Here is a 57,671-nt window from a genome sequence, read left to right as displayed (position 1 = left end):
GTTGTTTTTCCTCTTTTCCTTGTGACTCATTATATTCGATAATCTGCTTTTGCACATCCAAAGAACTGCTGTCTGGAAACTTTTCTTGCCGTATTTGTTTTTCCTTTTCCATAACTTTTTTTTGTTTTTCTAATTGCTTTAGCTGTTCTTCTCTTTTTTTAGCTTCTAAATTTGCTTTTTGTTTTTCTTCCTTAAATTTTTTTGAGGAAAAAGTCGTCTGCATCGTATTATTTAAGATAGATGGGTTTGGTTTTTGAACAAATGCTGAGGAATTCTTATCCTTCATCTTCTTCTTAGGCATTTTTTTCACCTCCTAAAAAGCACTCATTTTTCTATAATCTTATTTTCTCTTAATGTATGCATAAATCGCTCAATAAGTTAACAAGTGCCTTTGCTACATTTTATTAAAAAAGGTGGATGCTTATTTCTTTTCCCACAAAAAAACGTTATTTTTCTATATAGAAAAATAACGTTAGTACATAAATTGTAACCTTATGAAATAATATGATACCCAGAATCCACATGAATATTTTCGCCAGTAATTCCTCTTGCCATATCACTAAATAAAAATACTGCCGTATCTCCCACCTCTTCGGGAGTAGTAGTTCTTCTTAGTGGAGAGCGCTCTTCGATTTCCTTCAGAATGGAATTAAAATCACTGATTCCTTTTGCAGAAAGTGTACGAATTGGACCTGCAGAAATAGAGTTCACACGAATGCCTTCTTTACCTAAATCAGATGCTAAATAGCGGACACTTGCATCCAATGAAGCTTTGGCAACACCCATTACATTATAATTTCTTATCGCACGCTCGCCGCCAAGATATGTTAATGTAACAATGCTTCCTCCTTCTGTCATTAATCCTTTTGCTTCTTTTGCCACCGCTGTTAATGAGTAAGAACTGATATTATGAGCTAATAAGAATCCTTCTCTTGTTGTATTCATATAGTCGCCTTGTAATTCTTCTTTATTGGCAAAAGCGATACAATGGGCAACACCATGAATAACACCCACTTCTTTTTGAATTTCTTGAAAACAAACTGCCACTTCTGCATCATTTGTTACATCACAAGGAAGAACAATGCTGTCTTTTGTATCTAATGTTGCCACAAGATCACGAACACTTTTTTCCAATCTTTCCCCTGCATACGTAAAAATTAAACGTGCACCGGCTTTATTCAGGGAAGTAGCAATTCCCCATGCAATACTTCTTTTATTTGCAACACCCATAACAACAAAGGTTTTGCCTTTTAATGAAAGAGTCATTCTGTTTCCTCCTATATACTATTACAAGTTATTAGTACCTAGTACTAATTTTACTACAAAGAAGCAAAAAAGAAAAGCCTTGTCCTATAGTCTATTTACTTATTTTACTTATTTTTCCTATTATAAATTTAAGATACAAAAGAATCCATCATTAAAATAAAAAGAGCTATCCAATAGCTGAAAATCAACTTATTGGATAGCCACATTTTTATCTACAAAATTCTAGCTTGTTTTTTAATTCTCTTACATACTCTTCTGATCCTGTAACAATTAAATGATCATTATAATGCAGTTCTGTATCACCATGTGGTACAACCGAATCACTTCCTCGGAAAATGCGAACAAAAATGACATCCCCGGTAAACGGAAACGTTCTTAATGATATACCTTCAAAATCTCTATTTTTCAGCGTGATTTCATGCAAAGCTGTTTCGTTATTTCCTAATAAAGAAAAAATGCTTGGAGATTGAATTAATGCACTCAATAATGTTTTCGTAGATGACAGCATCGAGAATACTTCAATTCCTTCTCGTCTTAGCGCTTCTTCATTTTCTATATCTTCTGCACGACAGATTACTCGTTCTACTCCTGCTTCTTTGAAAAATAAGCCTATCTCTGCATTTTTTACAGTATCGCTAGTAGAAATAACGACAATATCAGATAAAAAGATATCTGTTTGTTCTAGCACTTCCTGTGAATATTGATCTAGCTCATTTATTTCAAAAAGTGAATCAGCAATGGTAAAATCCTGTTTTTCCTGCTTTTTATGATAAAAAGTAACTTTATATAAAGAAGATTTTAAATCTTGGTATACTTGCATGGTTACTTGATTTACTCCAATAATGGAAATGCGAAGCACTTTTTCTTCCACTGCTTCTTTTGGAAAAAGTTTTTTAAATAAAATTGGTGTAATAATACAAGAAATAATCGCAACTAAAATAAAAATGCCGCTCATTTGTGTTGAGATAATGTTCATTCTTTCTCCAATAGCAGCAGCTGCAATCACTAAGGATAATGTCGAAGTCAACAAAAAACCTGAGGCAAAAATCGTTTTTATATCATACCATTTTTTTAAATAAAAAATAGGAATTAGCTTGCTTGCTAATAATGCAACTAATAAAAGAGGAATGAATAAAAGCAGTTTTAGATCTGTAAACAAAGACCATATATCCATTTTCACACCAATCATTACAAAGAAAGTGGGAATTAAAAAACCATAACCAAAGGAATCTAATTGATGCACCAATTCCTCATTTGGCGATAGCAAGGACACTAACACGCCTGCCAAAAAAGCTCCCAGAATGTTTTCTGCCCCAACACTTTCTGACAATGCCACTAAAAAAATAATAAGGGCAAATACAGCTCTTGTGCCAATTTGAACGGTTCCCCGCGAAAGAGAATCCATTATTTTATTGTTTTTAAATCTTCTCCCTGCCGCATATAATAAAACACCTGCTGCAAATAAAACAAGAAGCAGCCATGTATTTCCACCACTCTCATGAATGGAAGCAAATATAGCTAACAAAATCATGGTAGCCAAATCAGCAATTACAGCAACAAGCAGAATAATTTGGCCAATTGCTGATTTCATAATATTTGCTTCTTTTAAGGTTGGCACCACTACACCTAAAGAAATAGTGGAGATAATGATAGTCATAAGGAAAACACTATCTACAAATCCTGCCAGTACAAAACAATAGCTAAGCAGAACAGAAAGAATAAAGATGCCGACAAAAATAATCATGGATGTATTAAATGGATTGGGTTCTGATTTTCCATTGGAAAGTTTTTCTCTTTTTTTCTTGTTAGAAAATGCCGAAAAATCAATTTCAAGTCCGCTTAAAAACATTAAAAAGATAAATCCTAAAGTAGATAGTGTCTCTAGCCACATATCCTCACTCACAACATTGAAACCACTTTTTCCAATAATCAGCCCCATTAATATCTCTGCTACAACAATTGGGATTACATTTAATTTTAATCGATGAAGCAGAATAGGCGTCAACAGCGCCACAACAATAACTATCATTAAAGAAATGACCGATGCCCCATGCACATCTCATTCCCCCTTTTTCGTTATATTTTTCTTTTATCCTCATTTAACGGGAAGACATCACTAATAGCGGTTTTTCTTTATCTTGTTAAATAGCTCATAAACATGGTTGCCATTCCAAAATAAATAAAAATGCTGATAATATCGTTTATCGTTGTAATAAATGGACCAGAGGCTACAGCAGGATCAATTTTAAATTTATTCATAACAATAGGAATAATGGCACCCGCGATTGTCGCCACAATTAATGTTCCTAGAATAGATATTCCTACAAGCATTCCTAAATAAATATCTTGTTGCCAAATAAATACAATAACAGCTACCAGCACTCCACATACCAATCCAGTAATAATTCCTGTTCCAGCTTCTCTTGCAATCAGCTTCCACTTATTTTCTTTTTCTAAATCACCTGTTGCAAGCCCCCGAACCGCAACAGCAAGTGCTTGCGTTCCTGTATTTCCTGCCATGCCGCCAATCAGCGGGATAAACACTGCTAAAATGGCTACTTGATTTAATGTTTCCTCAAATCTGCCAATAAGGCTTGCTGTAAACATCCCAAGAAACAATAAAATAATGAGCCAAGGCAGTCTTTTTTTGGCTGCTGAAAATGGATGTTGGTCAATAAAATCCATATTCGATACTGCGGCAAATTTTGAATAGTCCTCGGATGCTTCTTCTTCTAATACATCAAGAATATCATCCACGGTAATAATTCCAAGCAATCTTTGCTGAAAATCGACAACTGGCAATGCTAAAAAGTCATAGTCTCGCATTTTTCTGGCGACATCTTCCTGATCTTCACTTACACCAACAGAAAATACTCTTTCCTGCATAATATCAGCAATTAACACATGATTATCACTAACAATAAGACTTCTTAAAGATACGACACCGACTAGACGTTTATTCTTATCGACAGCATAAATATAATAAATAGTTTCAGCATCTGGTGCTTCTCTTTTTAAAATAGTCATGGCAGAAGCAACGGTTTGATCTGTAGGAATACTGATATATTCCAGCGTCATAATACTGCCAGCTGTATCTTCCTCATAATCCATTAATGCTTTAATATTATCTGCAGCCTCTTTTTCCATAATCGCCAGATAGCTAATTGCCTGATCTTTTTCTAACGCATTTAATATATCGACAGCATCATCTGCAGACATATCTGCTAACATTTCGGCAACATAGGATGGGATTAGAGTAGCTAATAACTCTTGGTATTCCCAGTCATCCATTTCTAGATTTTCAAACAAATAGGCCATTTCATTTGGCGATAAATAGGAAAAAACCCTTTCTTTTGTTTTTTTCTCCAATTCCTTAAAAAATGAAGCTTGATCATACGGATGAAGTTCTAAAAATTCTTTTCTAAATGCACTTAAGTATTCATTTTGTAAGGAATGGAGCAAGTCATCAAATTTATAAGTTTGTGTAGTTCCTTGTTCTGACATGTTTTTTCCTCCTTTCAAAATTGATATGTTTTTTATAGTAACAAAACATACCGCATTTGTCGTGAATAAACTATTAATTATCTTCTTTTTAATAGATATTATTTTTGCTGGACTAGATTATTTTCCCCTTCTTTAAATAAGTAAAACCATTTTTAAATTTTTCTATTCCATATCGTCTAGTTTTTTTAATATGGGGGTTCTTTGCACAATTAAGGATAAAATAGAAAATATACTGCAACTTAATAGAAAATAGAAAGCTAAGTGGAGGATTTTTATGAAAATAGATATTGTAGGAGATATCCACGGTTGTTTTGCTGAATTCCAACAGCTGACTGAATTGTTAGGCTATCATTGGGATAACAAATATCCTATTCACCCCGAAGGAAGAAAACTTGCCTTTGTTGGAGATTTAACAGATCGTGGCGCTAATTCTTTAGCAGTAATTGAAACTGTTTGGAACCTAAGCAAAAAGGAGCAAGCCTTTTATGTGCCTGGCAATCATTGCAACAAGCTTTACCGTTACTTATTAGGAAATAAGGTTCAAATTACACATGGCTTAGAAACAACTGTTGCAGAACTTCAGGCTTTAAACGATAAGGAGCAAAAAAAAATAAAGCAAATGTTTATCGAACTGTATGAAAATGCACCATTATATCATGTTTTGGATAATAGCCAATGCATCATTGCACATGCAGGAATTCGCGAAGATTATATTGGTAAGTATACGAATAAGGTGAAAACATTTGTTTTATATGGAGACATTACAGGTCAAACACATGAAGATGGATCTCCTGTTCGTAGAGATTGGGCCAAAAATTATCATGGAAAAGCTTGTATCGTCTACGGACATACCCCAGTTAAAGAAGTGCGGACAATAAATAATACTTATAATATTGATACAGGAGCAGTATTCGGAGGGAAACTTACAGCACTTCGTTATCCAGAATTGACAACATTATCTATTCCTTCCAGCATGCCTTTTGTAGAGGAAAAATTTAAAACTTTTGCCTAAAGATAAAAAACGCTTGGGAATTATCCCCCAAGCGTGAGAGTGTAAACAAAGTCAAGAATACACACTTTCAGGCTGATGATTGGTTTGAATTAGAACTGCTTTATAAAAAAACAAGACCTGCTCTTACAATAGGCGCTCCATATCTTTAGGAAGGGGAGCAAAAAAAGAACAGCCCCTCTCCGTAACAGGGTGAATAAATTTAAGAGAAACACAATGAAGTGCTTGCCTATTGATAAGCGTTCTTTTCCCTCCATATAAATCGTCTCCTAATAAAGGATGGCCCATGCTCGATAAATGAACCCTGATTTGATGGGTTCTGCCAGTTTCTAAAAATAGTTCCACTACTGAAAAATCATCATGGACTTCTTGTACGGAAAAATGTGTAATAGCGGTTTGTCCGTCACTTTTTACTTCTCTTTTAATAATACTATCATCCGAACGGCCTATCGGTTTATCAATTGTTCCCTTTAACTCTTGAAATCGACCTTCTGCAAAAGCAAGATAACGCCTGCTAATCGCTCTTAGCTTTTGCTGCTGGCTCAACAAATGATGAATATGCCTATGTTTGGCAATGAGGGCAATCCCAGAGGTATCTCGGTCCAATCTTGTCACGATATGGGTAGTTACATTAAGATTTTTACTGTTGTAATAGCCAACTAATCCATTGGCAAGACTCCCTCTTGGATGCTCTCTTGAAGGGATTGTGCTCATGCCATACTCTTTATTTATAACTAAAAGATAATCATCTTCATATAAAATATTTAAAGGCAACTTCTCTGCCAACAGTCCGCTGCTTTTTATTTCAGGAGGAAAAAAAATCGTTACATGATCATGTTCTTTTAGCAAATAGCGAACATTTTGTTCCCTGCTATTCACCAATATTTTTCCGCCTTTAAACTTAATATCTGTTAATGCTGCTTTCGATATATTTTTTTCTTTAAGAAAATCCCGCAGCAGCATTTTTTCCTTTTCTCCAACTGTCCACTCTAGCTTAAACACTGACAATTTCGTTCATCCTTTGCCATTACTCTGAAATAAATGAATCATGTACTCTTTTCCAAAAAGGAAAAGATCTGTATCTAGCAAATCGAATCTTTTCATCTGCCACACGATATTGTATTGATTTGACTTCTTTATGCAAAAGTGTTAGATGATCTACAGAAATTTGAAATTTTTGCCCATTTACTGGTTTGAGCACACATGTATGATGTGCAGGCAATATTAATGGCGATCCTACCGTTCGAAAAACTCGATTATTAATAGATGCCATTTCTGCTAATTGAATGGCTTCAAGGGATGGATGAACAATTGCACCACCCAATGCTTTATTATAAGCAGTACTGCCAGATGGCGTAGAAATGCATAAACCATCTCCTCTAAATCTTTCAAAATGCTCTCCTTTTATTTCTACATCCATAACAAAGGTTCCCTCTATACTTTTAACAGTCGATTCATTTAATGCCAAATATCTAGTTGCCTTTTCTTCTCCCTGATAATGAACAACTACCTCTAAAAGTGGATATTCCACCGGCTTATAGGAAGTTTTCGCTACAGCAATCACTAATTTTTCCAATGCATCTGGCGTCCAATCCGCATAAAACCCTAAATGGCCAGTATGCATGCCTACAAAAGCCGTTTTATCCAAACGGCTGCTGTATCGGTGGAATGCATATAAAAGGGTTCCATCACCACCAACAGATATCACAATGTCTGGCTCTTCCTCATCATATTCTAGTTCAAAATCAAGCAAATATGTTTTGATAACATCCACTAATTTATCTGATTTTGAATCCCCTTTTGAGGTTACGGCAAATTTCATTGTATTATAGCTCCTCTTTTAACATTTTATTCCTATACAACGGGCAGCCAGACTTTCTACCTAAATAAATTAGGAGAAGTTCTAGGGGAAAAAATCTTGCTCATAAAAGCCCGTATAATAAGAACAATACAGTTTTCCACGATTATACGATTATTTGCTATACACAATTAACAGTCTCAACAAAAGCTGTTAATCATCGTTATCCAATCACTGTTTACCTTACAATCAGTTGTTTTTTGTTTCTTTTTTTCTATTAAAAATCGCCTGAGCTTCTTGAATTTCTCCGCGAATGGTAGACATTTCTTCATCTAATCGAAATGCTGCTTCTGCTGCACTTTGCAATCTCATTTGAATATCCTTTGGAAATTGTCCTTTATATTTGTAATTAAGGGAGTGTTCAATTGTTGCCCAAAAATTCATTGCAAGTGTGCGAATCTGTATTTCCATTAAAATTCTTTTTTCTCCCTTTATCGTTTGTACAGGATATGTAATGACAACATGATAAGATCGGTATCCACTTTTCTTTTTATGTAAAATATAATCTCTTTCTTCTACTATTTCAAAGTCATTTCTTTTTCTTAATAGTTCTACTACTCTTATAATATCGTCAACAAATGGACACATCATACGCAGTCCTGCGATATCTTGCATCTCTGTTTCTAACTTATCTAAGGGAATCCCCTTTACATTCGCTTTATCCAAGATACTTGCAATGGGTTTTACTCGCCCTGTCACAAACTCAATGGGGGAATGCTCGTCTTCCTGATTAAACTGGCTGCGCATTCCTTTTAATTTTACTTTCAGCTCATCAACCGCTTGTTTGTAAGGGGCCAAAAACTGCTCCCAATTCTTCATATGTACAACACCCCATTTTCATAGGCTCCCCTAGATCGATGTTTATTGCGTTTTTGTCACAAAATTATTCTTAAATTCATGAATATGCGTTATTTTTGTATAAATGCCGCTTCTACAGCCTTCTCCATTTCTTCTCCATAATTCCCATTTCCTTCTATATTCTGAATTAGGTAATCTAATTCTTCTAAAAATTGCTCTAAGGCTATTTTTTCGCTGCCATTGCTTATATAAACAGGAACCCCTAACTCTTTGCTTTCTTTTATTTCGCTCCAATATTCTTTTGCAATCACCAAATAAACATACTGATCATCTGTTTCTAATAAATAGATAAAACTTATATCATCAGAATCTACTAACATTTGTCCCGCTGCTTTTATATGATCAAATGGAATCGACTGATCCACACTTAAAATTAGTTCCTTTTCCATTAATTCTGCTTTTATAATTTGTAATTTTTTATTCATTTTTCACCCTCCATACTACGCACTATTTTACCACATCCATTTAATTTCTCCTAAACATTGAAGTTAACTAGAAACAACGCGATAATAAAGGAAAAAAGCTTATCCTTAAACGATTCAAATAAAATTGTTCATTCATACAAGAAAGGATTTTGAAAATATGTCGCAAAATATCGAAATTGAATTTAAAAATTTATTGACAAAAAAAGAATATTTACAATTAAAAGGCCATTTTGGCATAAAAGATGAGGATTTATTTAAACAAGAAAATCATTATTTTGACACAAGTGATTTTCTCTTAAAAAAAAATAAAGCAGCACTAAGAATTCGAAAAAAACAAGACTTTTACGAATTAACTCTAAAACAGCCACATAAAGAAGGTCTGCTAGAAACAAATAAAACACTTACGGAACAAGAAAGTGATGATATTTTTAAAACAGGTGTGATTAAAGAGGAGCAAATAATAAATTTATTAGTACAAATGGATATTCCACCAGACAATATTCAATATTTTGGTTCCTTGACTACTGTTCGAGCTGAAAAAAAAATTGGAAATGGTTTACTTGTTTTAGATCATAGTTTTTATTTAAATGAAGAAGATTTTGAGTTAGAATATGAAGTGACTAATCGACAAAAAGGCCAAACGAATTTCGAGCAAATTCTACAAAAATTTCAAATTCCAAAGCGCCAAACAAAAAATAAAGTTCAGCGCTTTTATGATAAAAAATACGAACAGCAAAACTAATAGCTGCTGTAAACATATCTTCGTTAAATAATTTGGAGGATGTTCATGAAAATTGATCAATTAAAAGCCTTATTGGAACTACAAACGATGCAAAATTTTTCATTAGGCAATACTAACAGTACAAATAGCACAAACACCTCTCTATTTCAGGAATTGCTTGGAAACATGACAACAGATACATCGATGCAGGAAAACAATATCCTAGAAAACACGCTTGGTTCCGCTGTTTTATCAAACACAAATGTAAATAGTTTGGCATTGCTGCCAAAGAGTCTAACAAAATTAACAGATTCATCCAGTGCAAATTCAGACTATCAAGAAATTATTCAAGAGGCAGCTGCTAAATATAATGTGCCAGAAAAGCTGATCGAATCTGTTATTAAAGTAGAATCAAACTTCAATCCGAATGCTACCAGCTACGCTGGGGCTTCAGGATTAATGCAGCTTATGCCTAGTACTGCTAAATCCTTAGGTATAACGAACGCCTTTAATCCAGAAGATAATATTATGGGAGGAACAAAGTATCTAAGCCAAATGCTGGATAAATATAATGGTAATGTCAAAATGGCGTTGGCAGCGTATAATGCCGGCCCGGGGAATGTTGACAAATATGGCGGAATTCCTCCATTTAAAGAAACACAAAACTATGTTGAAAAAGTGACAAATCATTACTTTGCATAATCTCTAATCATTTAGAATACTGATAAATTTTTATATTCCAATTCTCCTTCTGCTATGGGAATTTATAAATTGTAGCAGGTGGGGTTTGGGACTGCATTTTGTTTCATACACCGCTTAAAACTAAAAATCAAGATAGATATTTAGATAGATAATGACTTCATTTTGAAACTTGTTCTATTCTCCACAAGCTATTTATTTGTACAAAGAAACCACGATTGCTAAAATATAAAATATACAACAATAACTAACTGTTATTCTATTCGTCGTAATATCCGTATTAATAGTAACTACTTGTATGAATAAAGGAGTTTTTTTTGATGGTTGAAAAAATGCCCACACCTTATGAAATGATTGGTGAACACACATTAAGTAAACTCGTAGATGCTTTTTATAAACGTGTAGCAAGCCATCCTGATCTGGCTCCTATCTTTCCTAAAGATCTCACAGAAACTGCCCGTAAACAAAAGCAATTTCTTACTCAATATTTAGGAGGGCCCTCTCTTTATACAAAAGAGCATGGACACCCTATGCTGCGTGCTAGACATTTGCCTTTTCCTATCACAGAAAAACGAGCAAATGCCTGGTTATCCTGTATGTATGATGCAATGAATGAAATAGAGCTGGATGCATCTATCCGCGAAGGATTATTTTCAAGACTTGCGTTAACAGCAAAGCACATGATTAATTCGGTGGAAAATGAAAATAAAAAAGGTGATAACTAGTGATAGAAAAAGAATTATTTACATCCAACCCGAACACAGCTTATGACAGTTGCCAGGACAGCAAACCACTTGAAATATATTTATTTATTGATCCGCTATGCCCTGAATGTTGGGCCCTTGAACCTATTATAAAAAAACTGCAAATTGAATATGGCCAATATTTTTCCTTAAAACATGTTGTAAGCGGAAGACTGTCTGCACTTAATGCATGTAAAAAGGACAATTACAGCACGATTGCAGAATTATGGGAAAAGACAGCTAGCAGAACTGGCATGTCCTGTGACGGTTCTGTTTGGTTTGAGAATCCAATTGTCTCCCCTTATTTAGCTTCTATTGCACTCAAAGCTGCAGAACTCCAAGGGAGAAAATCAGGTTTGCGTTTTTTAAGAAAGCTTCAAGAAATGCTTTTTCTTGAAAAACAAAATGTAGCAACATTTGAAGTGCTAAAAGAATGTGCTAAAGATGTTGGTCTTGATGTAATCGAGTTTGTCGCAGATATTCATTCTGAAACTGCCTCCAAAGCATTTCAGTGTGATTTAAGAATTACATCAGAAATGGAAGTATCAGAAAGTCCAACACTTGTATTTTTTAATGAAAACATTGAAGAAGAAGGAATTAAAATAACAGGCTATTATTCATATGAGATATATGTTCAAATCATAGAGGAAATGCTGCAAGTGATCCCGGAAAAAGCAGAACCGCCATCGCTAGAAGCCTTTTTAAAATGCTTTAAACTAGTTGCTTCAAAGGAACTTTCCGTAGTATATAACAAATCTATTCAAGAAATAGAAAGAGAAATGAAAAAATTACAATTAAAACAACTAGTAGAACAGATCCCTGCTAAGTACGGTATGTTTTGGAAATATATAGATTAGCAAAAAGGATAAGAAAAAACGCTTATCCTTCCCTAACCGTATGTTTTATTTTTACTATTCGTTAATGTATCAAAAAGGGGAACAATAAAAAAAGGGCTTGACGTCACAGCGCAAGGCCTTTTTTTATTTTTATTACGAACAAAGGGGATGGGAGAAATTTTTCACGGTCAAACAAAGGGGTATAAGTTTGTTTGTGATTAACTTCACAACACAATAGTATCATAGTAATTTAGCGTTTTCAATAACTTGTGCTTCTGTTCACAAAATAGACAAATATTAAAGTGAATATTTGCAAATAAAGTGGAACTAGCAATCAGTGGGGGGGTTCTCGCCTCCCACTGGTTGTTTCTCGAAACAAGGTAGATTATAGGCTGCCACAACTATATTCTATATTCTGTATCCTTTTCTATTAGGCTTTTACTCAACAAGTTCTCCCCACTTAGATCCTAATCTCGAGGTAGCAGTCAATAAGTCCGTTACTGCGCTATAAAACAAAAAGCATACGAAAATTTTCTTCGCATGCCTTTTGTTTTATAGCCTTATATTTTTTAAAGTTTAACTAAACAACCAGTTCTCTTCACTGGTTGTTCAGTTCCCTTATCTTAAGCTTTTATTTAAGATAATAAACTTTCCATTTCATTAAGTTTTTCTTCAAATACCTTACATGCATTAATGATCGGCATTTTGCTTGTCATGTCTACGCCTGCTTTTTTAAGCACTTCAATTGGATAATCGGAACTGCCGGCTTTTAAAAAGTCAATATAGCGGTCAACTGCCGGCTGTCCTTCCTCTAATATTTGTTTGCTTAATGCGGTTGCAGCACTATATCCTGTCGCGTATTGATAAACATAATAATCGTAGTAGAAATGAGGAATTCTTGACCATTCTAAGCCAATTTCCTCATCAATCGTAATATTTTCTTCACCAAAGTATTTTTTGTTCAAATCATAGTATTCTTGCGTAAACAATTCTGCGGTCAAAGCTTCGTTATTCTGCGCTTTCACATGAATTAAATGTTCAAACTCAGCAAACATAGTTTGACGGAATACTGTTGCTCTAAACCCTTCCAAATAATGGTTCAACAAATATAATCGCTTTTTCTCATCTGTAATTGTTTTTAACAGATAGTCATTTAATAGAGCCTCATTACATGTAGATGCAACTTCTGCGACAAAAATGGAATAATTCCCATAAGGATATGGCTGAAATTTGCGTGTATAATAACTATGAACCGAATGGCCGAATTCATGCGCAAGTGTAAATAGATTATTTACATTATCCTGCCAATTCATTAATATATAAGGATTTGTTCCATATGCACCAGAAGAGTATGCACCACTTCTTTTTCCTTTATTTTCGTGCACATCTACCCATCTATTCTCAAATCCTTCTTTTAGAATAGATGCATATTCTTCTCCGAGTGGCGCTAGCCCTTTTATCATATAATCCTTTGCTTCTTCATAGCTGACTTCCATTTTCACATCTTTCACTAGCGGTGTATAAAGATCATACATATGCAATTCTTCTACACCCAACACTTTTTTGCGAAGCTTAATGTAACGATGCAGCAGAGGGAGATATTCATTAATTGTTTCCACTAAATTTTCATAAACTTGCTCTGGAATATTATTTGCAGAAAGCGCGGCATGACGTGCTGATTTATAATTGCGTACTTTTGCATTAAATGTATGATTTTTCACTGTTCCACTTAATGTAGAGGAAAATGTATTTTTGAATTTTCCATATGTTTCATACACTGCCATGAATGCATCATGGCGCACTCTTTGATCTTCACTTTCAAGAAAACGAGAGTATCTGCCATGTGTCACTTCTACTTCTTCTCCGTTTTCATCTTTTATGCTCGGAAATTCTAAATCTGCGTTATTTAACATGCCAAATGTATTGCTGGATGCATCCAATACTTCTGAAGCTTGTGCAAGCAAGGCCTCCTGCTCTGCTGAAAGAACATGTGGACGCTGCAGGTTAATTTCTTCTAACGCTTTTTCATATAACTTTAATTCTTCCTTTTCTTCTAAAAAGCTTTTAATTGTTGCTTCTTCAATTAATAAAATTTCTGGCACAATAAAGCTGAGTGAGCTGGCAGCTTGAGCATAAAGATTTTTAATTCTTCCATCAAATCCTTGATAGAAGCTATTTGTCGTGTCTTGATCATAGCGCATATGGGCATATGTATATAGCTTGCCTAAACGGCTTAACAGCTTATCTTGAAAGTCAAGGGCATTATACAATGTATCTGCTCCTTCTGCTAATTTCCCTTGATATTCGGCCGCATGTTCTGAAATCTGTTGTACTTCTTTAAATTCTTTTTCCCATTCTTCATCTGTTGCATATATATCTTCTAGCTTCCATGTATCCTCTGCTGGAACTTCCTTTCGAAGCGGCAATTTTTTTACATTTGACTCTTTTGTCATTTTTAGTCCCCCAGTCCTAAATTTCGCATAGCGAAACTCTATACTATTCTTCAATAATTCTACCTTTTTACCGGATTTCCTGCTTTAGCAGCCATTTTTCTAAAAGCCATCTCTTTATGCATATTTAATTTACCCTATTCCTCCTTCATTTATTTTCCTTGCTAACAAGACTTTAGCATATTTTTTATAAAATTCATCTTCCCAAAGATGCTGGTTCTGATAATGAAAGTCTGTTTTTATTTCTCCTTTAAATAAAAAAAAATTCGGTTTAATTTCCTGTACTATATTTATTTTCACAAGAGTTTGTAAGTAGTCTAAAACAGCATGTTTCCAGCTCTTTTCATCCGTTTCTAATAGAAGTTTTCTTAATTTAATATGCTGATTGTCTATTCGTCGATAAAAATAATCCAATATTTTTTGAAAGGAAATTATTTTCCCTTTATTTTCTCCTAAAAAACTATCGATAATAACAAATGTTTGCCAAAATAAAGAAGGTGTCTCAAATAGGATAGTAGATGGTAGAGGAATGCCTATATATGGAGGCAAAAAATGTGGATGGAGTTTATGGAGATATATTTCTTTTAAAAACTGGTTATTTATATTTGTTTGATAATGGATATGATACATTTTCTGTTTTCTAATCCCATGCTTCCATTGATCCAATGGAAGCATGGGATTATATTTTTGAATAGAAGGAAAATCAGTTAACTCTTTTAATGATTTTGTTGTGCATATGCAATAAGTTTGATTAACTGTTAAAGGAAAAAAAGAATGGTAAAAGTAGAATTTTTGTTGGATGGAGCAATAAGATGGAAGAATATACTGCTCATGATAATTTACGATGAATTGAGATGAAAATGTGGATAAACGAAGCATACCTCTTGTTACTTTTTTCATATTTTTAAATCCAAGAATCCAAATAGGCACAATCTGTCTACTTAAATAACCAGATGTCCGTTTCCTTAATAAGTCTGTATTAATGGGAGAACATTGATATTCTATCACATAGTACTGATTATTGATTACAACTCCTATATCTCCTCGTTGTTTAATAAAAGAAAAATATGGCTCTAATTCTGGATTCAGTCCCATCCTTTTAAGATAATAATATAACTGTAGTTTTCCCTCTAGATGATAACTTGACTCAGCTTCCGCATTTGCCTGACACCCCCTTTCTCTTTCATGTGCAAAATGCATGATTTTTTTCTCCCCCATTTTCAAAATCACTTTTCCATTGCATTCAGGACAGTAAAAGGAAACATTTTGACGCATTTTTTTGAGATTTCCCCTTTTTGTCTTCCATAAATTAATTATCTGTCCACTTTCTAGCTTGGCGGTAAACAATCTAGATCACACTCCTTTTCGTATTATACTTCTATTCTCCTTAAGATTGTCCATTTCCTTCATTTAATTATCTATCTTGCTGCAATCCCTCTCTACCTAAGGAATAAGGAAAGGCAACGAGAAATCAAGGTTAATAGAAACCTTGCTAAGTAAAAGCTCGATAGAAAACAACACAGACTATACCCCGTCCTGTTACAGCGTCTGTGTAACCTCTAGCTCTATCGTGCCTTAAAAAGCAATCAGTATGGAAGTAGAAGCTTCACCTTATAATAACGGCGACAATAGTCTAGAAGTAGATTCTAATATCCGAAACCCTATATGTCTTTTATTGAATTCAGTTAAATGAAGCTCCTTGGAATACTGCATATCATGCACTAACTCTTTTACTAATTTCTTCGTACTATTTGTTTTATATAAAAAAGCACTGACTTCAAAATTCAGATGAAAGCTCCGCATGTCCATATTGCATGTTCCAATTGAAGCGATTTCTCCATCTACTACAACAATTTTGCTATGCATAAATCCTTTTTCATACTCGTATACACGGACTCCTGCTTCTAATAAATCTGTAAAATAGGAACGTGAAGCATGAAAAACAATTCGCTTATCTGGTTTATTGGGGACAAGTAGTCTAACATCAAGTCCACTTAATGAAGCGATCTTAATGGCTGAAAAAATATCTTCATCTGGAATGAAATAAGGGGTCGCAATCCATATCGATTTTGTCGCTGTTGTCATCATGCTAAAAAATATATTTTTTATAACACTCCATTCATTATCAGGTCCGCCAGCAATTAACTGCACTCCACCATGTGTATTTTCTTCCGAAGCAGGAGTTAAATAGTCGATTGTCAAAAAACTGCTGTTTGTCATATAAAACCAATCTTGCAAAAAAATAAGCTGCAAAGATCTAACTGCTTCTCCTCTCACCATTAAATGAGTATCACGCCAGAAGCCAATGGAAGGATTTCGACTTAAATACTCATCTCCAATATTTAATCCACCAACAAATCCTACATTGCCATCAATCACAATAATCTTTCGGTGATTTCGAAAGTTAAATTTACTATTTAATACAGGCATTCTAACTGGTCCAAACGCAATCATTTCAATGCCAGCTGACTTAAGATTTTGAATATATTTTTTCGATAATTGCCAAGAACCAACTGAATCGTATAAAAATCTAATTTTCACTCCCTCTTTTGCCTTTTTTACTAATATTTCTTTTATTTCTTCACCAATTTTATCGTGGCGGACGATATAGTATTCTAAATGGATATGATGCTTTGCCCCTTTAAGCGCTTCAAGTATTGCAGAAAAAGTCTCTTCTCCATTTGTTAGAATATTTGTTGATGACCCAAAGGAAATAGGGGTATTACTCAATTTTTCAGCCAGACGAAATAAATTTTTTTGATGCACTTCTAATTGTTCTATTCGTTCTTCAGTACCATAACTAATTTCCCTTTCAATACTAAGGAATGCCTCTTTATCCAAAAAATACTTCTTTCGATACATTCGCTCTTTCCGATAATTCCGACCAAATAATAAATAAAAAATAAATCCAACTATAGGAAAACTGCCCAATACAATAAGCCAAGTTAATGTTTGGGTTGGATGTCTGTTTTCAAAAAAGATAACAAATCCAATAAAAATAACAGAAAAGCTAATCAGCATGCTTAACTGTCCATAAACTCCTCCTTTTATCGTAATAAAAAAATTAGAAATATAAACAAACAGTCCTGACACTGCTAAAAAAATACTTAATCTAGCTGTATGATTCACCTGTGAACACCTGCCCATATTTCTTTTTTATCTTTACTATTAATAGTCTTCCCTCTTAATTTTATATGTACCCTAATGATGAATAATAAATGCCTCTTCCTAAACGATATGTCATTTATTCAAAAAAAAATACCGATTTCATTAAAAATCGGTATTTTAAGAAAAGTACTTTCTTAATTCTTCCATTAAATTATTTTCAATAATTGTTTTTCCATACTCTTCTAGTACATGAATGGTTGTTTTTGTTTCCTGCCCATATTCTAAAAGAATGCTTAACAGGTTATCTACTTCTTCCTCATCTACATCTTCTAAAAAGCGCATAAATACATAGTATATATTTTTATAGCTATAAAGTTTTAAATCCACATCTTCTAAACCATGCACTTTTGACAATGCTATCACATCTTCAAAATCTTTGAATTCAATTACAAATTCTAAAATTTCATCATAATCTTCTTCGATATCGTTAACAGAAAACTGCTGATCAATTAAATCTTCGAAACGCTCATCTAGCGGCAAATCCTTTAGCTTATCCTCTGGTATAGAAATTTCAAATTTTTGTCCATCTTTAGATAATTGTGCTCTTGTTACTAATATCTCTAAGCCTTTATCTAATGCCTGAACTTGAATCCAAAGTGGTCCATCTAGAATGAAGTCTTCTTCTTGATGAACTTCATCCATCATTTCCCAAAATAATTCTTCGCTTCGTTCTCTGTTATACCAAATTTCCTCTCGCTTAAATCCACGCTCTTCTATATCAATGTACGAAATATAAAACTTAACTGTATGATCATTAATGCGTTCTATTTCCATTCTGCAACACTCCCTTCAGGCTATGATGGAAGGGACTAATACCCCCATACAGATCATTTAGTTACTCTTTACCCAATTTATCATATTCGTACTTAGTCATTTCAGCATTTTGTACCTTGTACTTCTATATTTTATGACAAAAGTGATGCAAAGGGAATTAAAATATACTGATAATTTTAAAAACCATTATTCGCCTATTTAAACTTTCTTCCTATTTTATTTATATTAACTAATCTACTCAAAAAGAATGATATTTAGTATTATAGCCGTTCCTAACAATTTCAATCCTTACAGCTTTTAAAGGCATATTAAGAGTTTAAAAAAACATAAAAATAAGTTGTTTTTATTTCTTGTATTTTATCAAAAAGAATCTTCCTTCACAAATTTAATGTTTCTGTTATCATTCTCTTCTTGCCTACTGCATATTATATATATAAAAAGGTCTGACCCTTCTATCCAAATACACACAAGATAGAAACTTGTCAGACCCTATAAATTATAAATAAACTATATTTTTTATTAATTTACTAAACGCTGTGCTTCAAGCAATTGGAATGTACGTACTTTTCTTGGTAAGAAGCGACGGATTTCATCCTCATTATATCCAACTTGAAGTCTTTTCTCATCAATAATAATCGGACGACGCAACAGCCCTGGATTATCTTTAATTAATCCAAATAGATCTTGTAATGGCATCGTTTCTAAGTTTACATTTAATTTTTGAAACGTTTTGCTTCTTGTTGAAATAATCTCGTCTGTTCCATCTTCTGTCATGCGAAGAATCTCTTTGATTTCTTCGATCGATAATGGTTCAGAAAAAATGTTTCTTTCTTTATAAGCGATTTCATGTTCTTCTAACCATGCTTTTGCTTTTCTGCAGGATGTACAACTTGGTGAAGTGTATAATGTTACCATTTTACAAATTCACGCTCCCTTTATTTAGACATGTAATGGAAATAATTTTAAACTATTATAAACACTTGAACATTATATATTCTTAAATTGTAATTAATTTAATCAAGTAATTTATATTAAATATTATACACTAATTATATATATTTTGGTATATGTTTTTTTAAATATGATCAGCCAATTATGCAAACAATTTTTGAAAGGTTCCATCTACTTATTATTTATACTTTTTGCTGTGATTTCCTCCTTTTAATTTTTAGAATTCTGCACTTTTTTTACAGATTTCCTTTGTTTATTTTTAACTTATTAATATAGACGATTAAGATAGAAAAAGGTTTCATTTTTATTATTAAATATTATTTTTTTTTATGTTTTTTATTATTTTAAAAGCTACTACTTTTTTATACCCGTCCTACTTATTTTATAAACCCACTAAATAAATTCTCAATTACGACAACTTCATTGAAAATTCGATAGAAACATACATACTATTTTTAAAGGCTTTACATAATTAGTCAAATTTCATCAAAAATATCTTTCCTTCTGCTTTTACTATTTTTTTGAATTACTTCATCTACGGGCTCGTACGCCTCCCCATAAAAATGTGTATCTTTATACGTATGAATTTTTTTATAAGTTTTTACTAGTGCTTGTAAAACAACATCTTCTCCTTCTCCATTTGGAGCCCAGTACAAAATTTCCATCTCATTAATTTCTTTAGTTGCCAATGACTTTCTTTTATAACCAATAGAAGTCGCATGTTGAAAACCTTCTCGCTGATAAAACACTAGTCTTTTTTTGGTGTCTGAATCTTTATAATTAACAGGTTCCACTTCTAAAATAATCGGCTTATCTTTTGCCTTTAATTTTTCTATTAGTTGATGGCCAATTCCCATCCCTCTTGACTCAGCTGAGACGAATAAATAGTCTATAAAAATAAACTCATCTGCTTCTACATACATTAACACATGGTATTTCCCCTCATCTTTATGATACAATTCCGGAAAATCCTCCAACAGTGCCTCTATATGATCTTGTGATTTCATTTCTTCAATTGGAAAATATTCATTTAATTTTTCATACCAATGCATAAATAAAACTCCTTATTACATTATTTAAAACTCACTTTATGTATTATTCTATTATTAACATACCCTAATCTTCTTTAAAATAGCTTAATTCTTTTTTACTTTATTTTTTAACGCGTATTAGTTCTTTCTCAAAGCTATTATTAAACATAAAAAAATAACGATCTCATATTTAGAGATCGTTATTAGTCAATCTTTATATTCTGCCTGGTATTTTTTAAATTCTGCTTCTGAGCAATAAACAAAATGTCCTGATCTTACTTCACGCATTTTTACTTCTTCGCCTTCTTTATATTGATGAACACGAGGATCATAAGTTGTTCTTTTACGAGTGCGCTCTGTTTCAGGATCAGGCAAAGGAATTGCAGATAAAAGAGATTTTGTGTATGGATGAATTGGATTATTATATAGGTCATCTGCTGGTGCAAGTTCCACCAATTTGCCGAAATACATTACACCAATTCGATCACTTATATATTTTACCATGGATAGGTCATGGGCAATAAATAAATACGTTAATCCTTTTTCTTTTTGAAGTTTTTTCATTAAGTTAACAACCTGTGCTTGAATGGAAACGTCCAAGGCTGAAATTGGTTCATCCGCAATAATGAAATCCGGATCAACAGCAAGTGCTCTTGCAATTCCAATACGCTGTCTTTGTCCACCTGAAAACTCGTGTGGATAACGGTTGGCATGCTCTTTATTTAGACCAACTGTATTAAGCAGCTCGTATACCTTTTCCATACGCTCTTGTTTCGTTTTTGCTAAGCCATGAATATCGATGCCCTCTGCAATAATATCAGCAACCGTCATTCTTGGATTTAAGGAAGCGTAAGGATCTTGGAAAATCATTTGCATTTTGCGATTGAATTTTTTCAAATCTGCTTTTGATTTTTTCCCGTGAACATTTTCTCCATTAAATAAAACTTCTCCACTTGTTGCTTCATATAATCGAATAATCGTTCTTCCTGTTGTTGATTTACCACAACCTGATTCTCCAACAAGTCCAAGTGTTTCCCCTTTATAAATGTCAAATGTCACATCATCAACTGCTTTTACTAAGTTTGGTCTTCCCACATTAAAATGCTGTTTTAAATGTTTAATTTCAAGTAATTTCTCAGCCATTGATTTTATCCCCCTCTACTAGTACTGGTTTTGCAAAGTTAGAGGATAACGGACGAATTTTTTCTTTAACTGATGCAGGCGGCTCTACTTTTGGAGCATCTGGATGCAATAACCAAGACTTTACAAAATGAGTTTCTGACACTTGATAAACAGGTGGTTCTTGTTCAAAATCAATCGCCAAAGCATATGGATTTCTTGCCGCAAACGCATCTCCAACTGGCGGATTTGTTAAATCTGGCGGTGTTCCAGGAATAGCTGCCAATTCTGTTTGATCATCATTATCTAAACTCGGCATAGATGCAAGTAAACCCCATGTATATGGATGTCTTGGATCATAGAAAATTTCATCAACGGTTCCCATTTCCACGATTTGGCCAGCATACATTACAGCTACCCGATCAGCAACATTCGCAACAACGCCAAGATCATGGGTAATAAAGATAATGCTTGTTTCTAATTTATTTTGCAGTTCTTTCATTAAATCAAGAATTTGCGCTTGAATGGTTACATCTAGTGCTGTCGTCGGTTCATCAGCAATTAGCAAATGAGGATTCGCTGCCAATGCAATAGCAATCATTGCCCGTTGTCTCATACCACCAGAAAACTCATGGGGATATTGATTAACACGCTTTTCAGGCATGGCAATCCCTACAAGCGTCAACAATTCGATTGCTCTCTTTTTAGCAGCATCTTTGGACATATTTTGATGCTTAATCAATACTTCCATAATTTGATTTCCAATACGCATTGTCGGATTCAAGGATGTCATTGGATCTTGGAAAATCATACTCATTTCTTTCCCACGAATTTGCTGCATTTGTTTCTCTTTTTTTGGAACAATATCGACTCCATTAAACAAAATTTGTCCACCTTTAATTTCACCTGGCGGCATTGGAATTAGCTTCATTAATGTTTGAGAAGTCACACTTTTTCCTGATCCTGATTCTCCTACAATTGCCAATGTCTCTCCTTTATATAAATCAAAGGATACACCACGAACTGCTTGCACTTCTCCTCCATACGTATGGAATGAGACCTTTAAATCTTTTACTTCTAATAATTTTTCCATCTATCTCACTCCTTACTTACGTTGTCTTGGATCTAATGCATCGCGAATTCCGTCGCCAATAACATTAAACGCAAAAATGGTTAAACAAATAAACATAGCTGGGAAAAATAAGCGCCACGGATAATAAGTCATAGCAGAAATTCCATCATTTGCCATTGTACCCCAACTTGCTAATGGCGGCGTTAACCCTAGTCCTAAATAACTTAAAAACGCTTCTGTAAAGATTGCAGTTGGAACTGTTAATGTTAATGTAACTAGAATTGGACCCATTGCATTTGGAATTAAATGTTTGCTCATAATTCTTGTAATTCCTGAACCTAATGTTCTAGAAGCTAAAATATATTCTTGATTTTTTAGAGACAATACTTGTCCACGCACAATACGCGCCATGTTGATCCATCCAGTAATACTCATAGCAAGAATCATTGTGCCTAATCCTTGGCCTAGAACAACCATTAATAGAATTACTAATAATAAATACGGAATTCCGTATAACACGTCGGCAATACGCATCATTACTTCATCTGTTTTTCCGCCTTTATAACCAGAGATACCTCCCCAAATTACACCAATTGCCAAGTCAATTAACGCTGCTGCTATTCCGATAAACAATGAAATTTTTGCACCATACCAGATACGTGCAAACATATCCCGTCCAAGATCATCTGTGCCAAAATAATGCTCCGCACTTGGAGGTTGATTTGCTTTCATTAAATCATTTTGATAATAATTATACGGCGTTAGTAATGGACCAATAAGTGCCATAACAATAAGAATAATCAATATCACTAGACCTGAAATAGCAAGTTTATTTTTTCTGAAACGCATAAAAACATCTTTCCAGAAAGAAAGACTAGGTTTCGTAATTTTTTCCGCCTCTATCTTGCTGTTGCCTACTACTGTAAATTTATCTTTTGAAATTTGCTGCATGCTTATTCTCCTTTCTTCCCGCCAGCTAATTTAATGCGCGGATCGATTAATCCATACAAGATATCGACGAGAAGAACAGATACTAATAGGATAATACTATAGAACACTGTTACACCCATAATAACTGTATAGTCACGGTTTCCAATACTTTTTACAAAGTGAGCACCAAGCCCTGGAATACCGAAGATTTTTTCGATAACAAAACTTCCTGTTACAACACCTGCTGATAATGGCCCCATATACGATACAACTGGAAGAATCGCATTTCTAATAGTATGCTTCACCGTTATAACAAACTCTCCTAGACCTTTTGCTTTTGCAGTTTTAATATAATCATTGTTTAACACTTCAAGCATAGAAGATCGAGTTAGTCTTGCAATAAATGCTGTTGGTCCTGCAGCAAGTGCGATTGCTGGAAGCACACTTTGAGAGAATGTTCCCCATCTTGCAACTGGGAACAAGCCTAATTTTATTGCAAATATATATTGCAAAAAGGCTGCCATTATAAAAGAAGGCACAGAAATTCCTAGTACTGCAATAATCATTGCTAAATAATCTTGCCATTTATTATGCTTTAATGCTGCGATAATTCCTAATGTTACTCCAACAGCTAAAGCAATAAATATCGCTTCAAGTCCTAATACTAAAGAAACTGGGAAACCTTCATTAATTAAATCGTTCACTGTTTGACTTTTATATTTAAAAGATGGGCCAAAATCCCACTGTACTATTCGTAGTAAATATTCTCCATACTGTACATACCATGGGTCATTTAATCCATAGTGCTCATTTAAATTAGCTTCAATTGCTGGCGGTAGCTGCTTTTCTGATGTAAACGGATTACCTGGTGCCAAGCGCATGAAGAAAAACGTTGCTGTAACAATAAGCAGTAAAGACAGAATCATAAACAGCAGACGTCTTGTCAAATACTTTATCATGGTTTAACCTCCATTATTTTCTAATTAGATCCAATTAGAAAGGAAGGTATATGAAGCTATTGCTCCATATACCTTTTAACTTTTGATTTACTTTATTATTCGAAATATGCCCATTTTAATTGAGCATCACCAAGACCAGAAATTACAATACCTTTAAGGTTATCTTTTTGTACCCAGCTATCTGTGTAGAAGTAGATAGGAGCAATTGGAAGTTCATCCATAAGAATTGCTTCTGCATCTTTTAATAATTGTTGACGTTTAGTTGCGTCTGTTTCTTTTTGTGATTCATTGATCAGCTTTTTAAATTCAGCATTTTCCCAATTTGTATCATTATTTCCGCCTTTTTTGTCACGGTATAACTCAAGGAAGTTGATTGCATCATTAAAGTCGCCTAACCAAGCCATACGTCCAATTTGGTAGTCTCCAGAATGCAATTTATCGATGTAAACTGCCCATTCTTCATTACCTAATTTTACGTTGATTCCTAAGTTCTTTTTCCACATATCTTGAACTGCTTGTGCAATTTTCGCATGTGCTTCGTCTGTGTTATAAGATAAAGTGATTGCAGGAAGTTCAGATACATCACTATATCCTAACTCTTTTAAACCTTTAGCTAATGCTTCTTTTGCTGCCGCTACATCATTATCTTTAAAATAACCTTCTTTTTCGTTCTCAGGGAACATACTTGGTGGAACCGCTGCCATTGCTGGGATTTGTCCGCCTTGTGTAATTTGTTCTACAATTGATTTACGATCGATTGCATATGTTAATGCTTTACGGATATTTACATTGTTTAATGGTTTTACTTCTGTATTAAATTTATACCAGTAAGTACCAGCAATTGCTTGTGTTTGAAGTGTACCTTTATCTTTTAATGCTTTCATAGAATCAGTTGGCACTGTATCAAAAGGAGCTCCAGCACGATCTAATTCATCATTGTCAAACATGCTTAATGTAGTATTTGGATCGTTAATCATAGAAAACTCAACAGATTCTAATTTTACAGTATCTTTATCCCAATAAGTATCGTTTTTCTCAAGAACTATTTTTTCTGAATGAGACCACTCTGTCATTTTAAACGGTCCATTTGAAACATAATCATCGCTAGCATCTTTGTACCAGTCTGGATTTGCTTCTGCTACTTTATGGTTAACAGGCAAGTAAGTATAAAATGCTGTTAATTGTGTGAAATATGGTGTTGGGTTTACTAATGTAACTTCTAATGTTTTTTCATCTACTGCTTTTACGGCTACATCATCCAATTTGCCTTTGCCCATGTTAGCAGCTTCAGCACCTTTAATGTAGTACAATTGGTAAGCATATTGTGATTCATTTTTAGGATCTAATGCCCATTTCCAAGCATAAACGAAATCTTCTGCAGTTACTGCATCACCGTTTGTCCATTTTGCATCACGAAGTTTGAATGTATATGTTTTTTGATCATCTGACACTTGAATGTCTTCTGCGATTGCTTTTTCTGGCTCTCCATCTTTACCGATTCGAGTTAAACCATCAAATGTTTGACGCAATACATTACCTGATGCAGAATCATTTGCTAAACCAGGGTTTAAAGAGAATGGTTCAGTTGTAAGATTTAAACGCAAGTTTTGAGATGCTTTTTCATCATCGCTGCTTTTTCCGCCGCCGCATGCAGCAAGAAATGCGCTAAGTGCAAGCACTAAACTAAGAAGTACGAGCATTTTTTTCTTCATAGTTATTACCCCCCTATATTTTTTTCCACGTGTGGATCTTTCGAAAATTAGGTTCTCCAGAAAAAAAACAAGAATACATTTTGGTTTTTTAACAGAATAGTCAGTTAATTACAGCGTATTTAACCTATCTGTTATATCAATAAAAAGAAAAATAACTTTTCCGCTTTAAACCATTATTATTTTTGTAGTCTACTATAGTAATAGTAAAAAATAATTATGTATTTATCCTGCATCCTTTGTTTAAATAATCTGAAATATTAATCTCCTGTCCACTCGTATTTTCAATTATATATATGCATATAATATATTGCAAGAATTTTTTGTAGAATTTCGTAGAATAAAATACTATTTAGAAATATTTTAATACACTAAAACATTGCAATATTTAACTTTTCTCCTTGATGCATTTCTACAGCAATTTTTTTTGTTATATTTTTAAAATAGCTTTACTTCTAGATAATTAAGTTCTTTGCTTTTCTTGATTTTTCATGCAAATTAGTTTAATTTAGAAATATAAAAAATATTTTTAGAATGATGCTTTGATAAAGAGTAGTACTTATACATTTGGTTTAGAAGAGAGTTTGTGGGTGGTGAAAACAAACAGCCGTGTATAAGGAATGGACTTTTGAGCACTGAAGTGGAAATGCACAAAGTTTGCAAACTATACTTTCAGCGATTGCCTTTCGATATCAAGGCTTTAAGTGGCTTTTTTAAGCAATTTAGGGTGGCACCGCGGACCATTCGTCCCTATTCAAATAATAGGAGACGTATGGTCCTTTTTGTATTTATTTAAATAAAGCACCTCAAAGATAATCATTCGTTAGTAGAAGCAAACCATTCACATATAAAAATTAGGAGGCTATTATGAAAACTATTTTTTCAGGAATACAGCCAAGCGGCACGATTACATTAGGAAATTATATTGGAGCATTAAGTCAATTTGTAGAATTGCAAAACGAGTATAACTGTTACTTTTGCATCGTCGACCAACATGCAATCACGGTACCACAAGATCGACTAGCTCTTCGCAACAATATTCGTTCTCTTGCTGCACTTTATGTTGCAGTAGGAATTGATCCATCTAAAGCAACATTGTTTATTCAATCAGAGGTTCCTGCACATGCACAAGGTGCTTGGATTATGCAATGCGTCTCTTATATTGGAGAATTAGAAAGAATGACACAATTTAAAGATAAATCAGCAGGTAAGGATGCTGTTTCTGCTGCACTATTAACCTATCCTCCTCTAATGGCTGCAGATATATTATTATACGGAACAGACATTGTTCCTGTTGGGGAAGATCAAAAACAGCATTTGGAATTAACTCGTGATTTAGCAGAGAGATTTAATAAAAAGTATAATGATATTTTAACGATTCCAGAAGTTCGCATTCCAAAGGTCGGAGCACGCATTATGTCTTTACAAGAACCAACAAAAAAAATGAGCAAATCCGATCCAAATAAAAAAGCGACCATCACATTATTAGATGAACCAGCTCAAATTGTGAAAAAGATTAAAAGTGCAGTTACTGACTCAGAAGGCATTGTGAAATATGATAAAGAAAATAAACCAGGTGTATCTAACCTTCTATCTATTTACTCCATTCTTTCAGGTGAAAGCATCAAAACCCTCGAATCACGATATGAAGGAAAAGGTTATGGAGACTTTAAAGCTGATTTAGCAGAAGTAGTCGTAAAAAGCCTACAGCCAATCCAAGAAAAATATACAGAGTTAATGAATTCTACTGAACTTGACGACATTTTAGATCTAGGAGCAGAAAAAGCTAATAAAGTTGCAGGGAAAATGGTCAAAAAAATGGAGAATGCAATGGGATTAGGAAGAAAACGCCGATAAAGTGAAACTTCAATCAGTGGGAGTTTTCTTCATCTCCACTGATTGTTAGTTGAACCAATCAGGCTTTTACGGGCAAGTTTCTATCCACCTAGATTTCTCGTTTTCTTTTATAATCCCTTAGGTGGGGGTCAAAAGCCCGTTAATGCGTGATAAAATCTCTTGCCTAGCAATTCTACTATAACAGAAATTATAGAGACTTATATCCAACAAAAAGCTGCAGCCAGTTATGGCTGCAGCTTTTTGTTAATTTACACGAGGGCCATTTTCCACTTCCCATAGTTTTTCAAAAAATGGCTGTCCTTTTATTATTTTTTCACAAAACTGCTCATGTTTAGCAGTCCATCCATATTTGGTATTCTCATATAGTTCGTTCCAAGCATTCTCAAAATCTAAATGTTGAATTTCAAAATATCGTTCTGGACTCCACTCTGTATACCAATATCGCACTTCCGCTACATTTTCTGAAGAGTACAGCTGGTCTAACGCCATAAACAATAATTGCTTTAATTGCCGTTCTTTTCTTGTTAGCCCATTCATAATCTCCGGTTCAGGCGACAAAATATGAAATTCTTTTTGTTCTTCATTGATTCGATACGTATAAGAAATCGTTTCTTGACTCTCTAATAATTCATAAGCAAGTTGCTCTTGTCTTGGTATCATTCTGCTTTTTCTGATCGGCACAGAATATCCAAGAGTATCGACAACAAGAATCCCTATACCATCTGATACAACAAAACAATAATCGAGTTGAATTCGTTCGTGATTTTTTCTTAAATAGGCTTTTTGGTATATTTCATCCAGTAATTGTTTTGGCAGTTCTGCTAAATCATTCTCTATGTAGTTAAATAAAACGGAATCTATTTTTAATAGCGGAACTTGATCCAGCAACTCTACTCCATCATCTTTCCGCCATTCATGAAAATGACAAATATTATAGCCATTTTCTTCCCCTTCAAACCAATTTACCCAAACATCATGAAGATACTGCATATTATAACCCCTCACTTCAACATCTGTTTGTCAATCAGTATGGGCATAGATTAGGAATTTTATTCCTAATTTTTAAGCTTTTGTTACATTTTTCTTCTAAATAAAACTAATTATTTTTTCTTTTTTCGATCTCTTTTTATCTATTTATCCCCTACTAATAGGCAAACAGTTTTTTTAGCAAATTCTATTTATCTCTATTTATATGCTCTTGTTTTGTTTTATATGTACAAGTTGATAACTACACTAGCCAAAGATAATGGAGATGCACGATAGAAAGCTATGTATCCCCATCATTTGTGCTGTTCCTCTTACTTGATCAACCCAGACTATTCATCATCAAGGATCGACTGGATGAATACTCTGCTATCTGACTTAAATAATCTTATATCCGCCAAATTTCTCTGGTTCAAATAATTGCTTACCAAATAATACCCTAAACAGTAGCCAATCATGTCTGGATGAGGACCTAAACCAAAAAGCAATGAATCATGTAATTTTTCTGTTTTCAATATGTTCAAATTTTCCTTGAAATCTTCTTCCCAATACTTTAGTAGTTCTTTTTCTTTATACATTTGACACCAATAAGCATTATACTGCTTGCCGCAATATTGTTTGACAGCATGCTCTGCCAATCCTTCCATAATAATGGAATCTAGCAAAGTATACTCTTCTATTTGCTTCTTTTGATTATGGATGCGGCATACATGATGATACTCATGAATAAACAATGCTTCTATTTCTTTATCATCTTCTATATGCCCAATAAACAAAAATAATTTATCAGGAAATGATACACCAGATTTTTTTTCCTTGCTTTTCCGATGTGGTTCAAATGGAAAAATATAAATAGGAATATCTGGACCTCTCCATAATTTTTTATACTTCACAAAAATACTTTGCACTTTCCCCCATACTTTCTGTTCCACAAGTTTTTCATAAATTTCTTTTGTTTGGCGATTTGGACGGTACATGCCAAAATTCACTAGGTATTGATAAACTCGTTTAGCACGATCTTCTTTAAACAAATCTGCAAATTCTTCGCATATAGCAACAGGTTTTGAAAAATTAGCTTCTAACCATTTATCTGTTTTTATTACCCCATTTATTTTTCTCCTTTACATTTTATCTTTAATAAAAAAATATTAGCGCCCTCTAAAACTTTGTATTCCTGATTTATTACTGTATGTTCATCATCAATAAATGTGAAAAAAAAACTTGTATGAATTTCTCATACAAGTTTTTTAGATTATTTTTCTTATTTTAAATCCACAGCCACAAATAATGGAATGTTTTAATCGTTTAATTGGCTGATTACATTGCAAACATATCTCGTTTTCTTTCTCCGGTTTATTGCTCCGCACATTGGCTGCATACTCCGTAAAATTGAAGGTTATGAGAGCGGATTTGGAATTTTGATATAGATTCTGCAACAGTTTCAACCTCCTTTAAAGTCGGATACCACACATCTACCATTTCTCCACATAACTTGCATACTATATGATAATGATCCTTTTTTTTCCACTCATACTTACTTAAGCTTTCACCAAACTGAATCTCTTTGACAATTTCTAATTCGCAAAACAAATTAATATTATTATATATCGTTGTAATGCTGACAGATGGCATTCGCTCATTTAATATATGGTATAACTCTTCAACTGTCCAATGTTTGTTTTCTTGTGACAGAATATTAATCAATTCTAGCCTTTGAGGGGTTAATCGAATTTTTTTTTCCTTTAATGCCTTTATGGCCATATCAACACTAAGCATAGAAACCTCCTTTTTAATAAAATATAACGAAAGGCGGCAAATTCATTTTTCACCGGCGATTTCTTTAATCATTTTATACTAATGATTAATTCTGTATTGATAACGCTTTCCTTACATCACTATCTATATATATATTTATAATTATATACATTTTCTTATTATAGTCAATATTAATTTGTAATAATTATAAATTAATATTGAAAATTACTCTTTTTAGTACAGTCTATAAAAAAGACAGTTGTTTATTGATACTTTGCAATAAACAACTGTCCTCTTCGTTATTTTATTGATATTTTTTAAAGATGATGGTAGCATTATGGCCGCCAAAACCTAATGAGTTACTCATAGCAATATTTACATCTTGTTTACGATGTTTATTAACTACATAATCTAAATCACAATCAGGATCTGCCGTTTCAAAATTTATCGTCGGTGGAAGTATGCTATCTCTAATGGCTAAAATACTAAAAATCGCTTCCACACCTCCCGCTGCACCCAATAAATGGCCTGTCATAGATTTTGTACTGCTCATTGGAACTTTATAGGCATATTCTCCAAATACCTCTTTTACTGCCATTGTTTCAAATTTATCATTATATGCTGTACTAGTTCCATGTGCATTAATATAGGACACATCTTCTGGCTTCAAACCAGCATCATTGATGGCCATTTTCATTGCTCTTGCTCCGCCTTCTCCTCCTGGTGCTGGAGAAGTAATATGATAGGCATCACCTGTTGCTCCATATCCTACTATTTCTGCATAAATAGTAGCGCCTCTTTTTAATGCATGCTCTAATTCTTCTAATACAAGAATTCCCGCTCCTTCTCCCATTACAAAACCATCGCGATTTGCATCAAATGGTCTGCTTGCTGTTTTTGGATCTGGATTAGTTGATAATGCTGTATTTGCACAAAATCCAGCAACAGACATTTTTGTAATCGGCGCTTCAGCACCACCTGTAACCATCGCATCTGCATCTCCACGCTGAATGACTTTAAATGCATCTCCAATCGAATTTGTACCAGTTGCACATGCTGTTACAGTGCAAGAGTTTACCCCTTTTGCACCAAGGGTAATGGATACTTGTCCTGTTGCCATATCAGGAATTAACATTGGCACAAAGAAAGGACTCACGCGTTTGTAGCCTCTTTTTTGGAAAATTTCATATTGGTTTTCAAATGTTTCCATTCCGCCGATGCCTGATCCAATCCAAACACCAATACGCGCTGCATTTTCTTCTGTTATTTTCAAATCAGCATCTTTCACTGCCATTAGTGATGCTGCTAATGCATATTGTGTAAAACGATCCATTTTTCGTGCATCTTTTTTATCCATAAAATCTTCTGGATTAAAATCTTTAATCTCTGCTGCAACTTTTGCAGGATATTCATCTGCATTGACTCTAGTTAGTGGCCCGATGCCAGAAACACCATTTACAATATTTTCCCAGGTAATTGCTGCATCCTTGCCTAAAGGCGTAACTGCACCTATCCCTGTAACAACTACTCTTCTTTTTTCCATTATTATAACTCTCCTTTTTCTTTCATTCGTTTTTACATGAAATATTAGGCTTTGATTTTTTTATTTATTTAAATTGTGTGCAATTATTTTCCCCAACGAAGTGCGATGGCTCCCCATGTTAAACCGCCGCCAAATCCAACCAAAACAATAACATCATCGTCTTTTATTTTTCCTGCTTCCACTTCTTCTACAAGAGAAATTGGAATAGATGCCGCACTTGTGTTTCCATATTTATGCACTGTTTTTGAGAGCTTTTCTTCTGGAAGATTCAATCTTTGTCTAGAAGCTTCCATAATACGAATATTTGCTTGATGAGGAATAAGGAAATCTACATCTTCTTTAGAAAGTCCCGCTTTTTCTAAAACATTTTCACTGCTTTCGCCCATTTGGCGAACTGCAAATTTAAAGACTTCTCTTCCATTCATTTGAATAAAATCGTCTTGATACAGGTGTTTGCCTCCCGTACCGTCAGCGCCTAGTTCAAATGAAAGGATGCCTCTTCCTTCTGTTACTTTTCCTAGTACAGCTGCACCTGCACCATCCCCAAAAAGAACAGCAGTATTTCGATCTTCCCAATTTGTAATTTTCGAGAGCTTTTCTACCCCTACTACTAAAACGTACTTATAAACATTATTATCAATAAATTGTTTAGCTGTAACCATTCCATACATAAAACCAGCACATGCTGCACTTATATCTAAGGCTGCTGCTTTTTTTGCCCCTAAACGTTCTTGCAGCATACATGCTACTGAAGGAAATGGCTGATCTGGCGTTACAGTAGCAACTAGAATAAGATCAATATCTTCTGGTGAAATATTGGCATTTTCTATTGCCTTTTTTGCAGCTTCATATCCAATATCAGATGTATTTGTGTTATCATCTGCTATTCTTCTTTCTTCGATTCCAGTTCTTGTTCGAATCCATTCATCATTTGTATCTACCATTTTTTCTAAATCAAAGTTTGTTAATATTTTTTCAGGCAATGCCCGTCCAATTCCAATTACTCCTGTGCTCAAAGTGCTCAGCTCCTTTAATAAAACCGATTATACGGCATAAACATCTTTTTTCAAAATCTAATGGTTCATATCATAGATTACGTGATTTCTTTATCGTTCTTATTTTATTTTGTACATTAATGATGTTTATAATATATTATTATCAATTATTATGACTTGGTACTAATTTTATCAAATTTTCAATGGAAATTGCAACATAATAATTTATATCCTCTATGCACTTGTCTAATCATCTACTATTTTTCTGTCATAGGATACTATTAAGGAAAAGTATGAATAAACGTAAGGAGAGAGCGTTGATGGAAGATGATTTAGAGAAAAAAGAAAAAAACGGCGATGTGGAAAAAACAGATCATTTTCGCCTGTTCATGTTTGGTACAAACTATTCCTCAACAAGTAAAAAAACAGAAGAACAGGAAGAAAACTCGAATAGAAAAACACAGGAGAGCAATAGACGCAAGCGTCATCGCGGTGATGCATGGATTTTAGGGATGAACAGCAATCGTTCACAAAAAGAAGAAGAAAAACATGATGATAACCAGCAGCAAGAAGAGGATCAAAAATTTGATGCAATTGCCAACTTTTTAGATCAAATTGATCTTGAATTATTGATGAAAAGTGTAGATAGCTTTATGACTTCCGCTAATGAGTTTAAACCGATTGTAAAAAAAATCGCACCCTTTATAAAAAAATGGATAGATTGACATTTCCTAGCTACTTCTACCCAACAAAAGGTCTAATCCCCCATATTCTTTGTTAGAGATTAGACCTAAATTATTTTATTTAGAAATTAACTTATCTAACAAGCCCAAGACCCGAAGTCCCTCTGCTATTCCATTATTATTATGGGAACTAGTAATATATGATGCTGATTTTTTGACAATATCTAAGGCATTGCCCATCGCAACAGAATACTTAACGAGATCAAACATTTCTAAATCATTTAAACCATCTCCAAAAGCGTATGTATTTTCTAATGACAGTTCCAAATGAGATATTAGCCGTTCTATCCCAGTTGCTTTTGATGATCCCGCAGGATAAATATCACATCCATATGGAGAATTTCGAATAAATTGAAAGTTAGGGAATTTTTGCTGATAATAAGCCTCTTCTCCCGGTTGACAAAATACCAGCATTAAATGAATTGGTTCATCTAAATACAGTCGATCATCTAACGGTGGGTAATTCCCGCCAACACGCTCATAGTTTTTTGTTATTAGTATAGATCCTTCTGCTGTTACGGTTATTTTATCAGCATTATAAAAAGCCATTTCATGACCATTTTTTTTTGCATCTACATGTAGTTCTGTAACTTCCTTCTTATTTAGAGGGTTTTCGTAAATAACCTCTCCATTATATAATACATATTGTCCGTTCATTGCAACACAGGATGTTATGCCAGTAGCCTTCAAAACATAGTCTATTTCCATTAATGTTCTACCTGTAGCAATAATTGGTTCCACACCGCATGATTTTAACTCATGGATTGCTTCGATAGAGCTTGGAGCAACTGATAAATCTTTAGTTAAAAGTGTTCCATCTAAATCAAAAAAAACAACTTTTTTATTCTTCATTTTATCCATCCTTACATTAAGTTATTTCCTAACAGTTATTTTCATAAAAATTGTCAATAAACCATTTTTTCTTCATTCTTAAGCAATTATTTTTTTCGCCTTCTAGACCTTGGTAAAGAAGACCTCTCCCCAAAAAACAATAGAATTTCTATAAAAAATCATGCTAAAAAGTTAGCAATCTATGTTACTAGCACAATAGGATGGACAAATCATCCTAAATTAATGATTTTCTGTCTATTCCATACAGATCTTGCCACTGCTTCTTAAATACTGTCACATCTTTATTGGTAGAAGGGAAATCAATAAATTTTTGAATTAACTCTGCACTGACTGTCACAGAATGTGCACCAGCTAAACAAACATCATGAACTTGTTGGACATTTTTAAAACTTGCTGCTAATATTTTTGTTTTACAGTTATATGCAGAAAATAATTTACTGATTTCATGTACAACATTTACTCCATTTCCCGTTAAATTATCAATTCGGTTAACATATGGAGCAACATAATCAGCACCTGCCATAGATGCAGTTAACGCTTGCATAGAAGTATAAATCGTTGTTGCTAATATAGGAATTTTATAGACGCTAATTAATTTTATTGCTTTAATACCTTCTGTTGTAACAGGTATTTTTACAACCACTTTTCCGGCAATAACACGATTAATATATTCTGCTTCCTCTAACATTTCCTCTGCTGTATCACCAATTAATTGAACAAACAGTTCCTTTTCCTCTCCAATGATTCCTTTAATTTCTTGAAGGAGCTCTAAATACGGTTTCTTTTCTTTTACTATAATGGATGGATTTGTTGTTACTCCATCTATGGGAAAGTATGTATTTAAATAAGCAATTTGTTCCAGATTTGCTGAATCAATATAAAGTCTCATTTTATTTCCTCCAACTCTAATGTTTTAATGACAGATGAATGGATTCTAATTCCTTTGAAATGCATGGACTAATCCAAATAGAAAAAGATGCCTAAAGTAAAGACTAGTTATTTCCTTTTCCTCATCAAACTTAAGAGAACTTAGTGATAACCTTTCTTATTTTTTGGCATCTCTTTCCACGCAAAAGTCGTAATTAGACTTTTTTGCGATAAGCATATTTATGCATTAATAATTTTCAATTTTGTTCCTAAATCAAATTTAGGCAAAATTTTATTTTCTACATATAATGTTCCTGGCAATTCTGCTGTTGTTGAGCCGTCAAATTTTATCGTAATATGCCCTAAAGTAGTCAAGTTTCTTTGTACAACATCTCCAACAGAAGTTATTTCGTATTTATCTTCATTGATCAGCAGAAACTGTCCTTCCTGGATTTCTCCATCCACCTCTACGAGATCGATGTTATAGCAAAAATCCTTTAAATCTTGTGGGGCACCATCACCAAATAAAATAACCATTTTTTCTTCTAAAAAGGAATCTGCAAAATCACCAATACTTTGAATTTTATTTTCATAAATTGTTTTCATTATATCTTAGCATCTCTCACGCAAGATGCTTTTCCCTCCTCATTGTCATTTATTTAAAATTAATTTTTTAACGTTTTCAAAAATCTGTTAGCCATTTGAATATAGTCCAAAACTTGCTAGCCATGCTACAAATACTCTTGGCACACCAATCAAGAATCTTGAATAAAGAACTGCCGGCACCCCTACTTCTACTGTTTCTGCCTCTGCTTCAGCTAAACCTAAACCTACTGGAATAAAGTCACAAGCATTTTGTGTATTGATTGCAAATAGTGCTGGTAATGCTAAGTTTGGAGGAATATTTCCTTTGCCAATTTCTACACCAATAAGAGTGCCTATAATTTGTGCGATAACTCCTCCAGGCCCTAACAGTGGAGATAAAAATGGCAAGGAACAAATAAACCCAATTAATAATAATCCCCAAATATTCCCTGCGAGCGGTGACATTAATTTAGCAAAAAAGTTTCCGATTCCAGATCCTTGAATTATACCAATTAACAATGATACAAAAGCCATAAATGGAATAATCGTATTAATTAATGTTTGAACGGCATCACGACCTGCTTGGTAAAATGTATTAATTACTTTCCCTGCTCCAAGACCTATTTTAGTTAAAAAGCTTTTGTTGCTGCTTGCAGCCATTGTTTGCGATATTTTTTGATCACTGCTATATTTAAACTCTTTTTTCTCTTCTGGAATTTTTTCTGCAGCTGCTGCCACATGTGTTTGCGCATCTTTTTCTATTAATTCAATTTGGCCTACATCTACTGCAGATACATAGATATCTTCTGTAATATGTTTAGCTAAAGGACCGCTTCTTCCGGTAGGCATGATATTTACCGTAGGAATTCTTTTCTGCGGATAAATACCACAGCGCAGTGTACCTCCGCAATCTATAATCGCAAGAGCAATGGAAGTATCCGGTACAGATGTCTTAAAGCCATTAACTGCTTCAGCTCCTGTAAGTTCTGCTATTTTATCTACGATGTCTGGCTTTGCACCGCCGCCAGTAATATAAACAATTTTATTTTTTTCAGGTGTTGGAGTAATCGTTAAAGGTCCTCCAAACCCGCCGTTTCCTTTTACTATTTTAACGGAACGATATTCTGTCATTTTAATAACCTCCTTCAACTTCCTCTTAATGATGTAATTCCACTTCTGTTTTTAATTTAATTCCTTGTTGTTTTTCTACCATTTTTGTTGTGAAGTCAGTAATCCAACCTGCAAAGAAGTTCATTACAATCCCCACTAAACAATAGCGGACAGCTAATTCAGCAGTACTAAAGCCAAGTTGTTCAATTCCAGCTGCAATTCCTAAGAAGATAAATAGTTCTCCTGGATTGATATGAGGGAATATCCCGTTGCTTGTATGACAGAAATAAGCGCCAGACGCATAGTAGCTTGGTTTGTATTTCTCTGGTAAAAAACGTCCTAGAGATAAAGCCATCGGGTTAGCTAACATGAACGAACCTAGAAATGGCAATACCATGTATCTTAATAACGGATTTTTAGATGATGCCATCGCTAAACGATTAATTCTATGTTCTCCAATTAATTGAATTAATGTATTCATCGCAACCATTAATAATAGTACAACCGGAACGATACCTTTCATCCATGAAATAAACGTATCTGCACCTGTTTGGAATAGTTTTAAAAAGCCTTCTGCAAAATGTACGATCAAATCCATATTGATCACCTCTTATTATTTTTTTATTGACACTACTTTTTCTGCTTTTACCATCATGTTCTTAAAAAGGCTGTTTTTCTCTGGTATTTCCCCGCCACTCATAATAATTTTGTAATTATTTGCAGCATCAAGAATTGCCAGTTTCAATAATTTATTGCAATGCTTCATATCTTCCTCTTGAATGGTTTTAATATTTTTATCTGTAAAACCGTTCAAGTCGCGGAACTTCGCCATCACTGTAACCCCTTGCATTTTTTTCGCCTTTAAAATTTTTCCACTATTATTTATAGCAAAGAAAACAATTGTACCGGCCCGGAGCTTTCCTGGCCTTTTTCCTATTGCAACTTTCCCGATTTTCCTCATTTCCGTATATGCTTTTGTAAAATGTTTGATTTGTAAATATCCCAGTCCCATTTGAACAAGAAATGCACCTGCTATGAAAATCATGATTATATATATTTGCATTTTTTCACTTCCGATCAAGTTCCTTATTTGTTGTTTATTTCTTCAAGATAGTTTGAAACTTCTTCATAATTTTTTGATTCAGCAATTTTTTGAACAAGTTGATCATTAGATGCTAATTGAATGATTTCTTCATATATTTTTACAATTAAATTATCATCATTATCGGTTTGATTTGGTATACCTAATAAAAATATTAATTTAATCTCTTTGCCACTTTCCTGTATCTTTTTCGGAAAAATCCCTAAAGCTATTTCCAATTTATTAGATTGATAATTTACCGTATGAGGCAAAGCAATATATTTATCGAAGATCATAGATCCTTTTTCTTCACGTTTAATAAGCCTCTCTTTAAACCCTGCATCTAAAAAGTTCAATTTTGTTAGTTGATTAATCATCATTTCTACATTTTTATGATAAGTCTGCTTATTGTCTAAAATAAATACCTTATCTTTATTTGTTAATAGCTTTAAAATAGAATTGCTATTACCTATATCCCTTAATTTAAACTTTTGCAAATAAGTTACTTTTTCAATTTCACGTGAAATAGTGCTTTCATCAAATATTTCATTTATCATTATTAAAGGTGCATCTGTTTCAAATGATAATTTCACTGTAGAAAAAACAATATCATATACCCTTAACAGGTCTTTCGTTACTTCTTTATCTGAAAATAGATCGATTTCGGTATTTTGCTGAAGGACCCGCTGCAATTGAATACTTATTAATTTGGAAGTTCCTCTTCCTGTACCGCAGATAACCGCAACTTTCTTTAATTTTCTAACTTGCACTTCATTTTGAGCGATATATACACTAAAATAGAAGGCGAGATATCCAAGTTCATCCTCTGAAACTGCGAGTCCGTATTCCTCTTTAATCACTTTGCCTGCTACTTCTGCCATTTTGTAAGCAAGAGGGTATTTTTGTTTGACATCATCTAGTAAAGGATTTCTTAAACGAATATTAAACATTAATCGGTTAAGCATAAAGGTAATATGATATTGCAGGTCTTTAAAAAACTCTTCTTTTTCGTGAATAATTTCTTTTCGAAAACCTAGTTGTTCAATAATCCGCTCCAAAAGATTATTAATTTCTTCTGTTATCTTTATATCTGCCATTGTACGATTATTCGTCGGTGTTCTTCTTCCAACAATCGGAAGCGTTATGAATAATACTTCCTGAATTGGTATATTAATGGGCAACCCTTTTTCTATTACTTTTGCTAATTCTGTTGCAATTTGAAAATCATTTGATTCTAACAATGCCTGATATTTATCTTCTATTTGTACAATAGAGTGTCCCTTCAATAATCGATCCAACATAATGGTTATTGATTGCATCAGTCGACTTTGTGTTGTAAATTCTAGATCATATTGATCAATAACATTTGTCAATTCCTCTTTAATGTCTTCATCTAAAGGATAATCGCCATATAGATAATCAAATACATTATCAAGGATGAAAAAACGCAAACTTAACTCATTTCCTGTTAAATGCATTCCTTCATTTTGTTTTCCTAAAATAGATAAACTATAAGATTCTAATGAGACAGTCGCTTTTTTCAACTCATTGACCAATGTAGTTCTACCAATATTGAGCCTGAGAGCTATCTCATCTAAAGTTATTGTCTCATTATTAAGAAGACAGTCTATAATCGAGGCAAGCCGTTTTTGTGGAGAATCTTGTAAAATCTTCTCTTTATTCAACTCTTCTAAATAATCATCAAATAACTGTTGATCATTTATTATTAAGTGAAAACCCTTGCCTCTTTCATTAACAAGTTCTGCTGTACTATTCCAATCCGTATTTAGCTGCTTTATATAATTTCTAATCGTTCTTGTGCTGACACCGATTGACTCTGCCATATAATCTAGTGAAATATATGATTTTTTTCTGGCTAAATCAATTATTTGCACTATCCGTAAATCATTATTTATATCAGACATATTTTCTACCACCTTTTGCCGCATGTTCCTTTGCTAAGTATATCGAAAAATCACTTTTTGGTTGTGAATTTTTTCTATACTAATTCAGTAGAGCAATTTTGCAAAAAGGCCAATATCTGATATTTTTCAAACCTTCATGCATTCATTGTTATCCACGTGATTTACCACCCGAAATATTAAAAGTTGTTCCTGTAATATAGCTTGCTCTCTCTGATGCTAGGTAGGATACAAGATCTCCAACTTCTTTTAGCAATCCTTCTCTTCCCAATGGAATAGATTTGCTATAATCTGTTGATAGCCCATCTACCGTTACCCCGCGAGTATAGGCAAGCGCCTCATTATATGCATCCGTTCTTAATCCTGTTTTTTCAAGAATTCCAGGTGCAATTGCTACCACTCGAATATTATAAGGACCTAATTCTTTTGCCCAAGCACGGCTAAATGAAATTACCGCTCCCTTTGTTGCTGAATAGCAGCTTTGACCTGCTGATCCCTCTTGTCCTGCTTCAGACGCAACATTTATAATTACACCGCTGTTTTTCTTCAACATTTCTTTAGCAGCAGCTTGTGCACATAAATAAGGACCTTTTTGATTTACTGCAACCATTAAATCAAAATCTTTTTCACTTAACTCATATTCTGGCTTCTCACCTTTTATATCAACTAATAATCTTGGCAAGTTAATGCCTGCATTATTAACAAGAATATCGACTGCTCCAAAACGATCAACTGTTTTTTTAATCATTTGATTGACACTTGCTTGATTTGATACATCACACTTAATTAAATAAGAGCCATCAGCCTGCTGACCTTCTTCGCCAGTTAAATCGGAAATAACTACTTGAGCTCCGTTATTGGCCAATTCTTGTGCAATATGCAATCCAATGCCTGAAGATCCGCCAGTGACAACTGCTACTTTACCTTCTAATGCTAACCATGTATTTTCCATCATGCTAACCCCCGTTTTTTTAAGCGTTTTCATTTGATGTTTTTAGTATAAAATGAAATGCCACTTAAATTAATACAGAGATTTTCACATAAGCGTGAAAATGTTTGCACTATTAGAACATTTCCATATAAACAAAAAAAAAGACAATTTCACTATGAACTTTTATAGTGAAATTGTCTTTTTTTTGTTAAGCTAGTATTTCTTTAAAAACTTTGGTTCAGACTTCTTCCTTCTCTTCAGCGCCATCCAATTTTCCAAGTTCATATGCTTCATTCATTACTTTTGTAAAAAGATTCATAAATGGCTGAATTAGTTCAAAAGATAATTCTACACCTGCTTTGTCTAATTCCTCTTTTGCTTCTGGCAGATATTTCATAGCTATTTGCATAAATTCCATTGTTTTATCATTTGTTGTCATATTCATATTCCTCCACTTTTTGTCCATTTGGCAGTTTGCCTGATTTTTTAAAATCATTTATTTCTTTATTTATTTTTAAAATAAATTCTTTATCTACATGTTCACTAAATTCACCTAAAGAAGTAAAATTGTCTTTCATTCCAAAATATATGTTTCCAGCGGACAAGTCACCTTCATTGAATTTTTTTGCTGTATATGCATATAATTTAACTATATCCTGAATGGTGCTAGTTAACACATTGCCATCACCTAAATCTGTCCGATCTGTAGCAAAACCAATGGCATATAAACCCTTTTCTTTTGTTTTTTCAATGACTTCTAGATTATAACCATTTCCTGTCGGATAGACAATATCAACATTCTGCGACAATAATTGTTCGAGTAATAAGCTGGCTTTTTCCCGATCATCCCAACTATGTACATATTTTGTTAATACTTTCACGTGTTTATTTTCAAATTTTGCTCCATCAGCAAAACCTTGCACTTCTGACTCGTTCTCAAAAGCGGCTACAACTCCAATTGTATTTGTTTTTGTCATATAACCTGCAACCATTCCTCCAAAAAAACCCATCGAATAGCCATCCAATATCACGCTTGTCGTATTTTTATTGTTAGCATTGCCATTAAAACTGACAAAATGTATATCGGGATATTTTTGGGAAAGGGCGTTAAAAAAAGTGCCGAACGCTGAACTATTTCCAAAAATGAGGTTCACACCTTTATTTTGAAATTCTTCAATCGCTCTTTCGGCAATCTGTTGTGAAGTAATTCCCTCTTTGTAAAATATATCAACATCATATTTTGATTGAATATTAAGCAACCCGGTATAAGCCTTTGTTCCCCACCCTTGATCCCTTACTGTTCCCTCCACAAGAAGACCAACTTTTTGAATTTTTTCTTTTTCCTCCACAGCATGTTTACAAGAAAGCAGAAAAAAAGAAGATAACAGAAGGAAAATCAATAAAATTTTCTTAAATTTCCGCATCATTTATGCCTTTCTCAAAATCCCTATATTGTTTTCATTTCGAATAGGTTAAGGTTAAAAGGGATTTATATACATTTTAATATGCTTGGTTTGCAAAGCCAAATTATCTGCGATCTTATTTTTATTTTTTACATTAATTGTAAATTTATTCTCTGCAAAATAATTTTCACAGTCCTCTACATAATCTAATGAATAGTTTAGTACATCCATACACTTTTGCCAATGATTTTGTACAACACTTCGCAGTAATATATCCTCATTTTGATTATTTTGTATCTGTTCCATTATCTCCTCTACAGCATCTTCCACAAAAATAGCATCTTTCGTATATTCATTTTGCTTTGGAAGCAAGTTTTTATTTATTTCCTTTAATAAGATTTGTTGAAATAAAAAACTTTCTGGTTGCCAAGGACCATAAATAGTTGGTAAATATATGAATTGATATGGTATCTTCTTCTCTTTAAAAAATTTCGTGCATTGTTTATTTTGTACTTCTTCCATTGTAGCAGGACAAATAGCCACCACTTTATTAGGCATTTTCCAACGATTCCCTTTGAAAAATTCTTGCATAGCAGCAATCAAGTCATCTAATTTATCTAATGTATAACAATCAAAAACAATGATTGTCTCTCCTTCCTTTATCTGTTTGAACCGCTGCTCCCATTTTATATCAATAAAATTAGCATTTCTCCCAAAAAACATTTCTTTCTCTTCTAATTGATGCACTTCAAAATCAGGGTAAGATATGCCTTTTATTTTAAGACCCTGTGATAATAATGTAGAACAAAGATGCAAGCCAATAAAATGATATTTTCCAATCATCAAAAAATCATCCATATTTAATCCTCCCTAAAAACTAATTATTGTATGATATGCTGCCATTTATTAATTATTTCATCTTGATTTTTGCACAATAAAAAGGAATCCTCTAATCCCAGCAAACTTAAGAGAATTCCTTGTTCCTTTTTATAGATATTTTTCATTAGCCTGAAAAAAGAAATGAATGTATTTTGGGAGCGCACTTCTTTTTTCTGGCACAACATATGAAACAACAATTGGCAGCTGTTTTTTCTTCCATTCTGTTGATTCTTTTTTTAAATAGTTAGATTGGTAATAGGATTTTCCGTCATGCAAAATTTGGATGATTTTCACAGGAGAAGATGTTTCTTCTAATAAGATTTCCTTTCGCCCCTTTAAAAATGGCAAAAATTCCTCTTCCGTTAAATGAAAAGCTACTGATATTTCATTACATAGCTTCTTAAAAAAAAATTTATGTTCCTTTTCTCTTTCGAGATGATCCTTTAATGATAAAATGGGATTAAACAAAACAGCTGAGCGAATATTGCCTTTCATTTCTTTCATCAGTCGGATGGCAGTTAACGTCCCCATCCCTTCCGCTATTAAATGAATTTTTTGATTAAGGATTTCTGAACGTATCACATATTGATATAACCGTTCTGCTAATTGACAAGCTTGATTGCTTCCCCAATTCTTCCCATATAAATTAGAATAAAATATAGTGTATCCTTTTTCTAGAAGTGATTCAACCAATTGCTTTTTGCCTTCATTTTGTGTCCAAAAGCTTGTTGACTTATTTACAAAATTTCTGTCATCCCCGATTATTAAGACACCGAAACCGTTTGGTTGAGGAGGGTAATGTATCATATTCCATTCGGTATCCAATTGGAAGTTCCGGTTCTCCATCTCTAAAACTCCTTTATAACATTTTCCTTTTAATAATGTATGAGCATTTTTTTTAAATGTAAGGGAGTTTGCCTATTTTATTTATCTTCTTTATGATGAACTGTACATAAGGCCTACAAAAAAGATTAGGACTACACTTTCTTTTCCAACATATGCATATACTTACAATAATAATATGCGAGCATATTTTTGACTATACTGCCTGAAACTTAAAAATAGTTCTGTTCTTTATATAAAGGCATCCAATTACAGGAGCTTAATTTTTTCATAATAAGTTAAAGCAATAGACATTTATTAATTTCTGGCAATATGATAAGATGAACAAAGAATTGAAAATTGTTGTGAGGTGAATTGAAGTGCGTTATTTGTTTACATTTATTTGGTCATTCTTGCTTGCGCAAATGCTTACATACGTTGTTAGTTCCATGAATGGCAACTCATTTAGCCTTGGTACTGGCTTTATTTTAAGCATTATCTTTACCGTGTTAGTTTTTGTACTAGGGGCAATTATTCCAAATGAACCTAATCATAAAGAAAGTGCTCATTAATCCTTATAAAACTTGTTTCCTATTAACTCTAAAAAAGAGAACGGCGAAAAAGCTCCGTTCTCTTTTTCGCCGTTCCCATCATTTTACCGTTCATTCAAAAGTACGATATTTCCTTCTACAACATCAATTACTACATAATCATTTTCTTTTATTTTTTCTGCAATAATATCTTTAGCTAAATAGGTTTCCACTGTTCGCTGCAAAAATCTTTTTAAAGGTCTTGCCCCGTAAACTGGATCAAAACCGTTTAATGCTATATATTCTTTGGCTTCATTTGTAATCGAAATCGATATTTGTTGTTCTAATAATCTTGTCTGCAATTGTGCAACAAGTTTTGTGACAATTTCTTTTATTTCGGCAAGTGCAAGTGGTTTAAACAAGATTATTTCATCAATTCTATTTAAAAATTCTGGACGAAAATGCATCTTTAATTGATTCATTACCCCTTCTCTTGTTTCTTCTGGAATAAAGTCCATTACTTTATTTTCTAATAATAAATGGGATCCTATATTAGAAGTCATAATAATTACTGTGTTTTTAAAGTCAACCATTCTTCCTTGTGAATCAGTAATACGTCCATCATCTAAAACTTGTAATAAAATATTAAATACTTCTGGATGCGCCTTTTCTACTTCATCTAATAACAACACAGAATATGGTTTTCTTCTAATAGCTTCCGTTAATTGTCCACCCTCTTCATATCCTATATATCCAGGAGGCGCACCAATTAAACGGGACACTGCATGTTTTTCCATATATTCAGACATATCAATTCTAATGATTTGCTCTTCGCTATCAAATAAACTGGCAGCCAAAGCTTTTGCTAATTCAGTTTTCCCTACACCAGTCGGCCCTAAAAACAAAAAGGATCCAATTGGTCTATTAGGATCTTTAATGCCAGCCCGCGCTCTTAATACAGCGTCACTCACTAGATGAACGGCTTCTGTTTGTCCCACCACTCTTTCCTGAAGAATAGATTCTAGCCGAAGCAATTTTTCTCTTTCTTTTTCTACTAACTTGGAAACAGGTATACCTGTCCATCTGGCAACGATTCCAGCGATTTCATCTTCTGTTACTTCTTCTCTTAATAACTTTTCTTCCGTTTTTTTGCTGATCTTTTCTTCTAAACCTTTTAATTGTTTTTCCAATAAAGGAATCGTCCCATGTCTTAATTCTGCTGCTTTATTTAAATCATATTTTCCTTCTGCAGCTTCTAATTCTCTTTTCTGTTTTTCTATTTCTTCTTTTTTCTCTTGAATTTTTTGCAATCCTTCTTTTTCCAATTGCCATTTAGCTTGCAATGCATTTGCCTTTTCCTTTAAATCAGCTAGTTCTTTTCCAATATCTCTCAATCTTTCTTGACTTAAGGTATCTTTTTCCCTTCTTAATGCAGCTTCTTCTATTTCTAATTGCATAATTTTTCTTGTTAATTCATCAATTTCAATAGGCATAGAGTCAATTTCCGTCCGAATCATCGCGCATGCTTCATCAATTAAATCAATCGCTTTATCTGGAAGAAAACGATCTGTTATATAGCGGTCTGACATTGTCGCAGCAGCAATAATTGCACGATCTTGGATAGCGACACCATGATGAATTTCAAAACGCTCCTTTAAACCTCTTAAGATAGATACTGTATCCAGCACGGTTGGCTCTGTCACAAGCACTTGCTGAAAACGACGTTCTAACGCCGGATCCTTTTCAATATACTGGCGATGTTCATTTAATGTCGTCGCACCAATACAATGCAATTCTCCTCTTGCAAGCATTGGCTTTAGCATATTGCCTGCATCCATCGCTCCATCTGTTTTTCCTGCTCCGACAATTGTATGAAGTTCATCAATAAACAATAAAATTTGTCCATTGCTCATTTTTACCTCTTGAAGCACGGCTTTTAATCTTTCTTCAAACTCACCACGAAATTTGGCACCTGCAATAAGTGCACCCATATCTAATGAAAAAATTGTTTTATCTTTTAATCCTTCAGGAACATCTTTGCGTACAATTCTTTGAGCTAAACCTTCCACAATTGCTGTTTTTCCTACACCTGGCTCTCCAATTAATACAGGGTTATTTTTTGTTTTTCTTGAAAGAATGCGAATCACATGCCGTATCTCATTATCTCTTCCTATTACTGGATCAACTTTCCCTGCTCTAACTTCGGCTACTAAATCACGGCCATATTTATTTAAAGCATCATATGTTGCTTCTGGATTTTTCGATGTCACCTTCTGGCTCCCCCTTGTCTCCATAATTTTATTGCTTACATCCTTTTTATAAACGCCTATTTCATTTAATATCTTTCCAACATTTGAGTTCTTCTCAGAAAAAACGGCGATGATGAGATGTTCTATGGAAAGATAATCATCTTCCATGCTTTTTCTTTCCTCTTCTGCTTGAACAAATATTCGTTGCAGACTGCTCGTTATATAAATATTTCCTTGTGCTGTGTTGCTTACTGTTACTTGTGGTTTTTTTGCTAGTTCTTTTGTTAACTTTTCAATTAATGCTTTTGGTTCTTTATGAAGTTTTTGCAGTACAGCAGTTAATAAATTATCTTCCTGCTTCATCATTGCGATAAATAGATGAATATCATCCACTTCTTGATGACTTTCCTTTACAGCAAGGCTTTGCGCTTCACTTATTGCCAGCTGAACTCTTTCTGTCATTTGCTCCATATTCATGACAAAAAGCCTCCTTTGACCTTTTTTGACCTTTAATATTATTATAGGCTTTTCTATCCATATGTAAAGCCATCCGTATCTTTCGGATGGCTAGTATAACAAATTCAATTGAGCTTAACTATTTTGGCTTAAGGCTTTCTTTGATACGTCCATACTCTATTATGGTTAGAGTTTTCTGGAAAACGATCTCCTGCCTTCATTTTTAAAAACTGAGGATTATTGACATTACTTCCTGTTTCACCAATCTCTATATACATTCCATTATTCGGTGCTTTTTGACCGGCACGAAACTGTCTATTTTGTCCCATAAAGTTCCTCCTTACAGCATACGTGAATAAATTAATCAATACAGTCACTTGCACACTTAACTGCTTTTTTATTATTTCCGATTTTCATTTTGTCATTACGGAAAATATTGTTTAAATCAATAAATCAATAGATAAAAAAAGAACCAGTAAATAATATCCTATTTGAAGAAGAGGATATATGTTAACACACAACATTTTTTTAAAAAATACTATTTTGAAAAATTAAAGCAAAAATAAAACAACGAAAAAACTTCTCTTTATAAGTTAGAAAGTTCAGGACATAATAAAAAAACCCCCATAAAGGGGATTTTTTTAAGCTAAAATTTCAACTAATAATGCTTTTTGAGCATGTAATCTATTCCCAGCTTGCTGGAATATATAAGAGTTGCTTCCATCAATGATTTCTGCTGTTACTTCTTCTTCCCGATGTGCTGGCAAGCAATGCAAGAACATATAATCATCTTTTGCGTGCTTCACTAATTCGCTGTTAATTTGGAAGCCTTGGAAATCCTTTAACCGTTGTTCATTTTCTTCTTCTTGGCCCATGCTAGTCCATACATCTGAATAGATGATATCTGCATTTGCAACTGCTTCGATAGGATTGATTGTTAAACAAATCGTACTGCCGCTCACACTTGCAAAACTTTTTGCTTTTTCGACTACTTCTTTATTTGCCTCATAGTTCTCTGGTGTCGCAATCGCAATATCAATGCCAACTTTTGCACATGCAATTAAAAGGGAGTGCGCTACATTATTTCCATCGCCGATATAGGCAAGCTTTAATCCTTTTAATGTTCCTTTTACTTCTAAAATAGTAAGTAAATCTGCCAATGCTTGGCAAGGATGATAAAGATCTGTTAAACCATTTATAACCGGAATAGATGCATGCTCCGCTAACTCAATAACTGTATCATGAGAGAAAGTTCGAATCATAATCGCATCAAGATACTCTGATAACACTTTAGCTGTATCAGAGATTGGCTCTCCTCTGCCAATTTGAAGATCACGACTATTTAAGTATAGAGCATGACCTCCTAATTGCAGCATTCCAGCTTCAAAAGATACTCTTGTTCTTGTAGAAGATTTCTCAAAAATCATCCCTAAAGTTTTTCCTTTAAGAGGCGCATATTCCTCTCCCTCTAATTTTGCTTGTTTAATTTCTTGTGCTTTATTCAAAAGGTTTAAAATTGTTTCAGGTGCGACATCTGCTAATGTCAGCAGATCTTTGCCTTTTAAGCTCGTATTTGATGCCGTAATCATACTTTACTCACGTCCTTTTTCAACATATCATGCCATTCATTGATTGAATTCACACTAAATTTATCTGCTTTAAAAGAGTCTATAAACGCTTCTGCACTTTCTTCTTGCGTAAAAGTAATAATACGATTTCTTGTCGCCAATTCTCTTAATGTTTGATCACTTTCAAGATGAGTATTATTATAAAAAGCGACTGTTTCAGGTTCAGCAAGCAAACTTGGCGTATCTGCTCCTATTTTTATAACCAACCCTTGCGTTTCTGCTTTTGCACAAAGTGCAGTTGTATCTTTGTCTGTTTTTATGACAATTTGTTTCTTTTCTACTTTCTTTAAAGAAGGATGGAACACTTTCTTTAACGCTTCTTCCATAGAGCTTGCAAGTGCTATTCCTTCGCCAGTTGATCGCATTTCCGGCCCAAGCTTTGAATCAAGCCCTTTTAATGCATAATTGGAATAAACAGGGTATTTGATGCAAGTAAATGGGATATTATCTTTAAATGTTTTTTCTTCCTCGGTTAATGTATATTTATCAAGCATTATTTTTGTCGCAATTTGTACTAACGGAATACCTGTTACCTTGCTTACAATCGGCACCGTTCTACTTGCTCTTGGGTTAACTTCGAGCACATACACATCTTCTGTATCAATGATATATTGAATATTCATTAAACCTTTATAAGAAGTATGTCTGACAATTTTTTGCGCATAATCAAGCATTTTTTCTTTCACTTGCTGCGATAAATTTTTAGCTGGCAAAATAGATAAGCTGTCTCCTGAATGTACGCCTGTTTTTTCAATATGCTCCATAATGGCTGGAACACAAATATCGAAACCATCTGCTGCAACATCTAATTCTGCTTCACTTGCATACATAAACTGATCTACAAGCACTGGATATGGAATATCTGTCTGCAAATACTTTTGCAAATCATAATCTGTTTCAATTCGTTCCATTCCTTTACCGCCAATTACATAAGATGGTCTAATCAGAACAGGGAAGCCTAATTTTTCAACAGCTGCTAATAATTCTCCTTCTGTAAAAACAATATCGCCCTTAATATGAGGAATATTTTCTTCATCTAATAATTGATAAAATAAGTCTCTATCTTCTAAAAGATCAATTGTATGGCTGCTATTGCCTAAAATCTTTACACCATATTCTTCTAACCCTTTGGCAACATTTAGAGCAGTTTGACCGCCTAATTGAACGATTACTTCCTCAATGCCTTCTGATTCAATTACATTCATAATATCTTCTATTACTAACGGCTCAAAATAAAGTCTATCTGCAGTAGCAAAATCCGTACTTACTGTTTCCGGATTATTATTGATAATAATCGTTTCGATATTCTCTTCTTTAAGAGCAAAGACACCATGAACAGAACAGTAGTCAAATTCAATCCCTTGGCCAATTCGAATCGGTCCGCTCCCTATTACCAATATTTTTCTTTTATTACTTTCTGTCTGCTCATTTTCACCATAATAACTAGAATAATAGTAATTTGTTTTTGCCTCAAACTCTGCAGCACATGTATCAACCATTTTATAAATCGGCAAAATATTTAAAGCCTTGCGTTTCTTTCTGATTTCTTTTTCTGTTACATTCCATTTGCCAGCAAGAAACGTATCACTAAAACCTTTTTCTTTCCATTTAGAAAACATTTCTTTTGTAGCAGTCTCAAGACTTGCTGCAGCTATTTCTTTTTCCATATTAACTAATCTTTGGAATAGATGAAGATAGAATAGATCTATTTTTGTTAAAGAATGAAGTTCATCAAGGGTAATGCCTTTTCTTATTAATTCTAATACAACAAAAAATCTTTCATCTGATTGTTCTTTTAGCTTAGTGAATAACTCATCTACTGTTTTCTCTGCTAAGTTTGGCTGTTCTAAATCATTTACTTTTATCTCCAATGATCGAATTGCCTTTAATAATGCTCTTTCCAAATTCCGGTCAATTCCCATTACTTCCCCAGTTGCTTTCATTTGTGTGCCAAGGCTTCTGGACACATTTGGAAACTTATCAAAAGGCCACTTTGGAAATTTTACTACTACATAATCAAGAGCCGGTTCAAAACTAGCAAAAGTATCGCCGGTTACTGGGTTGATGATTTCATTTAATGTATATCCAACAGCAAGTTTGGCTGCCATTCTGGCAATAGGATAGCCAGTTGCTTTTGATGCTAAAGCAGAAGAACGGCTCACCCGAGGATTCACTTCAATTAAATAATATTTTTTGCTCTCAGGATCAAGGGCAAATTGAATATTACATCCACCTATAATGCCTAATGCAGAAATAATTTTAATAGATGCGGAACGAAGCATTTGATACTCCACATCTGTTAAGGTTTGCGAAGGTGCAACAACAATGCTGTCACCTGTATGAATGCCAACTGGATCAATATTTTCCATATTACAGATGGTAATACATGTATTCATATGATCACGCATTACTTCATATTCTACTTCTTTAAAGCCGGCGATGCTTCGTTCCACCAAACATTGTCCGATAGCACTTTCCTGTAAACCACCAGAAACCAGTCTTGTAAATTCATCCATACTTGCTGCAATTCCACCGCCTGTTCCCCCTAACGTATAGGCTGGGCGAACAATGATTGGAAAGCCGATTTCTTCTGCAAATTGGACAGCTTCTTCTACCTGATGAACAATTTTACTTTCTGGCACTGGTTCATTTAATTCATACATTAACTGGCGGAATGCTTCACGATCTTCCCCTTTTTTTATAGATTCAATCGAGCTTCCAAGAAGTTTAACATTATATTTATCCAAAATTCCTTGCTCACTTAATTGAAAAGCTAAGTTTAAGCCTGTTTGCCCACCTAGTGTTGCAAGCAAACCGTCTGGCTTTTCCTTTTGGATAATCATTTCTAAAACATCCACTGTGAGGGGCTCAAAATAGATAGAGTCTGCAAATGTTTGATCTGTCATAATGGTTGCTGGATTATTATTTACAAGTATAACTTTATATCCTTCTTCTTTTAGCACCATACATGCTTGCGTTCCAGCATAATCAAATTCTGCTGCTTGACCGATAACGATTGGACCTGATCCGATTACGAGTATTGTTTGAATAGTTGTGTCTTTAGGCATGTGCGAAAACTCTCCCATAATTTGCTTTAACATTTTCAATAAATTCATCAAAGATATACTGACCCTCAGAAGGACCTGGATTTGCTTCCGGATGGAATTGTACGGTTTGCAATGGATATTCAGTATGGGATAATCCCTCTACAGATCCATCATGCAAATTGTAAAAACGTGCTGTACATCCTGTATTTTTTAAACTTTCTTCCACCACCACATAGCTATGATTTTGGGAGGACATAATCACTTTTTGATTTTTTTTGTCCATTACTGGATGGTTAGCGCCGCGATGTCCAAAGGATAGTTTGCTGGTTTCAGCACCTAATGCTAATGCAGATAACTGATGGCCTAGACAAATCCCTAATGTTGGATAATGTTTGATTAACGCCTCAACAGTTGGCAATACTTCTTTTAACTCTTTTGGATCACCAGGTCCATTTGACAATAAAATTCCATTTGGCGCTAAATTTTGAATGGTTTCAAATTCTGTATTATATGGTACAACCGTTACTTTGCAGCCTCTTTCCAATAAACAATCTACCATTGATTCTTTTTTGCCGAAATCCACCAAAACAATATGATAATCACCGCTGCCATATTGCTGCAAATCTCTTTCAGAGACTTTTGCCACTTTTTTATCTTTTACAAGAGAAAAGTCTTCTTTTTGAGCCGTTTCCTTTATTGTCAAAACAGCAGGCATCGAACCAGCCTGACGGATATTTTTTACAATTGCTCTTGTATCTACATGTGATATTAAAGGGATATTCCACTTCTCTAAATATTCCAATAATGAATGCTGTGATTGATAATGAAAAGCGTCTTTATTTGCTTCATATACGACTACTCCAGCTACATGTGGCTTTTTGCTCTCAAAGTCTTCATTATTTATCCCATAATTCCCGATTAGTGGATAAGTAAAAACAATGATTTGATCTTTATAAGAAGGATCTGTCAGCACCTCTTGATAACCTGTCATTCCAGTAAAAAAAACAATTTCTCCACTTGCTGTTTGATTTACAGCATTTGTTTGAAATGTTCCTTTATATTTTTCTCCATTCTTTAAGTGCAAGTATCCTTCCATTTTGTACACCTCTATATCTAGATTTTACCCTTCTTTTAAGTCGCTCTGAATTTATTGATCAATAGATCCAGACTGTATATTTATTTTTTATTTTTTATAATTATACATCAACTTGCAAGAAAATACATCTTAAACTGTCATTTTTGTGTAAGAATTTAAAAGTTTTCCGATTATTTCTACTGCCAAATCTATCTCTTCCTTTGTAGTCGTTAATGACGGAAGCAGTCTAATAACATTGGTGCCTGCAGGTAATGCAATAAATCCTGTTTTTCTTAACTCACTTAACACATTTGCTACTTCCAACTCTACTTCTATTCCAATCATTAGCCCCAAGCCGCGAATATCTTTTACATACTGGTTTGATTTTAATTTTTCTTGAAGCGAATGAATTAAATAGCTGCTTTTTTCATTAACCGCTTGTAAAAAAGCTTCATTAAAGACAATCTCCATTGTTTTGCTGGCTGCTGCCATTGCTAATGGGTTTCCCCCAAATGTAGTTCCATGACTCCCTGCTCCAAAAAATTCTTTTAAATTTCCTTTTGCAGCAATAGCACCAACTGGAATACCATTCGCAAGTCCTTTTGCTATAGAAATGATATCTGGGTTTAAATCAAATTGCTGAAATGCAAATGGCGTGCCTGTTCTGCCTATTCCTGTTTGAATTTCATCAATAATTAAAAGTGCCCCTTTTTCTTTGCAAAGCACTTCTACTTTTTGCAGAAATTCTTTTGCAGCTACATGAATGCCGCCTTCTCCTTGAACCACTTCCAACATAACGGCTGCTGTATCATCTGTTAACTGCTGCTCTAATGCATATATATCGTTAAAAGGAACATATTCAAATGTTTCTAGCATAGGTCCATATCCATGCTTTATTTTATCTTGGCCCGTTGCCGACATTGTTGCAAATGTTCTGCCATGAAAAGAGGATAAGAATGTAATAATTTTTGATTTGCCAGTCGCTTTTCTAGCTAGCTTAATAGCCGCTTCATTTGCCTCTGCACCGCTATTGCTGAAGAAAACGCAATCCATTCCGCTGCCTTTAACGATTAATTCCGCGGCTTTCTCTTGCAATGCAACAGGAAATAGATTGGATACATGCCAAAACTTGTTTAACTGTTCTTCGACTGCTTTTTTTACTTCCTCATTGCAATGTCCTAAACCACAAACACCAATTCCTGAAGTGAAGTCCAAATATTTTTTTCCATCTGTTCCTATTAAATAACTGCCTTTTGCCGATTCAGGCTCAATTTCCCATTTTGCATAAGTTGGAAATAAATGACTCATTTTACGACCTCCAGTTTTTCAACAATTTGTGTTCCAAACAATGTTTGCCCATCATAAATCGCTTTTTTTCCTGATACAATCATGACACTTTTTAAGCCGCTCTCTAACGCTGCTAGTGAGGATGTTACTTTTGGAATCATGCCGCCTGTTATTTGTCCTTCCTCTATATACTGGTGGACTTCTTTTTGTTCAAGAATATTTGCTACTTTTCCATCTATTAGAATACCATCAACATCTGTCACAAATAAACAATGTTCCACCTTTAAACTTTTGGCAACTGCTGCTGCTGCATAATCCGCATTAATATTTAAAATTTGCCCATTTTCTGTAATGCCAAGTGGCGTTATGACAGGAATTAATCCATCTGTTAAAAGCTTTGTGATTAGCTTATTATTCACTGTTTCCACATTGCCAACATATCCTAGTGCTGCTTCATCAATAAGAGATCCTTGAATAATTTGATTATCTGTACCGTTTATTCCAATTGCTTTTAAATGATGACTATTTAATAAGTGTACAAGTTTTCTGTTTGTTTTTCCTGAAAGTACCATCTCTACAATATTCAGTGTTTCTTTTGTTGTTTTCCGCAAACCATTATGAAATTCAGGGACAACTCCTGTAAGTTCCAGCATTTCATTAATATCAGGGCCGCCTCCATGAACAAAAACTAATTGAAATCCAGCTTTTTGTAATTCTGCTAAACTAGCAAAAAAATCTTCAGTCAATTGATCTATAACACTACCGCCGCATTTTATAAGGATTGTTTTCATCAAATTCACCTCTTATGTCCGATAGCTTGCATTTATTTTTACATAATCATAAGATAAATCGCAGCCCCAAGCTTTTCCTTTTGATTCCCCATTGTGAAGATCAACTGTAATTTTAATAAAATCCTGATTAAGATAATTTATTGCTTCGTCTTCAGAAAAAGCTTGTGGTTCGCTGTTTTTTAACATCACAATATTTCCGATTGCAATATCAACTGAAGCTGGATTAACATCTGTATTGGTTTGGCCAATCGCTGTAATAATACGACCCCAGTTAGCATCTGAACCATAAACAGCTGTTTTCACTAAGTTAGAACCAACGATTTGTTTTGCAATGGCTCTTGCTTCTTCTTCTGTTTTGCTTCCTGACACCTCTACCTCAATAAGCTTTGTGGCGCCTTCTCCATCTTTAGCGATTTGTTTTGCCAAACTTTCACATGTTTTTGCTAAAAGTTCTAAAAATACTGGATAATCAGGATGTTCCGCTGTTATCGCTTCGTTTTCTGCCATCCCATTTGCCAATACTAAAACTGTATCATTTGTAGAAGTATCTCCGTCCACTGTTATTTGATTAAAAGTCGTCGGAATTACTTTGCTTAATGAGCTTTGCAAACAATCGGAATCTATTTTTGCATCGGTTGTAATAAATGCCAGCATTGTTGCCATATTTGGATGAATCATTCCTGATCCTTTAGACGTTCCGCCCATTGTTACTGTCACGCCGCCAAGCTTTGCCGTATAGCAGCATTTTTTCATTACAGTATCTGTTGTTAAAATTGCTTCTTGAAATGCATCGGCATGGCTTACTGTACTGCCCTCGCTTATTTGTTGGATTCCTGAAGCAATTTTATCCATTTTCAAATATTCTCCAATAACGCCTGTTGATGAAACAGCTACATATTCTTTTTTAATTTGTAGATGTTCTGCCATTAACTCACGCATTTTATAAGCATCTTGTAGCCCTTTTTCTCCTGTACAAGCATTCGCACATGCACTGTTTACAATAACTGCCTGGATCAGCTTCTCTGCTTGGATAGATGCTTGTGTCACCTTTAATGGAGCAGCTTGAAAATGGCTTGTTGTATATACAGCAGCTGCATTTGCAGGAACCTCACTAATAATGGCTCCTAAATCCTTTTTAGCATAACGCAGTCCAGCATGTATACCTGCTGCACTAAATCCAATTGGTGTAACGATGCTGCCATCCACGATTTCTTTTACATACGATGATTGTTCCTCATTGATATTTGATATAACCTGCACTTTTTCTGCTCCTTTCTTATGGGTACAGCGGTAAAAAGTTTAGTCCAGCCGTTTCATGCAATCCGCTCATGATGTTTGCATTTTGAACCGCCTGCCCTGCTGCCCCTTTCATTAAATTGTCAATGACAGATATAATGGTTAGTCTTCCTGTTCTTTCATCCACATCCACACCAATATCACAATAATTTGACCCGCTCACCTCTTTAATAGTAGGAAAATGCCCTAATGGTCGGACACGGACAAAAGGATGATTTTTGTATGCTTCTTCATATAATTCATGAATAGAACTTGTTGTATATTCTTCTTTTAAGGAAACATATATCGTTGACATGATTCCTCTATTGATAGGCAATAAATGTGTTGAAAATGTAATTGGTTTAATATCGCTGTTCCAATCTAATAATTGCTGTTCAATTTCTGGAATATGCTGATGTTTATTTACTTTATAAATTTTGAAATTTTCATTCATTTCTGCAAGCATTGTATCCCTTGATGGACTTCTTCCTGCACCTGAGATTCCCGATTTTGCGTCAATAATAATACTATCTGTTTTTATTATTTTTTCTTTTACTGCTGGAGCTAATCCTAATAACGTTGCTGTAGGATAACAGCCTGGATTGGAAATCCATTTTGCTTTTTCGATTTCTCCTCTGTTCCACTCTGTAAGACCATAAACAAATTTATTGATCAACTCTGCTTGCACAGGCTCTTTTTTATACCATGTTTTATAATCTTCTGTATTTCTTAAACGCAAATCACCAGATAAGTCGACCATTTTGATATTTGTATGAGAAAACTCTTCTACCAATTTACTGGAAACACCTGATGGAGTAGCAAAAAATACGATATCACTTTCCTCCGCTATTTTTGCAACATTTATTTTTTCTAGTTTATTTTCAATAATATTGTATAAATGAGGATATTCGTTCCAAACTGG

53 protein-coding genes and 1 other annotated feature (2 of these 54 running past the window's edge) are annotated in these 57,671 nt (G+C 33.9%); of the genes, 8 read left to right on the top strand and 45 right to left on the bottom strand.

What is annotated here, in order from left to right; translation table 11 throughout:
• The 4 genes from CWS01_RS01585 to mgtE form a co-directional block, all read right to left on the bottom strand.
• Positions 1–301, bottom strand: the 5' portion of a protein-coding gene (locus CWS01_RS01585) for a CotO family spore coat protein (protein WP_101175285.1). The gene continues 248 nt to the left of window position 1, outside the view; only the first 301 of its 549 coding nucleotides appear in the window; its start codon is at positions 299–301; its stop codon lies off the left edge, out of view.
• A gap of 191 nt (positions 302–492) precedes the next feature.
• On the bottom strand, positions 493–1,266 hold the full coding sequence (gene fabI, locus CWS01_RS01580; RefSeq protein ID WP_101175284.1) for an enoyl-ACP reductase FabI: 774 nt from the start codon (positions 1,264–1,266) through the stop codon (positions 493–495).
• Between the two features lie 208 nt (positions 1,267–1,474).
• Positions 1,475–3,295, bottom strand: coding sequence for a monovalent cation:proton antiporter family protein (locus tag CWS01_RS01575; protein ID WP_101175360.1), 1,821 nt, complete (start codon positions 3,293–3,295; stop codon positions 1,475–1,477).
• A 104-nt stretch (positions 3,296–3,399) separates the two neighbouring features.
• Positions 3,400–4,770 (bottom strand): magnesium transporter, encoded by a 1,371-nt coding sequence (mgtE, locus tag CWS01_RS01570; protein WP_101175283.1) that lies wholly within the window; start codon positions 4,768–4,770, stop codon positions 3,400–3,402.
• 274 nt (positions 4,771–5,044) lie between these two features.
• On the opposite strand from mgtE, the gene prpE reads away from it, so the two are divergent.
• On the top strand, positions 5,045–5,782 hold the full coding sequence (gene prpE, locus CWS01_RS01565) for a bis(5'-nucleosyl)-tetraphosphatase PrpE (protein WP_101175282.1): 738 nt from the start codon (positions 5,045–5,047) through the stop codon (positions 5,780–5,782).
• Between the two features lie 123 nt (positions 5,783–5,905).
• On the opposite strand, the gene CWS01_RS01560 is transcribed toward prpE, so the two are convergent.
• From CWS01_RS01560 to CWS01_RS01545, 4 genes are all read right to left on the bottom strand, one after another.
• Positions 5,906–6,781, bottom strand: a complete 876-nt coding sequence (locus CWS01_RS01560) for an RluA family pseudouridine synthase (protein WP_101175359.1) — start codon at positions 6,779–6,781, stop codon at positions 5,906–5,908.
• Between the two features lie 25 nt (positions 6,782–6,806).
• Positions 6,807–7,601: an NAD kinase gene (locus CWS01_RS01555; protein ID WP_101175281.1), complete on the bottom strand. Its 795-nt coding sequence runs from the start codon at positions 7,599–7,601 to the stop codon at positions 6,807–6,809.
• Between the two features lie 225 nt (positions 7,602–7,826).
• Positions 7,827–8,456, bottom strand: coding sequence for a GTP pyrophosphokinase (locus CWS01_RS01550; RefSeq protein ID WP_101175280.1), 630 nt, complete (start codon positions 8,454–8,456; stop codon positions 7,827–7,829).
• Positions 8,457–8,545: 89 nt separating this feature from the next.
• A complete protein-coding gene (locus CWS01_RS01545) occupies positions 8,546–8,920 on the bottom strand; it encodes a UPF0738 family protein (RefSeq protein ID WP_101175279.1) in 375 nt (124 codons plus the stop codon).
• Positions 8,921–9,077: 157 nt separating this feature from the next.
• Between CWS01_RS01545 and CWS01_RS01540 the strand changes: the two genes are divergently transcribed.
• The 4 genes from CWS01_RS01540 to CWS01_RS01525 all read left to right on the top strand — a co-directional run bounded on the left by CWS01_RS01540 (position 9,078) and on the right by CWS01_RS01525 (position 11,940).
• Positions 9,078–9,662, top strand: coding sequence for a CYTH domain-containing protein (locus CWS01_RS01540; protein WP_101175278.1), 585 nt, complete (start codon positions 9,078–9,080; stop codon positions 9,660–9,662).
• A gap of 45 nt (positions 9,663–9,707) precedes the next feature.
• Positions 9,708–10,343, top strand: coding sequence for a lytic transglycosylase domain-containing protein (locus CWS01_RS01535; protein WP_101175277.1), 636 nt, complete (start codon positions 9,708–9,710; stop codon positions 10,341–10,343).
• A gap of 317 nt (positions 10,344–10,660) precedes the next feature.
• Positions 10,661–11,065 (top strand): globin domain-containing protein, encoded by a 405-nt coding sequence (locus CWS01_RS01530; protein WP_101175276.1) that lies wholly within the window; start codon positions 10,661–10,663, stop codon positions 11,063–11,065.
• Positions 11,066–11,067: 2 nt separating this feature from the next.
• On the top strand, positions 11,068–11,940 hold the full coding sequence (locus tag CWS01_RS01525; RefSeq protein WP_101175358.1) for a ClpXP adapter SpxH family protein: 873 nt from the start codon (positions 11,068–11,070) through the stop codon (positions 11,938–11,940).
• 614 nt (positions 11,941–12,554) lie between these two features.
• Here the strand turns inward: CWS01_RS01525 and pepF are convergent.
• The 11 genes from pepF to CWS01_RS01470 all read right to left on the bottom strand — a co-directional run bounded on the left by pepF (position 12,555) and on the right by CWS01_RS01470 (position 26,085).
• Positions 12,555–14,372 carry an oligoendopeptidase F gene (pepF, locus tag CWS01_RS01520; protein ID WP_101175275.1) on the bottom strand — a complete coding sequence of 606 codons (1,818 nt, stop codon included), beginning with the start codon at positions 14,370–14,372 and terminating at the stop codon, positions 12,555–12,557.
• A 129-nt stretch (positions 14,373–14,501) separates the two neighbouring features.
• Entirely contained in the window at positions 14,502–15,716 is a 1,215-nt protein-coding gene (locus CWS01_RS01515; protein ID WP_101175274.1) for a competence protein CoiA, read from the bottom strand.
• Between the two features lie 264 nt (positions 15,717–15,980).
• The gene (gene cls, locus CWS01_RS01510; protein ID WP_157827516.1) at positions 15,981–17,498 is read right to left on the bottom strand and encodes a cardiolipin synthase; all 1,518 of its coding nucleotides are present in this window, start codon (positions 17,496–17,498) and stop codon (positions 15,981–15,983) included.
• 156 nt (positions 17,499–17,654) lie between these two features.
• Positions 17,655–18,311 (bottom strand): adaptor protein MecA, encoded by a 657-nt coding sequence (gene mecA / locus CWS01_RS01505; RefSeq protein WP_101175272.1) that lies wholly within the window; start codon positions 18,309–18,311, stop codon positions 17,655–17,657.
• Between the two features lie 519 nt (positions 18,312–18,830).
• Positions 18,831–19,226 carry a transcriptional regulator SpxA gene (gene spxA, locus CWS01_RS01500; protein WP_101175271.1) on the bottom strand — a complete coding sequence of 132 codons (396 nt, stop codon included), beginning with the start codon at positions 19,224–19,226 and terminating at the stop codon, positions 18,831–18,833.
• Positions 19,227–19,738: 512 nt separating this feature from the next.
• Positions 19,739–20,314, bottom strand: a complete 576-nt coding sequence (locus tag CWS01_RS01495; RefSeq protein ID WP_101175270.1) for a GNAT family N-acetyltransferase — start codon at positions 20,312–20,314, stop codon at positions 19,739–19,741.
• Positions 20,315–20,500: 186 nt separating this feature from the next.
• Complete coding sequence (locus CWS01_RS01490) at positions 20,501–21,436, bottom strand: ABC transporter ATP-binding protein (protein ID WP_101175269.1); 936 nt, start codon at positions 21,434–21,436, stop codon at positions 20,501–20,503.
• Positions 21,429–22,505, bottom strand: a complete 1,077-nt coding sequence (locus CWS01_RS01485; RefSeq protein WP_101175268.1) for an ABC transporter ATP-binding protein — start codon at positions 22,503–22,505, stop codon at positions 21,429–21,431. The genes CWS01_RS01490 and CWS01_RS01485 overlap by 8 nt, the downstream gene beginning before the upstream one ends.
• 12 nt (positions 22,506–22,517) lie before the next feature.
• The gene (locus tag CWS01_RS01480; protein WP_101175267.1) at positions 22,518–23,435 is read right to left on the bottom strand and encodes an ABC transporter permease; all 918 of its coding nucleotides are present in this window, start codon (positions 23,433–23,435) and stop codon (positions 22,518–22,520) included.
• A 2-nt stretch (positions 23,436–23,437) separates the two neighbouring features.
• Positions 23,438–24,373 (bottom strand): ABC transporter permease, encoded by a 936-nt coding sequence (locus tag CWS01_RS01475; RefSeq protein WP_101175266.1) that lies wholly within the window; start codon positions 24,371–24,373, stop codon positions 23,438–23,440.
• 95 nt (positions 24,374–24,468) lie between these two features.
• On the bottom strand, positions 24,469–26,085 hold the full coding sequence (locus CWS01_RS01470; protein WP_101175265.1) for a peptide ABC transporter substrate-binding protein: 1,617 nt from the start codon (positions 26,083–26,085) through the stop codon (positions 24,469–24,471).
• Between the two features lie 530 nt (positions 26,086–26,615).
• Positions 26,616–26,837, top strand: a binding site (T-box leader).
• A gap of 112 nt (positions 26,838–26,949) precedes the next feature.
• Here CWS01_RS01470 and trpS point away from each other — a divergent pair.
• Positions 26,950–27,939: a tryptophan--tRNA ligase gene (trpS, locus tag CWS01_RS01465; protein ID WP_101175264.1), complete on the top strand. Its 990-nt coding sequence runs from the start codon at positions 26,950–26,952 to the stop codon at positions 27,937–27,939.
• A gap of 243 nt (positions 27,940–28,182) precedes the next feature.
• Here the strand turns inward: trpS and CWS01_RS01460 are convergent, their stop codons facing one another.
• The 5 genes from CWS01_RS01460 to CWS01_RS01440 form a co-directional block, all read right to left on the bottom strand.
• Positions 28,183–28,929 carry a YjbA family protein gene (locus CWS01_RS01460; protein WP_101175263.1) on the bottom strand — a complete coding sequence of 249 codons (747 nt, stop codon included), beginning with the start codon at positions 28,927–28,929 and terminating at the stop codon, positions 28,183–28,185.
• A 326-nt stretch (positions 28,930–29,255) separates the two neighbouring features.
• Positions 29,256–29,954 carry a DUF2268 domain-containing protein gene (locus CWS01_RS01455; protein WP_101175262.1) on the bottom strand — a complete coding sequence of 233 codons (699 nt, stop codon included), beginning with the start codon at positions 29,952–29,954 and terminating at the stop codon, positions 29,256–29,258.
• A gap of 322 nt (positions 29,955–30,276) precedes the next feature.
• Positions 30,277–30,699, bottom strand: coding sequence for a Fur family transcriptional regulator (locus CWS01_RS01450; RefSeq protein WP_101175261.1), 423 nt, complete (start codon positions 30,697–30,699; stop codon positions 30,277–30,279).
• A gap of 283 nt (positions 30,700–30,982) precedes the next feature.
• Positions 30,983–32,221: a beta-ketoacyl-ACP synthase II gene (gene fabF, locus CWS01_RS01445; RefSeq protein ID WP_101175260.1), complete on the bottom strand. Its 1,239-nt coding sequence runs from the start codon at positions 32,219–32,221 to the stop codon at positions 30,983–30,985.
• An 83-nt stretch (positions 32,222–32,304) separates the two neighbouring features.
• On the bottom strand, positions 32,305–33,237 hold the full coding sequence (locus CWS01_RS01440; RefSeq protein WP_101175259.1) for a beta-ketoacyl-ACP synthase III: 933 nt from the start codon (positions 33,235–33,237) through the stop codon (positions 32,305–32,307).
• A gap of 299 nt (positions 33,238–33,536) precedes the next feature.
• Between CWS01_RS01440 and CWS01_RS01435 the strand changes: the two genes are divergently transcribed.
• The gene (locus CWS01_RS01435; protein ID WP_101175258.1) at positions 33,537–33,941 is read left to right on the top strand and encodes a hypothetical protein; all 405 of its coding nucleotides are present in this window, start codon (positions 33,537–33,539) and stop codon (positions 33,939–33,941) included.
• 75 nt (positions 33,942–34,016) lie between these two features.
• Here the strand turns inward: CWS01_RS01435 and CWS01_RS01430 are convergent, their stop codons facing one another.
• The 12 genes from CWS01_RS01430 to CWS01_RS01375 form a co-directional block, all read right to left on the bottom strand.
• Complete coding sequence (locus CWS01_RS01430) at positions 34,017–34,811, bottom strand: Cof-type HAD-IIB family hydrolase (protein ID WP_157827515.1); 795 nt, start codon at positions 34,809–34,811, stop codon at positions 34,017–34,019.
• Positions 34,812–35,025: 214 nt separating this feature from the next.
• Positions 35,026–35,700 (bottom strand): transaldolase family protein, encoded by a 675-nt coding sequence (locus tag CWS01_RS01425; RefSeq protein ID WP_101175256.1) that lies wholly within the window; start codon positions 35,698–35,700, stop codon positions 35,026–35,028.
• Positions 35,701–35,918: 218 nt separating this feature from the next.
• Complete coding sequence (locus CWS01_RS01420) at positions 35,919–36,284, bottom strand: PTS glucitol/sorbitol transporter subunit IIA (protein ID WP_101175255.1); 366 nt, start codon at positions 36,282–36,284, stop codon at positions 35,919–35,921.
• An 87-nt stretch (positions 36,285–36,371) separates the two neighbouring features.
• On the bottom strand, positions 36,372–37,394 hold the full coding sequence (gene srlE / locus CWS01_RS01415) for a PTS glucitol/sorbitol transporter subunit IIB (RefSeq protein ID WP_101175254.1): 1,023 nt from the start codon (positions 37,392–37,394) through the stop codon (positions 36,372–36,374).
• A 25-nt stretch (positions 37,395–37,419) separates the two neighbouring features.
• The gene (gene srlA, locus CWS01_RS01410; RefSeq protein ID WP_101175253.1) at positions 37,420–37,971 is read right to left on the bottom strand and encodes a PTS glucitol/sorbitol transporter subunit IIC; all 552 of its coding nucleotides are present in this window, start codon (positions 37,969–37,971) and stop codon (positions 37,420–37,422) included.
• 15 nt (positions 37,972–37,986) lie between these two features.
• Positions 37,987–38,436, bottom strand: coding sequence for a transcriptional regulator GutM (locus CWS01_RS01405; RefSeq protein WP_193603745.1), 450 nt, complete (start codon positions 38,434–38,436; stop codon positions 37,987–37,989).
• Between the two features lie 23 nt (positions 38,437–38,459).
• Entirely contained in the window at positions 38,460–40,379 is a 1,920-nt protein-coding gene (locus CWS01_RS01400; RefSeq protein ID WP_101175252.1) for a BglG family transcription antiterminator, read from the bottom strand.
• A 148-nt stretch (positions 40,380–40,527) separates the two neighbouring features.
• Entirely contained in the window at positions 40,528–41,328 is an 801-nt protein-coding gene (locus tag CWS01_RS01395; RefSeq protein WP_101175251.1) for an SDR family oxidoreductase, read from the bottom strand.
• A gap of 217 nt (positions 41,329–41,545) precedes the next feature.
• The gene (locus tag CWS01_RS01390; RefSeq protein ID WP_101175250.1) at positions 41,546–41,746 is read right to left on the bottom strand and encodes a ComZ family protein; all 201 of its coding nucleotides are present in this window, start codon (positions 41,744–41,746) and stop codon (positions 41,546–41,548) included.
• Complete coding sequence (locus CWS01_RS01385; RefSeq protein WP_101175249.1) at positions 41,733–42,734, bottom strand: BMP family ABC transporter substrate-binding protein; 1,002 nt, start codon at positions 42,732–42,734, stop codon at positions 41,733–41,735. Before CWS01_RS01385 ends, CWS01_RS01390 begins: the two co-directional genes overlap by 14 nt.
• 51 nt (positions 42,735–42,785) lie before the next feature.
• Entirely contained in the window at positions 42,786–43,568 is a 783-nt protein-coding gene (locus tag CWS01_RS01380) for a hypothetical protein (RefSeq protein WP_101175248.1), read from the bottom strand.
• Positions 43,569–43,697: 129 nt separating this feature from the next.
• A complete protein-coding gene (locus tag CWS01_RS01375; RefSeq protein ID WP_101175247.1) occupies positions 43,698–44,435 on the bottom strand; it encodes a lipase family protein in 738 nt (245 codons plus the stop codon).
• A gap of 356 nt (positions 44,436–44,791) precedes the next feature.
• Between CWS01_RS01375 and CWS01_RS01370 the strand changes: the two genes are divergently transcribed.
• The gene (locus CWS01_RS01370; RefSeq protein WP_101175246.1) at positions 44,792–44,983 is read left to right on the top strand and encodes a YjzD family protein; all 192 of its coding nucleotides are present in this window, start codon (positions 44,792–44,794) and stop codon (positions 44,981–44,983) included.
• A gap of 83 nt (positions 44,984–45,066) precedes the next feature.
• Here the strand turns inward: CWS01_RS01370 and clpB are convergent, their stop codons facing one another.
• The 9 genes from clpB to argC form a co-directional block, all read right to left on the bottom strand.
• A complete protein-coding gene (gene clpB, locus CWS01_RS01365) occupies positions 45,067–47,652 on the bottom strand; it encodes an ATP-dependent chaperone ClpB (protein WP_407938521.1) in 2,586 nt (861 codons plus the stop codon).
• A gap of 143 nt (positions 47,653–47,795) precedes the next feature.
• Positions 47,796–47,975: a YjzC family protein gene (locus tag CWS01_RS01360; RefSeq protein WP_101175244.1), complete on the bottom strand. Its 180-nt coding sequence runs from the start codon at positions 47,973–47,975 to the stop codon at positions 47,796–47,798.
• Between the two features lie 312 nt (positions 47,976–48,287).
• Positions 48,288–49,235 carry an ornithine carbamoyltransferase gene (gene argF, locus CWS01_RS01355; RefSeq protein ID WP_101175243.1) on the bottom strand — a complete coding sequence of 316 codons (948 nt, stop codon included), beginning with the start codon at positions 49,233–49,235 and terminating at the stop codon, positions 48,288–48,290.
• Positions 49,232–52,342, bottom strand: coding sequence for a carbamoyl phosphate synthase large subunit (locus CWS01_RS01350; RefSeq protein ID WP_101175242.1), 3,111 nt, complete (start codon positions 52,340–52,342; stop codon positions 49,232–49,234). Before CWS01_RS01350 ends, argF begins: the two co-directional genes overlap by 4 nt.
• Positions 52,335–53,417, bottom strand: coding sequence for a carbamoyl phosphate synthase small subunit (locus CWS01_RS01345; protein WP_101175241.1), 1,083 nt, complete (start codon positions 53,415–53,417; stop codon positions 52,335–52,337). The genes CWS01_RS01350 and CWS01_RS01345 overlap by 8 nt, the downstream gene beginning before the upstream one ends.
• Before the next feature lie 129 nt (positions 53,418–53,546).
• On the bottom strand, positions 53,547–54,704 hold the full coding sequence (locus tag CWS01_RS01340) for an acetylornithine transaminase (RefSeq protein ID WP_101175240.1): 1,158 nt from the start codon (positions 54,702–54,704) through the stop codon (positions 53,547–53,549).
• Positions 54,701–55,474 carry an acetylglutamate kinase gene (gene argB, locus CWS01_RS01335; protein WP_101175239.1) on the bottom strand — a complete coding sequence of 258 codons (774 nt, stop codon included), beginning with the start codon at positions 55,472–55,474 and terminating at the stop codon, positions 54,701–54,703. Before argB ends, CWS01_RS01340 begins: the two co-directional genes overlap by 4 nt.
• A 12-nt stretch (positions 55,475–55,486) precedes the next feature.
• Positions 55,487–56,734 carry a bifunctional ornithine acetyltransferase/N-acetylglutamate synthase gene (argJ, locus tag CWS01_RS01330; protein WP_193603744.1) on the bottom strand — a complete coding sequence of 416 codons (1,248 nt, stop codon included), beginning with the start codon at positions 56,732–56,734 and terminating at the stop codon, positions 55,487–55,489.
• Between the two features lie 16 nt (positions 56,735–56,750).
• Positions 56,751–57,671 carry the 3' portion of an N-acetyl-gamma-glutamyl-phosphate reductase gene (gene argC / locus CWS01_RS01325; RefSeq protein ID WP_101175238.1) on the bottom strand. 114 nt of this gene lie beyond the right edge of the window, so 921 of the gene's 1,035 nt are visible here — the last part of the coding sequence; its start codon lies beyond the right edge, outside the window — the gene reads right to left on this strand; its stop codon occupies positions 56,751–56,753.

Origin of the sequence: Niallia nealsonii, from assembly GCF_002835805.1 — a bacterium.
Lineage (GTDB): Bacteria > Bacillota > Bacilli > Bacillales > Cytobacillaceae > Niallia > Niallia nealsonii.
Note: the sequence above shows the minus strand (reverse complement) of the source record. Positions and strands in the feature narration are given on the sequence as shown.

Bases quoted from the DNA above. Each gene is read 5' to 3' on its own strand.
- fabI (WP_101175284.1), bottom strand. From the start codon at position 1,266: ATGACTCTTTCATTAAAAGGCAAAACCTTTGTTGTTATGGGTGTTGCA.
- CWS01_RS01575 (WP_101175360.1), bottom strand. From the start codon at position 3,295: ATGATAGTTATTGTTGTGGCGCTGTTGACGCCTATTCTGCTTCATCGA.
- mgtE (WP_101175283.1), bottom strand. From the start codon at position 4,770: ATGTCAGAACAAGGAACTACACAAACTTATAAATTTGATGACTTGCTC.
- prpE (WP_101175282.1), top strand. From the start codon at position 5,045: ATGAAAATAGATATTGTAGGAGATATCCACGGTTGTTTTGCTGAATTC.
- CWS01_RS01555 (WP_101175281.1), bottom strand. From the start codon at position 7,601: ATGAAATTTGCCGTAACCTCAAAAGGGGATTCAAAATCAGATAAATTA.
- CWS01_RS01550 (WP_101175280.1), bottom strand. From the start codon at position 8,456: ATGAAGAATTGGGAGCAGTTTTTGGCCCCTTACAAACAAGCGGTTGAT.
- CWS01_RS01545 (WP_101175279.1), bottom strand. From the start codon at position 8,920: ATGAATAAAAAATTACAAATTATAAAAGCAGAATTAATGGAAAAGGAA.
- CWS01_RS01540 (WP_101175278.1), top strand. From the start codon at position 9,078: ATGTCGCAAAATATCGAAATTGAATTTAAAAATTTATTGACAAAAAAA.
- CWS01_RS01535 (WP_101175277.1), top strand. From the start codon at position 9,708: ATGAAAATTGATCAATTAAAAGCCTTATTGGAACTACAAACGATGCAA.
- CWS01_RS01530 (WP_101175276.1), top strand. From the start codon at position 10,661: ATGGTTGAAAAAATGCCCACACCTTATGAAATGATTGGTGAACACACA.
- pepF (WP_101175275.1), bottom strand. From the start codon at position 14,372: ATGACAAAAGAGTCAAATGTAAAAAAATTGCCGCTTCGAAAGGAAGTT.
- mecA (WP_101175272.1), bottom strand. From the start codon at position 18,311: ATGGAAATAGAACGCATTAATGATCATACAGTTAAGTTTTATATTTCG.
- spxA (WP_101175271.1), bottom strand. From the start codon at position 19,226: ATGGTAACATTATACACTTCACCAAGTTGTACATCCTGCAGAAAAGCA.
- CWS01_RS01495 (WP_101175270.1), bottom strand. From the start codon at position 20,314: ATGCATTGGTATGAAAAATTAAATGAATATTTTCCAATTGAAGAAATG.
- CWS01_RS01490 (WP_101175269.1), bottom strand. From the start codon at position 21,436: ATGGCTGAGAAATTACTTGAAATTAAACATTTAAAACAGCATTTTAAT.
- CWS01_RS01485 (WP_101175268.1), bottom strand. From the start codon at position 22,505: ATGGAAAAATTATTAGAAGTAAAAGATTTAAAGGTCTCATTCCATACG.
- CWS01_RS01480 (WP_101175267.1), bottom strand. From the start codon at position 23,435: ATGCAGCAAATTTCAAAAGATAAATTTACAGTAGTAGGCAACAGCAAG.
- CWS01_RS01475 (WP_101175266.1), bottom strand. From the start codon at position 24,373: ATGATAAAGTATTTGACAAGACGTCTGCTGTTTATGATTCTGTCTTTA.
- CWS01_RS01470 (WP_101175265.1), bottom strand. From the start codon at position 26,085: ATGAAGAAAAAAATGCTCGTACTTCTTAGTTTAGTGCTTGCACTTAGC.
- trpS (WP_101175264.1), top strand. From the start codon at position 26,950: ATGAAAACTATTTTTTCAGGAATACAGCCAAGCGGCACGATTACATTA.
- CWS01_RS01460 (WP_101175263.1), bottom strand. From the start codon at position 28,929: ATGCAGTATCTTCATGATGTTTGGGTAAATTGGTTTGAAGGGGAAGAA.
- CWS01_RS01450 (WP_101175261.1), bottom strand. From the start codon at position 30,699: ATGCTTAGTGTTGATATGGCCATAAAGGCATTAAAGGAAAAAAAAATT.
- fabF (WP_101175260.1), bottom strand. From the start codon at position 32,221: ATGGAAAAAAGAAGAGTAGTTGTTACAGGGATAGGTGCAGTTACGCCT.
- CWS01_RS01435 (WP_101175258.1), top strand. From the start codon at position 33,537: ATGGAAGATGATTTAGAGAAAAAAGAAAAAAACGGCGATGTGGAAAAA.
- CWS01_RS01430 (WP_157827515.1), bottom strand. From the start codon at position 34,811: ATGAAGAATAAAAAAGTTGTTTTTTTTGATTTAGATGGAACACTTTTA.
- CWS01_RS01425 (WP_101175256.1), bottom strand. From the start codon at position 35,700: ATGAGACTTTATATTGATTCAGCAAATCTGGAACAAATTGCTTATTTA.
- CWS01_RS01420 (WP_101175255.1), bottom strand. From the start codon at position 36,284: ATGAAAACAATTTATGAAAATAAAATTCAAAGTATTGGTGATTTTGCA.
- srlE (WP_101175254.1), bottom strand. From the start codon at position 37,394: ATGACAGAATATCGTTCCGTTAAAATAGTAAAAGGAAACGGCGGGTTT.
- srlA (WP_101175253.1), bottom strand. From the start codon at position 37,971: ATGGATTTGATCGTACATTTTGCAGAAGGCTTTTTAAAACTATTCCAA.
- CWS01_RS01405 (WP_193603745.1), bottom strand. From the start codon at position 38,436: ATGCAAATATATATAATCATGATTTTCATAGCAGGTGCATTTCTTGTT.
- CWS01_RS01400 (WP_101175252.1), bottom strand. From the start codon at position 40,379: ATGTCTGATATAAATAATGATTTACGGATAGTGCAAATAATTGATTTA.
- CWS01_RS01395 (WP_101175251.1), bottom strand. From the start codon at position 41,328: ATGGAAAATACATGGTTAGCATTAGAAGGTAAAGTAGCAGTTGTCACT.
- CWS01_RS01390 (WP_101175250.1), bottom strand. From the start codon at position 41,746: ATGACAACAAATGATAAAACAATGGAATTTATGCAAATAGCTATGAAA.
- CWS01_RS01385 (WP_101175249.1), bottom strand. From the start codon at position 42,734: ATGATGCGGAAATTTAAGAAAATTTTATTGATTTTCCTTCTGTTATCT.
- CWS01_RS01380 (WP_101175248.1), bottom strand. From the start codon at position 43,568: ATGGATGATTTTTTGATGATTGGAAAATATCATTTTATTGGCTTGCAT.
- CWS01_RS01375 (WP_101175247.1), bottom strand. From the start codon at position 44,435: ATGGAGAACCGGAACTTCCAATTGGATACCGAATGGAATATGATACAT.
- clpB (WP_407938521.1), bottom strand. From the start codon at position 47,652: ATGACAGAAAGAGTTCAGCTGGCAATAAGTGAAGCGCAAAGCCTTGCT.
- CWS01_RS01360 (WP_101175244.1), bottom strand. From the start codon at position 47,975: ATGGGACAAAATAGACAGTTTCGTGCCGGTCAAAAAGCACCGAATAAT.
- argF (WP_101175243.1), bottom strand. From the start codon at position 49,235: ATGATTACGGCATCAAATACGAGCTTAAAAGGCAAAGATCTGCTGACA.
- CWS01_RS01350 (WP_101175242.1), bottom strand. From the start codon at position 52,342: ATGCCTAAAGACACAACTATTCAAACAATACTCGTAATCGGATCAGGT.
- CWS01_RS01345 (WP_101175241.1), bottom strand. From the start codon at position 53,417: ATGGAAGGATACTTGCACTTAAAGAATGGAGAAAAATATAAAGGAACA.
- CWS01_RS01340 (WP_101175240.1), bottom strand. From the start codon at position 54,704: ATGAGTCATTTATTTCCAACTTATGCAAAATGGGAAATTGAGCCTGAA.
- argB (WP_101175239.1), bottom strand. From the start codon at position 55,474: ATGAAAACAATCCTTATAAAATGCGGCGGTAGTGTTATAGATCAATTG.